This is a genomic window from Pseudomonas sp. WS 5532, assembly GCF_012985445.1.
Lineage (GTDB): Bacteria > Pseudomonadota > Gammaproteobacteria > Pseudomonadales > Pseudomonadaceae > Aquipseudomonas > Aquipseudomonas edaphica.
Map to the genome: position 1 here is coordinate 225,382 of NZ_JAAQWK010000008.1, position 57,671 is coordinate 283,052.

A 57,671-nucleotide genomic window follows, 5' to 3' on the forward strand; every position below is an offset into this window, starting at 1 on the left:
CACCCGTGGCGACCTGTGGCGCCTGCAGCCCTGGGTGCCAATCCCAAGCGTAGCGTCGGTGCGCCCCGCGTCTTACGCCGACCTGGCTGTGAGCAGCGAAGCCCTCGCCGGTAAACGTTTCGGCGTGCCGCGCATGTACATCAATGCCGACCCCGAGGCGGGCACCAGCGAAAAGCCCGGCATTGGCGGGCCGACCGGGCAGAAGATCAACACCCGCGCCAGCGTGATCGACCTGTGGGCAGGCGCACGCCAAGCGCTGCAAGCCGCCGGCGCCGAAGTGATCGAGGTGGATTTCCCGCTGGTGTCCAACTGCGAAGGCGATCGCCCTGGCGCGCCAACCGTGTTTACCCGTGGCTTGGTTTCCAGGGAATTCCTGCACGACGAATTGTGGGAACTGTCGGCCTGGGCCTTCGATGACTTCCTGCGCGCCAACAACGACCCGGCGCTCAACCGCCTGGCGGATGTCGATGGGCCGAAGATCTTCCCGCACGACCCGGGCACCCTGCCCAACCGTGAAGATGACCTGGCCGCCGGCATGGACGAATACGTGCGCATGGCCCAGCGCGGCATCACGCCGTGGAACGAGATCAGCACGGTGCCGGACGGTTTGCGCGGCCTGGAGCAAACCCGGCGCATCGACCTGGAAGACTGGATGGACACGCTTGGGCTCGATGCGGTGCTGTTCCCGACCGTGGCCGATGTAGGCCCGGCAGATGCCGACGTGAATGAAGCCAGTGCCGACATCGCCTGGAGCAATGGCGTGTGGGTCGCTAACGGCAACCTCGCCATCCGCCACCTCGGCGTGCCCACCGTCACCGTGCCGATGGGCGTGATGGCCGACATCGGCATGCCCGTCGGCCTGACCTTTGCCGGTCGTGCTTACGATGATTCGGCGCTGCTGAGCTTTGCCAGCGCGTATGAAGCCACCGGCAGCAAACGCCTGATCCCGCCGCGCACACCGCCGCTGTAAAAATTGTGGGATCACTGATCGTTCCCACGCTCCGCGTGGGAACGCATTCTGTGACGCTCCGCGTCACGACTTCAAGAGCGGACGCAGAGCGTCCAGGGTTGCATTCCCACGCGGAGCGTGGGAACGATCAGGGCGATCAGGGTTGTGTTTAATATCAGGCCATGTAGGGCACGGCGATCAGCAGGATGGCGGTGCCGTGGGCGAGTGCGGCGGGCAGTACGCCGTAACGCATGCGCACCAGCGCACAGGCCAACCCTTCAAGCAGGGTGAACAGCAACACCGGCCAGCCCAGTTGGGTAACGCTTAAGGCCAGGAACCCATGGCAGGCTGCAAAGGCCACGCCACTGATCAATGCAGCGCGCAATGGCGAAACCTGTTGCTCCAGGTAACCCTGCAAAAAGCCGCGGAACAGCACTTCCTCCAGCGCATTGGCGCCATAGGCCAATACCACCATGCCCGGCAACCACACCCAGTAGCCGTGGAACTGGCTTGCATCAATGCCTTGGTAAACCCGCAGCGGCACGCCGATCAAACAGCCGACCACAACCCCCACCGCCATGCCAACCAACGGGTTGCCAATGGACCAACGCATCAACCGCCACAACTCGGGTGCCAGGCGTGAGAGCAGCATGATCAGCAGCACCGACAGCCCGCCCAGCGCCGCCAGTACGAAGGCATTGCCACTGAATGCGATCTGCACATCGCGACTCACCGCCCACATACCCAGCGGCGTCATCACATCGCGCATCAGCACAAACGCCGCCAGCAGAATCAGGATGCGCATCGCCACCTGCGCTCTCGGTGTCAACGCGAACCACGCACCAAACAGCAGCAGACCCGGCGCCAAGTGCACGGCGTAGTCGTTCAGTACCTCAAGCCCTTGGGTGATCATCGCCAGTTCAATCGTGTGCAACAGCGATCATGTCGATCTCGACGGCCGCCGATTTGGGCAACTGCATCACCCCCACCGACGTGCGCGTGTGCACACCGGCAGCGCCGAGGATTTCGTGGAACAGGTCCGACGCGGCGTTGCCCACTTCACTTTGCTGATCAAAGTCTTCTGCGCTGCGCACATACACGGTGATACGCACGAGGGTCTTGACCTGATCCAGCGAACCCAGCGCTTGCTTGAGCAACCCCAGGCAACGCAACGCGCTGATACTGGCGGCGATTTGCGCCTGGGCCAGGGTCAGGCTTTCACCGACCTTGCCCGGCAGCATGAGGGTGTCACCGACACGCGGAATCTGGCCGCTGATGTACAGTTGGTTGCCATCGCGCACCAACGGCGTGTAGTTGCCGCCGATTTTGAATTCCTCCAGCAGGTAGCCGATGCGTTCCTGGGCAGCCTGGTATTTTTCGTCGCGTGTCATGGGCGTGCGTCCTCGTTGCGGCGTTGCCACTCATCCACCACATCGCCCAAGGTTTTGGGCATGTCGTTGCGAATCCAGGCCATGAACGGCCGGTCGAACTTGAACGTCGGGCCGCAGTGTTCGAGCATGAAACGGCGAACGTTCTGGGTATTTTTGTAGTGTGGGGTCACGGGAGTGGCGCGGGTGATGGCGTCGCTGTGCCAGTCAAAATCCATGTTGTCTCTCGGGCGGCTTGTTATTTGCGCAGTAGCATAGCGATCGGCTTGTTGGGCTGGAAGCGACAAGGTGTACCGCCCTCAGTTATTTATTGTGTTGGGACGTCGTACAAGAAGCTATGTGATTTACGACGCCATCTAGCTTAATCTTTTCGAGATATTTCAAAATTTCACTTTCCTTGCCCCCCGAAAATATTGCATGGTTGTACGACGACTTAAGTTGTCGTGTTCACCCCAACAACAATAAGGAAACACCCATGCCAAACGTCAAAGTGCTGATCGGTTTTCTGTGCCTGTTCACCGGCTACGTCGCAGCTGCGCCTGCCCCGGCCGAAAAGGATGTGGCTCACGCGGTCGACCAACTGACCCAAGCCATGCTGCACCTGGACCTCAAGGCGCTGCACGCGCTGACGTCCGACAAGCTCACCTATGGCCACTCCAGCGGCAAGGTGCAGAACAAAGCGCAATTTATCGCTGACCTGGAAACCCACACCAGCGCGTTCAAAACCCTCGAAATGCAAAACCAGACCATCACCCTGGACGGCGACACCGCGCTGGTGCGCAACCACTTTCACGCCCTGGCCGTGAACAGCGGCGTCGAAGTGCCGACCGATATCGACAACTTCCAGGTCTGGCAGAAGCAAAAAGGCAAATGGCTGCTGATCGGGCGTCAGGCTTACAAATACTGACGCCAAGCGGTGCGGCTCACCACCGCACCGCTTCCCGGACCTTCAGCAGCGCCTCACCCAGCGCGGCCATGCTCACCGAACCCAGCGCCAGGCGCAGCGCGTGCGGCACCGTGGCCGAGACCGCAAACGGCTCGGCGGTGGACACGGAAATCTGCTCGCGCTGCAAGGCCATGGCCACCTGATCGGCCCGCGCCTCGTCCCCCAGCGGCAACCACAAAAAATACGAAGACGGATGGCTGATGTAAGGCACGCCTTTGAGCACCTGCGCAGCCAAGGCTTGGCGTGCCCGTGCGTCTTGGCGCTTTTGTGCTTCGAGCTGCGCGACGGTGCCGTCCTCGATCCAGCCCACCGCAATCGCGCTCATTACACCGGGCACGTTCCAGGTGGTGGCCATGATCGTGCGCTCCAGTTTTTTCACCCACTCCAACGGCGCGGCGATAAACCCGACGCGCAAACCCGTGGCAACGCTTTTGGATAACCCGCCCACGTACACCGTGCACTCAGGCGCCAATGTGGCCAGCGGCGGTGGCGCGTCTTCGGCCAGAAACGCGTAGGCCGCGTCCTCAATGAGCATCAGATGGTGCTCACGCGCGATGGCAATCAGTTGCACGCGTTGCGCAAGGCTCATCACCCACCCCAACGGGTTATGCAGGGTTGGAATGCTGTACACCGCACGCACCGGGCGCCTGCGGCACAGCGCGTGCAGGAACGCCAGATCCGGGCCGCTGGCGGTCACCGGAATGGCGACGATTTCCAGGTGCAGGGTTTCGGCCAACACCTTGAAGCCTGAATAGGTCAGCGCATCCACGGCAATTACATCCCCAGGCTTGAGCAACGCCATCATCGTCACCGCCAGGCCGTGCTGGGCGCCGCTGACCATCAGCACCTGCTCCGCCTCAACCGCCAGGCCTCGGCTCAATAGATGCCGTGCCACGGCAGCGCGCTCATGCAAGCGACCGGCATGCGGCTGGTAACGCAACAGCGCTTCCAGGTCGCCCGACAGCGCCAATTGGCGCAGAGCGGTGCGCAGCAGGTCTGCCTGACCGGGCAGCGAGGGGTAATTGAAGTTCAGGTCGAGCATGCCGGTGGCCACATTCATCTGCCCACTGCCCTGCCCCGGCGGCAACGCGATTTCCCGCACAAAGGTGCCGCGCCCGGTTTCGCCGCTGACCAGGCCCATGGCTTCAAGCTCCGTGTACACCCGGCTCGCGGTGACCAACGCCAGGCCATGTTCAGCCGCCAATTGCCGGTGCGTGGGCAGGCGTGTGCCGGGCGCCAGTGCGCCTCTGCGGATGTCTTGGGCAAAGGTGTCGACCAGCGACTTGTAGCGGGCGCGCGGCATAGGCGGTGTATCCATGACAATTTTTTGATTGTCTTAATCCTGGCCCCTAGGATGGTGTTTACGCAACCACCTAGTTCGAGCCCTCACCATGGAACGCACCGCAAGCCTCACTGCACCGGATACCAGCGCCCAAGGCTGGATCAACGGCTTTATCGGCGTCGTCATCTTCAGCGGCTCCTTGCCAGCCACGCGCCTGGCGGTGATGGAGTTCAACCCGGTGTTTCTGACCATGATCCGCGCCGCCATTGCCGCCGTGTTCGGCGTGCTGTTGTTGTGGTTGTTCAGGGAAAAACGCCCTGCACGCCACCAATGGGGGCCGCTGGTGATCGTCGCCCTGGGTGTGGTGATCGGTTTTCCACTGCTCACGGCACTGGCGCTGCAATACGTGACCTCGGCGCACTCCATCGTGTTCATTGGCCTGCTGCCGCTGGCCACTGCAGTGTTTGGTGTACTGCGTGGCGGCGAGCGGCCGCGCCCGGTGTTCTGGGTGTTTTCGATTCTCGGCAGCCTGCTGGTGATGGGCTACGCCGTTGCCCAAGGCTTGAGCGCCGCGCCGGCCGGTGACCTGCTGATGCTGTTGGCCGTATTGGTGTGCGGCCTGGGATACGCCGAAGGCGCCACGTTGTCGCGCAGCCTGGGCGGCTGGCAGGTGATCTGCTGGGCGCTGGTGGTGTCGTTGCCGGTGGTGGCGCCGTTGAGCGTGATGCTGGCGCCGGCAACCCTCACGGGCATCAGCCTGCCGGCGTGGCTGAGCCTGGGCTATGTGTCGCTGTTCAGCATGCTGATCGGCTTTGTGTTCTGGTATCGCGGCCTGGCCCAGGGGGGCATCGCTGCGGTCGGCCAGTTGCAGTTGCTGCAGCCGTTTTTCGGCCTGGCGCTGGCGGCGGGCCTGCTGCATGAGCAGGTCAGCCTGGGCATGCTGCTGGTGACGGTTGCGGTGATCGGCTGTGTGGCCTCGGCCAAGAAGTTTGCCCGTTAGCGCTGCGGCGCAACCATCTTGAATTTGATGTTGATGTCATTGGACACCACGCTGTTGCCCGCCCATTCACCCTCACCAATCTTGAAGTCGCTGCGCTTGAGGATGAACGCCCCGTCAAACACGCCGATGCCGCTTTGCTCCTTGAGCTGCACCTCAATATCCACCGGCCGCGTGATGCCCCTGATCGTCAGGTTACCGGTGATCTTGTAGCGGTTATCGCCCAGCGCCGTGGCGCCATTGGACTCATACACGCCCACAGGATAGGTCGCGGTGTCGAACCACGCCGGTTGCTGCAATTGGGTATTGGCGTCCTGGCTGCCGGCGTCGATGCTGGCGAGCTGGATCTTGAGCAACGCATGCGCCGCCTCAGGCTTTTGCGTGTCGAAGGTCAGAGTGCCTTCAAAGTCACTGAAGGTGCCATACACCCGCTGCCCGAATTGCTGGAAGGTAAAACTGATCTGGCTGGCGGTGCGGTTGACGTCTTTGTATTCCACGGCCTGCGCGTTGCCGAGAAACACACCAAGGAGCACCGCCAGGCTTACAAACAGGGGCATTCGACGCTTCATGCAACACTCCGCAAGATAAATGAACAGATGTGCTGAGCTAACACGCCATGCCATGGTTTTATTCCCTTTCGCAGCGTGCCCTGCTAAACAGAGTAGTCGCCAAAAGAAACAATAAGGACTTTGCATGCACACCCCTTCCCTGCAGGACATCACCGCGCCCGAAGGCATCTGCTACGGCTGCGGCGGCAGCAACCCCCATGGCCTGCACATCAAAAGCCGTTGGGATGCCGATGGTATCCATGTGATCGCCGAGCACCTGCCCGAAGCTCAATACAGCGGCTGGCCGGACCTGGTCTACGGCGGCCTGATCGCCATGCTGGTCGACTGCCACTCCAACTGGACCGCCATGGCCTACCACTACCGCAACGAACAGCGCGAGCCCGGCAGCCTGCCGCGCATCGACTGCGTGACCGGTAACCTGGGGATCAAATTCATCAAGCCCACGCCCATGGGCGTGACGCTGACCCTGCGCGCGCGGGTTGAAGGCGACGTGGGGCGTAAAAGCCGCGTGGTCTGCGAGGTGTACGCCGGTGACGTGCTCACCGCCCTCGGCGACTCGGTGTTCGTGCGCGTCGATACCCGGCAACTGTCGGATTCCGCCCATGGCCGCGAACGTTGATCCTGGTCTACAGTGATGACCACCGCTAATCGAGGACTGCTCCGATGACTCGTCTCACCGCGAAAGACTTCGCCCCCGAACTGCTGGAACTCTACGACGGCTACGCCCACGGCAAGCTTAACCGCCGCGAATTTCTCGACCGCGCCGCGCTGTTTACCTTCGGCGGCCTCACTGCCTCGGCCCTGCTGGCAGCCCTGAGCCCCAACTACGCGCTGGCCGAACAGGTCAAATTCACCGACCCGGACATCGTCGCCGACTACATCACCTACCCCTCGCCCAAAGGCAACGGCACCGTGCGCGGCTACCTCGTACGCCCGGCCAAGGCCAGCGGCAAACTGCCCGCCGTGGTGGTGGTGCACGAAAACCGAGGCCTTAACCCCTACATCGAAGACGTCGCCCGGCGCCTGGCCAAAGCCGGCTTCATCGCCCTGGCACCCGACGGCCTCACCTCCGTGGGCGGCTACCCCGGCAACGATCAAAAAGGCGTGGAACTGCAACAAAAAGTCGACCCCACCAAACTCATGAACGACTTCTTCGCCGCCATCGAATGGCTGATGCACCACGACAGCAGCACCGGCAAAGTCGGGATTACCGGCTTCTGCTATGGCGGCGGCGTGACCAATGCGGCGGCGGTGGCGTATCCGGAGCTTGGCGCAGCGGTGTCGTTTTACGGCAGGCAGCCAGAAGCGAAGGATGTGCCACGCATCAAGGCGCCGATCATGCTGCATTACGGCGAGCTGGACACGCGCATCAACGAGGGTTGGCCGGCGTATGAACAGGCGTTGAAGGCCGCAGGCACGACCTATGAGGCGTTTATTTATAAGGGCGCCAATCATGGCTTTCATAATGATTCGACGCCGAGATATGACGAGGCAGCGGCGAATCTGGCGTGGGAGCGCACGTTGGGCTGGTTCCGCAAATACCTGGTCTGAACACGTTCAGAACTGTGGCAGCTAACTTCTTGTGGCGAGCGGGCTTGCCCCGCGTTGGGGCGCGAAGCGGCCCTGACACCTCACGACGCGATACATCTGGAAAACCGCGTTGACTCCCCTGGGGCTGCTGCGCAGCCCAACGCGGGGCAAGCCCGCTCGCCACAACACCCCGCCTCTCAGCTTTGATCGGTGTTGCCTGATCGACATGCAGTGTTAAAGGCCAGCAATCCATATCCCTTAACCTTGCAGGAAGCTTCCTAAGCAGCCCTTCGGCCTTGCGCCTGCGCATGCCACTGGCTAGCCTGTGCTCTGTCGCTGCCTATCAGCGAACAGGTGTGGAAACCTGAAACAAGTAGGCCCCTTATCAGGAGCTTATGCATGAGCAATACAACGCGCTTCACCCCCAGCCGCGAAATATTTGAACGCGCCCTGAGTCACTACCTGCAACCCACCTCACCGCAGCCCTTTACAGTGCATCACGACCTCAGCTTCGAAGACGCCCTCGCCCAACTCTGCGACCTGCTGCGCTGCGCAGCCGCCACCGCTGCCGACACCACCCAAGGCCTGACAGGCGATCAACGCCACATGGCCGGTGCCACCGAACACCTGATCGACAGGGCCCAAACCCTGGCCGACCGTGCGCTGGAGTGCCTGCAACCCAAAACCTGCTGACACACCACAAACCAACTGTGGGAGCTGGCTTGCCTGCGAAGGCGGTGTGTCAGTGCGGGGTTAATGACTGATACACCCCCGTAGGCAGCAAGCCGAACTGAGCACTTTCCCTCATGAGCCAATTTGCCGATTCAGGAAGGTTTTTTAAAAAAAATAGGGGTCAGACCACGTTTAGTGCTCCGTCAGAAGAATAGTGGTCTGATCCCACTCGATCTCTTTTGCTCCATCTACACTGCTTTAATCGCTGAAATCAGACCCAAAAGCTCGGACTCAGTCAACTCAAACTCCTCACCGTCCTCCATTGCCATCAATGTGAGAAGTGCTCGATCCATGCGAGCAGTGATTTCTAAGCCATGGTTTTGATAAATTTCAAATGCCAGTTTAGAAATCCTAAAGACATCGAAACCGTTAACCAGTGCTTTTTCTAAATCCATAGCGAGGTCGGCTTGTGAGTACATATTCCTAACTCTTCAACTCTGGAAAAATAGGGGCCAATCCACGCTTAATACTCAGCAAGAACAATAGTGGTCTGACCCTGAGGGATCCCCGATTTTTCTTAAGAAAAATCAAGAAGTTGGAATCATTGAAGAAGCCTGCATGAGTCGGCAACTTGGTTTGCACCACACTAAAACAAGATCCTCGACCCATGCAAGCCATCCGTTTTTTACACAGAGCGCTCGCTCAAGCACTGCCTTCAATCCATTCTCGTCGCCTGACAACACTGATGAGTTGTGTCAGTTCGTTACTGCAGGGATTCCTCAGGGTCAGACAACGTTAGTGCTCCGCCAGAAGAATAGGCGAAAAATAGGGGTCAGACCGCGTTTAGTGCTCCGTAAAAAATAGTAGCATAACCCCATTTTTTGCTCTTCCAAAGAAGAATAGTGTTCTGACTTATTTTTATCCTGTTTTCCTTTTACTGAACGATTCAACTAGACTAAAACCTTTTTGAGTAACGCTTTTCTAATCTTTCAGCAGACCTTAGAACAGCGCCCCCATCATCAGGAAAGAAAGTAGAGTATACATGAGCTGCAATTTTCATCAGGAAAACGTAGTCAGGCACTGGAAGACTTGAAGTTTCCACCTCGCCCAAAAAAAAGCTGACCTCATTGAAATCCTCTGGATCGTCCCAATCCTGATCGAGAGAGTAAAAAAAACCTTCACTTACAGAGACGCCAACCCCCCGCGAAGCATCATAGATAAAAGCCGGGAAGTTAGTCCTCCCTCTCGCTATAGCAGCCTCTATGAGTTCGTAAAGATCTTCATAACCCAGACCAGTTGAAGAAAATGACTCCTTGAGTTTTTCAAGCCAAACCAATCCATCCATCATTTTGTCCTTGAAAAATAGGGGGAAGACCACGTTTAATGCACCGCCAGAAGAATAGTGATCTGACCCCATTTCTCCCTTGACCTGAAGCGTCCAATTCTTCCAGTAATGCCCACTAAACTCATTAGAAACAGTAGAGATCAGACCACCTTTAGTGCTCATTTAGAACAACCTAGCTCTCCACATTAGTGATCTGATCGCATTTTTTTCGCAGGATCCGACCCATTTTTTCAACTCAAAAATCACTCTTTTCGACGATAAACAGCCCTATTGCCTTCCGAAAAACTAGGTAGATTTTCATTACCGACTAAAATCTCTGACTTGCATTGTAAACTCGAATCCTGATACGCGGCATATTGACATATAATGTCTTCTATCTCAGCGATATCATCTTCTATATTTTTCTCGAGATAAAATCTTATTACCCAGACATCAACCTCACAAGATAACACCACCATTCTAAAGTTTGGAGTAACTGCCCCTAGCATCGCTTGAACAAGCATTAACACTTGGAAATTCCAAGCTTTCAATTTGGCTACCGCATTCATTTCTCGAGAAAAATGGGACAGATTTATTTAACTTTCCGAGCCCTTTGTTACTTAAACCAACCCATCCCCTTTTCCCTAAATACCTACCAGGACAAAAATGGCAATAAATTTCATTTTTAAGTGGGAAGGCGGGCTAACCTTTGCCATCACAGAGAAGAACCTCAAGCGCGGACTTAGCCTTATCCACCACTAACTGCCACTCTTTCTTCTCCAAGTAATCCTTATCAGAAAGATCAACGCCATACTTATCAAAAACCACATCAATGGCACTCACAAGGGCTGCCATAGAACTGGCTTCTTCCGTATTTCTCAGAACCACACCTATCCAAGCATAGGGATCCTTAGCGAGCCCGGTATCATCATATAAGAAATGCACAGTGTAATCGAGTTTGTCATACCCAGACTCTGGCAAGGAGTGTTCAACCCAGGCCCGATACTGATAATTAGCGTCTGACAACCCCCCCATATAAGACAGAAGCTCCTCCCTCATTGTCGGTAGCTCCAGCTCGGAAAGTTCAGTACGTTTCATTTTTACACTCACCCAAGGACATAAGAAAAAAGGTGCCAAATTTACTTGTGATATCGACCACGTAAAATCAAATAAATTACCCACATTTTCCGCCCAGGGGAGAAAAAGCGGACGGATTTATTTGATTTTCCGAGTTCTTTGTTACTTAAAAAAATCTGTCCCCTTTTCGCCCCAGAGCCTTTTAACCTACACGTTGAAACCAGAGCTACCACCCTCAAGCAGTGCCGGGCTTCCCGTCGTCATAGATGTCGGCAAGACCGCGTACCTTAGTCAAGTTGCCGGTTTGAATCACGATGGTTTTGGCGAACATATCGCCGAGGCGGGTTCTGGACTCAAGGAAAATCCACACCCAGTCGATGATCACCAGCACCCCGGCATTGCGGGTGAGCGACTGAGAAATGGAGCAGCCCTTGCGGGTTTTACGGTCGACGACCGCGATGCTCAGCAAGCGCTTGCCCAGGCTCTGGCCATTGGGCAGCGCGTCTGCGAGCAAGAGGTAGGCAAAACCTGCGAAAAACGCCGCAAGGAACCCGCCCTTGGCCTTCACGGCGGGGACGGACGCCGACAGCACCTCGGCGCCGAACTTGACGATGAAAAAGATCAGCACCGCGATGCCAGAGTCGATGATTCGGGCCAGCAGGCGACGGCCGATGCTAGCCAAAATGGTCGGCCGTTTAGCGGGGGTAATTGCGTCCATACGGTGTCACTCCGGCTTATGTAAACAGCAACAACGGCCAAGCTCAACGCCCGGCCGCCTCAATCGCTTTTTTACTCACTTGCTTTCTTTTGCAATGGTACCCAACGACGCGTCCTTGACCAGATAACGGCCTTCCACATCGCTCAGCACTTTGAGGCTGTTGCGCGCCACGGCGAAGCCCATTTCGACTTCCTGCTTGAGGTAAACCACCTCACCGGCCTTGACGTTGATCGGCATGTCAGCCCAGTTTTCAGCTTTGGAACTGATCACGTGCTGGCCCGGCGACACGAAGAAATAAATGTACTGGTTACCACGGTTGTAACCCATCTCCGAGTCGGCTTCCTTGTCATCCAGGAACACGTTGAACCGCACCATCATCCCCACGTTGCTTGGGCGCACGACATACACCAGGCCTTTATCGGCGACGGCGGCCTTGGGCAACGAGTAGTTCGCCACGTCAGCCTGCATCTTCTCCACCGACGGCGTCGAGGAGCAGCCAAACAGCGTGGCCAGGGACAATACAACAGCAGCTTTGCAGAACAGCTTGATCATGTACTTCTTCCTTGTGGTGTGACGGTAGAGCGGGTTGAGAGCGCCGGCGATTGGCCGGCGCGGGTTCTTTGATGCGTTTAATCATCGCCAGGGTATCGGCCGCGGGGATGAAGACGTGAAGCGTTGTGCGTGGGCCAGCACTTTGATGCATTGTGGGGGGGTGGGCGCGGGGCTTGTAGTCCGGCCCGTCGCCCATATGGCGAACAGGTTTGGCGACCTGACAAGAGAGTGCAAAAGCAAGTTCTTCGTTATTTAAATAAATCTGTCCCCTTTTCGTTTCATCGTAGATAAAAAGCTCATCACCTAAGTTTAAAATGGATAGGCAAAAACCGTTATCAAACGAGAGAGCAACGCCTATCACTACGTCTTCTGCTAAGGACTGCACAAGCGATGCCGACACTAACCTTCTTCCTACAACATTGGAGAAATAAAGCTCACCAGAAATATTAAAAATATCTTGCCTACCGTATTCACCTAGATCGCAGTTTGAAATCGGATTCAAAGAAAAACAGATAGACGCACCATCAGGCCCGCCATAGAGCTTCCCAATTTCAGAACTTTCAAATAGAAGGCCAACCTCTTGAGGGGCAGAATCCCTCTCGAAAGAGAAACATGGAATAGAGCATTTACTGACAGTAATTTCTTCCCGAGCACTGTTAACAGCCAGGCAACCATAAGTCTAGGAGAGTTCATTACCTAACGCCGCCCTTTGATGCACTCTGCAGAAAAATAGAGGTCAGCACCACGTTTAGTGCTCCGTCAGAAGAATAGTAGTCTGACCCCATTTTTCTTTTTACCAATCCCCTCCTATTTCATTCTTATACTTTGTGTAACGTCCACCATCGGCAACTCACCTCAGGTTCGAATATCACCCTCGCCTCTGACAGTGATTCAGACATATCAAAGACAACATGAATCCCAGCCCCAGACTCATCTCGCACTAACTCAATAGACTTGACGCTCTCGGACGAAATAACTGCTAGCTCTTGAGTGGAAAGCCTAAGCACGACTTGGAATGACTTCATCACAGCACTAAAAGAAACATCAACCTCAAGTTCGCTATTTTTAGACTTCTGGATATAACGACATAGCGCCAAGTTTGGATCAACCTCAATAGGCTGGATACCGAACTCTTCCAAAAAATCATCTGTGCTTGGAAATTTCATTACGACCTCCTCAGTGAAGCGGTATGACTGTGCTGAGTTTACGACTTCCATCATCAAGAACCTGGAACGTGCTCTGAAAATTAGCAGCCTTACCCGATGGTCCCATAAACAAGGACTCTCTGACCTCAAATTTTCCGTATTGATTGGAGAATGCATTAATTAAATTGCCGTCAGTTTTGGCAGAGCGAGTCAAGTGATCAGTTAGCATCTGGCGACCAGCGGCATTATCTGGAACACCAAGTCTCTTCATTTCGAGAAAAAATAGGGGTCAGACCACGTTTAGTGATCCGTCAGAAGAATAGTTGCCTGACCCCATTTTTCCTCATTTACAAGCGAACCGGTCTTCCAATTGAGAAGGTGCGACAGCGGGATACTTTCAAACGTCTGCCCAAACAGGTCTTCAACCCGGCTGAACTTGGGTGGGCTGATTGCATCAGGGATAACCTGCACTGGTCCTTTTGCACCGCTTCAATCCAGAAACAGGACGTTGCCTCTTATAAATCACACACTAGAAAGCTTCCACAGTATCGCGTAAGGCAGCTCATCATCAACAATATCATGCAAGCGAAAATAATAAACAGCCAATGAACTTTCTAAGCCCTTATGAACAAATGCACCATCAGACATAACACGATAAGACGCGTACTCCATAAACTTCTCAGAACCAAGAGAGCTAAGAGCATTTTTAATCTGACTATAGGTCCCCCCCGCCCCAACCGGAAGCAACTCAGGCGGCGGCCGGCATACGGCCATGTCATCATTTTCAACATCCCTGTAGTAGGCTCTTCTAAATGCAGGCTCACTGCAAGCCCAGTAGAGGGATAGCAAACAAAGTTTTTCCTCTCCCTCATCAGAAAAAGCGTCAGCTAAAAAATACTGATCGTCTGAAATTTTGTATGCGCCGTCGTCCATAGCGATAACGCATTGCTCCCGTACATCAACGGCGTCCCCAACCTTTGACTTGCACAGCGATGACCATTCTTTCATCTTAAATACCTCAAGCCTATTGTGGCCATTTGAATATTCGGCCTTCGACCCTGCCAGCCTTAAGCGCACTCTCTGCGGCTGCTTTGGCCGATCCCTCCGGCATATTTTTAACAGAGTTTATGATCTCTGACTGCCAGGCCTGTAACTTTGAATCTGGCAAGGACGTCGGATAGCTTCCGCCAGGAGCACGATACTTGGCGTCCCAGACGATCACAGATCGCGATGATGGATCATACGTAATGTAATCTGCACCTGGGAGTGACGCTTTCCCAGGTCCGGAAATTGGTGTTTGCCCCGATTCAATAGCCTGACTCCAGCCACGAGCCTCCCCAATTGCACCGTTTAACTCAGAATATGGGCTGCGTCGAAAAAGGGGACAGATTTATTTAGTCCGAGCTCTTTGTTACTTAAATAAATCTGTCCCCTTTTTCCGTTGCTTTTGCACCATCAAGTTTTAACTAAAACGAACTCCAATAACGTATCAGGGTCTGAAATCGTACTTAGGAAGTACTTGGCCGATTTTCTAGACTCAGCTGGGAATAGCTCTCCGGCAGTCATAGCCAGGGCAGAAAAATCCGCAATACAATCCATGTCAGGCACTCTTTTACCTCCAACGACTTTGAACCCCTCGATTCCGAGTACGGCTGCATCGTGCTCATCGCAAAAAACTAGTAACTTATGCCCATCAATTAAGTTAAATAAAGGCGTTTCACCCCAAAGCCTAGTGGGCTCCGGCCCCGCACCCAGAAATATGAATTCATTCATTACATTTAGTCCCATGGCGCGACCCAATTTTTATCATTCTTATCCGATACCTGCACGATCGTACCAGTCCGGTCATTCCGCACAACGTAAGAACCATCTTTGGCTACATAACCAGTTGCGGGATCATTGAGTCTAGTACCAGAAGCCGGATCGAACCTAGTATCTTTAGTCACAACAGTCTTGCTTGGGTTTGCGATAACACCTTCAAGAGAATCGGTTGTCCAACCTCGCTTCCCCATTTGCTGAGCAATTTTTGGCTCCACGATTGAAGATATTCCTTTTGCACCAGACGGCATAACCCCTTTACCGTCTGCCGACGTTTTATCCTGCCCCGCCTGCGCTCCCGACGTCCCTCCCTTATTCTTCCCAATCATCGACGCGATAGACGTTTTATCACGCCCTATGGACGCACCTGTAGAGGTAAGCACCTCTTTTCCAATTAAAGCTGCTTTCTCCCATGTAGGTAGGGAGTTGTACAACAGCCCCATGTCGTACTGGTTTTCTTCAGTGACAAACTGGCTCAGGCGTGAAGCGTCTGCTTCTGAAAGGCCGAAGAACCAGCGCATGCTACTGACACTATCAGCCGTCTGTATCCCACCCTCATACTCAGACTGGTAACCCACGCTGCAAAGCCCGCCCGTGCCCGCACAGCCTGCCAGCATCTCTGCGCGCTTCTCAGCGCTCAACTCTTTGTATTTCTCCCAAATGGCTTCTGTTGGCTGTCCATTTTTACTGGCTTTTGCGAGTTCAGTCTGTAAATCCACGACATCTTTCGCGCTCAATTGGTTGTTTTCAACCGCATTCTTCCCAGCCTGAGCCGCCGCCACCGCACTCAGCGCATCCTTGCCCACAGCAGAACCCGCAATCCCTGCCACTAACGTCGACAATGCAGAGATCGTTTGTTTCTGCTCCGATGTCAGCTCGTCATTACTGACGTTTCCGTACAGCTCACTACGAATCAACCTCGCCGTGGCTTCCGCTGCTAACGCACCACCGGCCCCCACCAGCGCCGAATTACCACCAGCCCTGGCCAATACCGCGCCCAACACCGCATGAGCCATCAGGTTGGCGGCGTCATCACCTGCCGTCAGGTCTTTTACTTGTTGCGCGAGGTAGGGCGCGGATGCCCCCGCAATGGCCGCTCCCACATTGCCACCGGCGATCCCCTGCACGATGGCGGTCACGGTCTGCGTCGTGCGTTGGAAACTGCTGCCAACGCCGTAATCCCGTTCAGCCTGTTGCCTCACCTGTGCGGTGGTCGGGTCACTGATCCCACTGTCCAGCAACTTCTGCCGAGCAGCTTTACCCGCGTCGCTGTTGGGATCTTCAGACTCGTCGATCTTCGCCTTGCCAATGGTGCTTCCGATCGTTATGGCCAGTTGCGCAGAGCTGTTGATCAGGTCCATGCGTTCGCGCATAGCCTTTTCATCTGGCTTGTCGAGGTGCTTGTTGGCGTTTTGCGTATCGCGATTGAGGCCGACCAGATCGTTGGCGCCCTCAGGGTTACGCACAACAATCGTGCCCTCGCTGACCGCCGCCCGGGTTTTGCTGCTGTCGGACTCACTCAGTACTGCGCCCATAGGCGGGCCCATTGTGATACCGCTGGACCCTCCGGAAATGCCTGCGCTTGCCGAAGTGCTGTTGATCTTGCTGGTGTTCTTGATGTCACTGGTAAGCAAGCGATCGGTAATCAACAGGTTCTTGTCAGCACTGGCTTCGCTCGCAATGACGGCGCCCTGTAGCGTGGTGTTTTTACCCACATCCAGGGTGTAGCCATCCTTGCCCGCATACAGCCCCGTCTGATCGGTGACCGCCTTGTAGTCACTGTTCATGTTGCCGGCAGACATGTTCGCGGACGCCGTCACCGTCGTACCGTAGCAGAATGGTGGCACGCAGATACTTGCGCCAACACCGGCGCTGCTTTGCTTGCTCTTCTGGGTGTCGGTGTCATGGCGCGAAGCGATGTTGAGGTTACCGCCGATATCCGCCTTGATGCTGTCAGCACGTACCTGGGCACCCGCCAGTGTGGTGTCTTGGCCACTGCTCAGAACCAGCGCACCAGTGTCCAGTTTGGTGTTGACCTGAGTAACAGAACTGCCGGAACCCATGCCTTTGGCAATTTGTGCACCGAGGTCCAGAGTGAAGCCGTTTTGCTCGCCGATATTGAAGCTGGCACCGATGCTGGTTTTATTGTTGTTACTGTCGTTTTTCCGCTCGGTAGTGTTCTGTGCGCTTTCCAGAATGATGTCGTTTTTGGCGATGAGCGTGGTATTGGCTGCCTTCAGCTCACTGCCAATGACATGGATATCACCTTGGGTTTCTGCGGCCTTGCCGGTGGCCACAATCGATAGCCCTTGACCGGCGTTGAGCGTGCTTTGCTTCGCCGTTTCACTGCGGTACTCAGTGGTATTTTTACTGCTGGTATTGGCCAGTTCGGTGCCAATTTTGATCAGTGAGCCGTTGCTGGCCGTGCCTCCTTTTTTATCCGCGAAACCAGAACCCTGACCATTGGCATCCGCCATCTGGCCGCCCAGGTTATAGGTGTTCAAGGCAACCTGAGCCAGCTTCACCGCTTTGAGCCGAGGATCATCGGCATTTTTAGCGGCCTCAACCCCGTCGCGGATGCTCCTGGCGGTATCGACAACGGTTCCGCCGATAACGCGCCCAACTGCAAGGCTCTTGGACTTGTCGACCGTGCTTTGGCTGGCATTCTCCATACCCGCAGCAATGGTCACATTGGAGCCTTTGAGATCCATGTCCTTGGTACTGACCAAGTCACTGGCCACCACCTTCAGCTCACGCCCCGCCTCCAGCTTTACGTTGCCAGCACTGGAACCGACTGTGCTGCCGGTAAGCGTAGTTTCTGTCGCAGTGCCGTTATGTTTCTGGCTATTGATGAACAGATGCTGGTTGCCGGTGATGTCATCCAGGCCCAGCTTATTGCCGGTTAGCACACCCGTCAGGTCGCGGTTCTTTTCCTTATGCATGTCAGTGCGCGAGAAGGTGTTCTGCGCCGCGTCGATGGCCAGGTCACGTCCGGCCTGTACCGTAAGGTCGCCGGTGCTGACCAGTGACGAACCCGTCACTTTCACGTCTTGCCCGCCCGCAACAGTGACGGTATCGCCGGAGACCATACTCCCCACCGCAGTGGTACGTTTCTCGTCGACCTGGTCCTCAACCTTGCTCGACTTGAACCCACCCCAACTGCTTTTGCTTTCCTTGCGCTCATGGCTAACGCTGTCGGAATCGGTCACGGCCAGAATCTGTACATCCTTGCCGGCCACCAATTTCGCGGCACCTTTCTCGGCAGTCACGGCACTGCCGGCCAACAGCAGGTTTTCACCGGCTACCAACGTGCTGTTACCACCTGAGTTGACCAAGCTGCCAACGTTCGTGACGGTATCGGTTTCATCGAGACGGAACTTCTTGCCCGTCGATGTCTTGCTGGTCTTGCTAAAGAAGCTGTAGTCCTGGTCCTCAGCAGATTTGAGTTCCAGATTTTTACCCGCGTACAAATACGCCTCATCCCCCGCCGTCACCCGGCTGGCAATCAACGCCAAATCATTCCCGGCACTCAACGCCACATCACCACCGGCCTTCACCGTGGTGGACACTTGCTGGGCGTGGTCTTCCTGGATCTTGACCTTCTTGGTGTTATACGAGTAATGCTGTTCATCCACGCCTGAAGCCAAGGTCAGGTCGCCCGTGGCGGCCATGGCAACGTCACGCTTGGCGTCGATCCGGCTGGCAATGGCGCTGATATCACGCCCAGCCTGCACACGGAAGTCACGGCCGGCCTCGATCACGGTGCCGTGTTGGGTGACGCTGCCGGTGCTAGCCTCTGTGGTGCCACGGCCAGTGCGTTTTTCGGCTGCGATGAGGTTCACATCGCGCCCCGCCGCTATCGTCATGTCGGCGCCGCTGCTCATCACGCCGCCAACGCTGTTAACGTCGCGACCGGCGCGTACGCTCAGGTTGTTGGCCGCTTCGATACGGGCAGCGTTGTCCACAAAGTCCTGCCGCACCTCTCGGATGTACGCCCCGCCGCTGCTCTCGTGAGTGGTAACCGTGCGCTCGTTGATCACGTCGCCGTTAACCGCCGTGAGACTCACGTCGCGCCCAGAAATGATCCCGCCCGCCTTGTTGATCAGGTTATTGCCCGCCAACAGATCGAGACGATTACCGGCCTCGATCAGGCCGCTATTGACCAGGTTGCCGCCGGCGCTGGCCGACAGATTGTTGGTGGCGCGCAGGGTGCCGACGTTGTTGAGGTTTTCACCGGCAATCAGGTTGACGTCGTTACCGGCGATCAGTGCACCGTTGGGGCCAAGACGGTTATTGGCTTGGGCCAGATACAAAACCGGTACCAGCACTTGTTGACCGGCTACGGAGGCGCTTTCCATCCACACGATGTCGTGGGTCAGCGCCGCGACCTGTTCGGAAGTGAGGCTTACGCCTACGGCCAGGTTCAGTTGTTGCTTGCTGGCGATGGCGTTGTCCATCAGGTATTTGTACAAACCGGCATCGCTGGTCTGGTTGTCGATGAAGCGCTGTCCGGTGCGGGCGATAACGGCTTGCTGGATCAGCCGTTGTTCGTAGCGCAATTGATCGGTTTCACTGAGTAAGTCAGCGGCACGAGAACATTGGCTTTTTGATACCTTGCGCGTCTTTGCGCTGAAGGCTTATAGTCCGCCGGTCGCCCATATGGCGATTCAGGTTTGGCGACCTGACGGTAGAGAATGCGCAAGCTGACGGCTTTTTTGCAGACACTTGTGCGCCCGCAAAGTCGTTTATGACGGCTGTGCGCGGGAGACCTTAGGGTCTGCCGGTTTTCTCTACTGCCGGTTCGCCAACCTGCGTACAGCTGTCACCCATACGTTTGGCGACGTTTGAGTGATGGCATCCATCACTTAAGTAGAGAGATATAAAATGACCCGATACATGGCACTGACAGGCCACGATTCAACCATCCCCGCGCTGGTGATCGACACGCAAGCCCCTCTTGATGTTCTCTATGATGCCGCTGCTTACCGCATTCGTGCGGTGACTTAGTTTCTGGAAAACCTGGCATTTCGCGAGGAAATCAGGAGTGATGCGATTGTCCTTCACGACTTTGCGTTGTTGCTGGCTATTCCATTGCGTGATGGTTGCGATCTCATGGATGTGATTGGGCGAAGGCTGATTTCGCAAGACTTATAAATAAATTCGGGCGGCGTAGAGCCGCCCGATCTGGGTAAGCTCAGAGCCCACAATTTAAAAATAAAAGCCAATTTTTTAAAGAGCCAGTTTTTAATGTCTCAAACAAAAATCACATAGACCCAACAAAATCACACCAAACCTAAATAGATCCACCTTCCCCAGACACAAATACTCTATGAAAATCAAATAAATTTGTCCCCTTTTCCTTTCAGTAGCTCATACGGGCAACGCCTAATCTGACCTACCCAACAACCGCGCCCACCATCCAGACTTGGCACTTGGATTAGGTGTTGGTATCACTTCCTCACTGGGATGGAGCAAATCACCCGGATAGTGTTCGTGCCCAATGCAATTGCTGTCATCAAGCCCAAATACTTTCACGGCGGCGACCGCCTCAAGACACCAGCGGCCGAAGTAGCTTCCCATCTCAAGTGGATGTTTTACCGGATCACCATAGATGTACCACCACGGTTGCTGTTTACCGCGCCTGTTCAACTCCGGATACCAATGCTCTACGAATGCCAACAGCAGAGCTGCTTGTTGCACCTGTGGCGCATCAATTGCCTTGAGCAGTCTCGCATATGGTTTGGCATGTAACAGCTTCTCCCCAATTGCCCGCTCTGGTTGGCGGTACGCAATGATCCGATCCAGCAGAACGTCCTGCCCCCCTTTACCTATTAACGCAACCAATCGAAGCCACTGGTCATCGGGAATTTCGAGAGCAAGCGCCAGGCCCACCAGCCAGAAACAGTAGATGTAGTGGTTTAAGTCGGTCAGCTCGAAGGTCCAGTCTCGGCAAGTCTGAAGACCATTTTCAGCGCATATTTTGTCGGATTCTCGGTTGGAAAGTTCCCATGCATCCAGAACTCCGGGGAAGTATGTTGCGATCGATTTAACATCTCCACCACTCGAGTAGACCCGTATGGCCGCACGCAAATTATCTTTGGCAAAGTCGAACGTAAATTGCGCTCTGTATACGGGGTTAGCCGATGGCTCCGACAAAATCTTACTGGCACGCTCAATCCATTGCAGATCCTTTGCCTCACGACCATCCCAATACTGCTTATCTCCCCAAGGCGCACGAATCATGGAAAAACCCCATTCAAATTTTTGGAAGATATAATTTTAGACGTATCTATCGCTTTGATTTTTCCACGGGCATCAAGCACTTCAATTTCTGTCGCACCATCTGGCCGAGTTCTCACAACCCAGGTTTCAGTACGATTCGCATCCACGGCGATCCGTACATCTATGCTTTGATTCTCTCCGACCGCACGTTCCAGACGGTCACCTCCGAGTATCCATGAAGTCGAACCTTGTTTACCATCTTGCGTATTGCCTAGCCCCGAGGAGCCAGATTTTTTGTTATCACCAACAAATTTGTACTCGATAACAACAAAGTCGACATCCGGGCGATTGACCTTATAAAGATCATCGACCCCCGTCTCTCCAACACCCGGTACCCGCGCCAGTTTCTGTCCTTCGGGAACGATTTGCTGGACAGAACGTTCGCCAAACAAGTCACCCATGACACCTTTCTGTTCTCTGGTTAATATCCCCAGGTCCATCATCGGCTTGCCATCTGGACCAAAGATACCGCCACTCTTGATCAGTGCTTGTTCGGACGCTTCGTTGAGTATTCCGGTGAAACGTCTCCCCACGGCCTCTGCAAGCTCCCCTGTCAGGCGTGTCGTTGCCCCCCCCGCACCACCGACACCGGCACCACCCAGACCAATACCCACTCCCGCAGAGGTCGCGATAGCCTCATTCTGCCTCAGTACATCAGCACCATATCCCTGCATAATATGAAGTGTGTCCAGATACCCCTTGAGCCTTAACTCCTCAGGCAAACTCTGGACAGCTTCAACAGCGGCGACAAACTGTCGCCCTCCACAACTAGGGCAATTCACCGTGCTCATCGCCCACAGTGCCGTCTTGGATCCAAGGCTTGCCAAATCCTCTACAGCATTAGCAAAACCTTCGGCGCTACCCTGGCCCTTCGCGTTAAGTATTTCAGCCTGATTCTTAGGATCGTGCAGGTACTTATCAGGGTCAACCAACTCAATGTACTTGACTAGGTTTTCAACTGATTTCCTATCTTTCATCAGCTGTGACAAGCCCAGTCGCTCATTATTGTAGTCCGCCAGACTCACCTGAAACAGATCCGTACTTTTCGATTGCGAAAGCTCCGCGCGAAGGAAGCTGGCAGCATCCGCCGTATTGCCATCCCCGACACTCAGCACAGCATTCCACCCTCGGTCAACCATCGCCGCAGCAGTTCGCAGAAGCTCCATACGCGCTTGCTCGTCAGTAATACCTTTCTCTTTCGCGTAGCGATTGACTCGATCATTGTCAGAGGCGAACTTGATTTCGTCCGGATGCAACTGGCGGTTGTACTTCTCCACACCCACTGCAGTCCCAGCGGCCACGACTGAGCCGCTCACGCCATTACTGGATCCGACCGCAGTACCTACACCCGCGGCTATCAATGAGGCTACGGCCTTTTGATCAGCCTCATTCATCTTGCTGTCAGCCAGAGCTTGCATGACGGATGGTAGTAGAGCCGCCGAGGCTCCCGCACCCAACGCTCCGCTCTGCGCACTACCGCTGGAAAGCCCAATCGCTGCGCCCGCCAAAGCGTGCAATAAAACGCGCGCCGCGCCGCCTTCTTCCCATGCAGCCTTAGTCACGCTATCTATGTCTTTCCGGTTTTTCTGTTCGTCGGCGAAGCTACCAATTTTATTGAATATGTCACTGGATGAAGTATTAGCAACAATCCCAACCGCCGTACCACCCGTTGCACCACCCAAGCCCGCAGCAACCAGGCCCGATGCAATATCGGCCATCATTTTCTTATCGCCACCGACCTGCCAACGCTGGGCCTCTGCGTATGCCGCATCGGCTGCACGTGCTGTTCCGGCTGCATCAGACGAACCTGCGTTAGCCTGCGCCTCCGCCTGCTTGCGCAGTTTATTAGCCTCATCCGCCTTGGCTTTACCCACCATGCTGATCACGCTGCTGGAAAGCTGCGCCGAGCTTTGGATCAGGTCGATCCGCTCTTGCATGGCCTTCTCGTCCGGCCGATCAAGATGTTTGTTGGCATTGGCGGGGTCGCGGCTCAACCCCACCAGATCATTCGCCCCGGCAGCGTCACGCACGACGATGGTCCCAGGGCTGACAGCGCTGCGGGTTTTACTGCTGTCGGATTCCTTGAGCATCAACGGCATCGTGCCGCCGGTGTCCGTGTGCGCCCACTGCCTTTGATCGTCCGGTGTTTTTGGACCGCCCGGTTTATCCCCTTTGGTGCTGGTATAGGAAAGGCTCAGGCTGGCCGCCTGGCTTTTGATATCACTCTTGTTCTTGATATCGCTGACCAGCAAGCGTTCGGTGCTGAGGCGGTTTTTATCAGCGCTGGCTTCACTGGCAATCACGGCGCCTTCAAGCGTGGTGTTTTTGCCCACATTGATGTCGTAGCCACCGCTACCTGCAAACAACCCGGTCTGATCAGTGACGGCTTTGTAGTCACTGTTCATTTTACTGCCGGCGATATTGCCGGAGGCCGTCACCATCGAACCCCAGCAGAAAGGAGGTACGCAGATACTCGCGCCGACACCTGCGCTGGTCTGCTTGTTCTTCTGGCTCGCCTCGTCCTGGCGCGACGCGATATTCAGGTTGCCGCCAATGTCAGCCTTGATGGCATCGGCTCGCACTTGGGCTCCGGCCAGCGTGGTGTCCTGCCCGCTTTTGAGCACTAACCCACCAGTGTCGACGGTACTATTGACCTGAGTAACCTCCTGCCCAGTGCCCATGCCTTTGGCCATTTTGGCGCCAAGGTCGAGGGTGAAACCGTTCTGGTCACCAATGTTGAAGCTAGCACCGATACTGGTTTTGTTATTGCTGTTCTGGTTGTCCCAGTTTTTGCGATCTTGTGCGCTTTCCAGAGTGATGTTGTTTTTCGCCAGCAGCAGCACTTCCTTGGCCTTGATGCTGCTGCCAATCACATGGATATCGCCTTTGGTATCCGGCGCGTTGCCTGTGGCAACGATAGCCAGACTGCCACCGCTGTTGAGACTCGATTGTTTGACCGTTTCGGCGTCGTACTCGCTGGTGCTTTTCTTACGTGTAGAAGCCAGCTCGGTACCGATCTTGATCATGGAACCTTTGCTATTGGCGGGCTTGCCATCCGATTCGTTGGCCGCGCTGTCATCGCCGTTCATTGCGCCATAGGCAGAAAGCAGCGCCTGAGCGCCTTTGACGGCTTTCAAACGGCTGTCATCGGCCTGTTGTGCCGCCCGCACGTCATTGCGGATGCTCTTGGCGGTATCGACGATTGTCCCGCCGATCACGCGTCCCACGGCCAAACTTTTGGAACTGTCCTTACTGGTCTGGTTAGCCGTTTCGGTCCCTGCGGCGATGGTGACGTTCGCGCCATTCAGGGACATGTCTTTGGTGCTGATCAGGTCACTGGCTATCACCGTTAGCTCGCGCCCTGCGGTCAGCGTCACGTTGCCAGCGCTGGAGCCAACGGTGCTGCCGGTGAGGGTAGTTTCTGTAGCGGTTCCGTTGTGTTTCTGGCTGTTGATGAACAGATGCTGGTTGCCGGTGATGTCATCCAGGCCCAGCTTATTGCCTGTTAACACCCCCGTCAGGTCACGGTTCTTTTCCTTGTGCATGTCGGTGCGTGAGAAGGTATTCTGCGCCGCGTCGATGGTCAGATCACGCCCAGCCTGCACAGCCAAGTCACCGGTGCTGACCAGTGACGAACCCGTCACTTTCACGTCTTGCCCGCCCACGACAGTGACGGTATCACCGGAGACCATACTCCCCACCGCAGTGGTATGCTTCTCGTCGACCTGGTCCTCAACCTTGCTCGACTTAAACCCACCCCAACTGCTTTTGCTTTCCTTGCGCTCATGGCGAGCGCTGTCGGAATCGGTCACGGCCAGAACCTGTACATCCTTACCGGCCACCAATTTCGCGGCACCTTTCTCGGCAGTCACAGCACTGCCGGCCAACAGCAGGTTTTCACCAGCTACCAGAGTGCTGTTGCCACCTGAGTTGACCAAACTGCCAACGTTCGTGACGGTATCGGTTTCATCGAGACGGAACTTCTTGCCCGTCGATGTCTTGCTGGTCTTACTAAAGAAGCTGTAGTCCTGGTCCTCAGCAGATTTGAGTTCCAGATTTTTACCCGCGTACAAATACGCCTCATCCCCCGCCGTCACCCGGCTGGCAATCAACGCCAAATCATTCCCGGCACTCAACGCCACATCACCACCGGCCTTCACCGTGGTGGACACTTGCTGGGCGTGGTCTTCCTGGATCTTGACCTTCTTGGTGTTATACGAGTAATGCTGTTCATCCACGCCTGAAGCCAAGGTCAGGTCGCCCGTAGCAGCCATGGCAACGTCACGCTTGGCGTCAATCTGGCTGGCAATGGCGCTGATATCACGCCCAGCCTGCACACGGAAGTCGCGGCCGGCTTCGATCACGGTACCATACTGGGTGACGCTGTCAGTGCGCGCCTCTGTGGTGCCACGGCCAGTGCGTTGTTCGGCTGCGACGAGGTTCACGTCACGCCCCGCCGCTATCCTCATGTCGGCGCCGCTGCTCATCACGCCGCCAACGCTATTGACGTCGCGACCGGCGCGTACGCTCAGGTTGTTGGCCGCTTCGATACGGGCAGCGTTGTCCACAAAGTCCTGCCGCACCTCTCGGATGTAAGCCCCGCCGCCGCTCTCGTGAGTGGTAACCGTACGCTCGTTGATCACGTCGCCGTTAACCGCCGTGAGACTCACATCGCGCCCAGAAATGATCCCGCCCGCCTTGTTGATCAGGTTATTGCCCGCCAACAGATCCAGACGATTACCGGCCTCGATCAGGCCGCTGTTGACCAGGTTGGCGCCGGCGCTGGCCGACAGATTGTTGGTGGCGCGCAGGGTGCCGACGTTGTTGAGGTTTTCCCCGGCAATCAGGTTGACGTCGTTACCGGCGATCAATGCACCGTTGGGGCCAAGACGGTTATTGGCCTGGGCCAGATACAAAACCGGCACAAGCACTTGTTGACCGGCTACGGTGGCGCTTTCCATCCAGACGATGTCGTGGGTCAGCGCCGCGACCTGTTCGGAAGTGAGGCTCACGCCTACGGCCAGGTTCAGTTGTTGCTTGCTGGCGATGGCGTTGTCCATCAGGTATTTGTACAAACCGGCATCGCTGGTCTGGTTGTCGATGAAGCGCTGGCCGGTGCGGGCGATCACGGCTTGCTGGATCAGTCGTTGTTCGTAGAGACCATCACCCAGGCGTTTCCAGCTGTTATCCGGGTTGTAACCAAGTTTCGACAGCAGGTAGTCCGAGCCCATGAACTGCTTCAGATCGGTGAGAGCCGGGTTGGTTTCGATCAAATACTTTTGAGGATTGGACACGTAGCTACTGTCAGGCAACCCTTGCACACGGTTAACGGTCAACGAGCCCGTTGATGTCGCCTGCCCCTCTACGGGCGTTGCCGAGGTGACACCGCCGACGTCTGACCGGCCGGGCAGTGTGGCCCCCGTAACAGGATCTACGACCGGGGCCACGTTCAGGGCCGTGCCGCTACCGGATACATTGGCCGCCAGGTCAGCGGTGTGCACAGGTGCTTGCGTGGTCACTGCGGTTTGAGCTGCATTGCCCACCTGCACGGCCCTGCCGCTACTGGCAGGCACCGCTTGTTCACGTTGGGCAGTGTCGATAACCGCGCTGCCCATGGTCCAGCTTTGCGGGCCTTGTTGGGTCGGTGTTGCAGCACCTTGGCCGCTCAGTCGAAACAAACCATTCTGCCCTGTCGGCAGGCTAAAGCCGGGAAGTGTTATTGGGTTGACTTGTTGCTGGGCGAGATCTGGAGGGAGTTGCGCATTGATGGAAATAGGTGTCGAGTAGGCGCTGCCTGCGCCCGTGTCGGTCTTGGTTCGACCTGCCGCGACATAGGCATAGTAGGGACGAACTACGCTGTTATTAATATTCTGGGCAGCGTTGAGAGTGACTGCGCCCCCTGCCTGAATAATCGCATCCAGAGACTCGATGTTGGTGACGGTTGAGCTCTTGGGCAGCGTGACGGGTGGTGGCCCGGTCAAGGCCAGAAAGTTGCTCAGGTCCGCCTCGACCGTGGCCGAAGGAGTCGGGCTGTTTCGTTGATTGAAGAGAGCGGCCAGTTGAGCCGCTGTACCTGTCTGGTCAACGTAACTCACATATTGCTGGCTGGACTTGATCTCTTGCGATTGCAGCCCTTTGTTGTTGATCGTCGTGGCATTTGCCGTCAGGTTACCGGCCGCGCTGATGCTGCTGCTCGTGTTGTTCAGTTCTCGGGCATTGATCACCAGATCCGCACCGCTATTGATCGTGGCCGCTGCGGACCGCAGCGTGATCAGCAAGCGGTCGGTTTCTGAGACCTCCCAAAGGCCGTTGAAGCGCCCACCGCCCCGATTGTCGCATCCCCATATGGGTATCAGTGCGCACGATAGCCGAGTGATGGTCGTGGCACTTTTCTCATGTTCGGTGTACTGCAACACGTCCATGGTGTTGTTGAGTGTGGCGGCGGCGAGGGTCAGGTTGCCCACGCTTTCGATCCCTGCGGAACGGTTGTCCAGCAGGTCTGCTTTGGTCCCGTCTTTGTCCCGGGCAATCAGTAAACTCCCCAAGCTGTAGACCTGGGCGTAGCTGTTGGTGAAGCTCGGGCTGAGCAGCTGCATGTCTGCGCCACTGAAGATCAGGCCGCGGTCGTTGAGCAACGTCCCGGCAGTCACTGTCAGGTTCTGGCCGGCGCCCAGGGTCCCGGTATTGTTCACGCTACCGGCGGTCAGGGTCAGGTCGGTCGCCGACGTCATGCGCCCGGCATTATTCAACTGGCCCGTCACAGACACCGTCGTATTGCCGCCGCCCGCGAGCGTGGCGGCGTTACTGAGGTTCATTTGCGCGGCACTCAGGCCCAGTGTTCCGAGGCTGCTGACGCGTCCACTGCCGCTATAGGTTCCGCCCAGCGTCAGCTTGAGGCCGCCATCACTGGCAATCAGCCCATCGTTACTCCAGTTACCACCATCACCAATCAAGCTATCGGAAGCCAGTAACTGCCCCCCTGCCGTTTGGTTGAGCGTCTTGACGTTAACCGTCAATCGCCCAGCCTGGATCACGCTGCTGTTGGTCCAGTTGTCGGCCGTCAGGGTCAGGCCGCCGCGGGTGATAACGGTGCCGCCCGCATTGGTCAGGTTGGCGGTACTGATATCAAACGTACCAGCCCCCACGTGCAAGACACTGCCGCCCACGTTCTGGAAGCTGCCGGCGTTCAACGTCAGATCGCTGTTGGCGGTTTCCAACGTGCCGTTGCGGTTATCAAACACCCCACCAATCTGAAACTCAGTCTTACCGCTAGCCCCCAGCGCCCGCAGTTGGCCTTTCTGGTTGTCCACGCTGCCCGCAACGACTTTCAGGGTGGTATCGCTTTCAATGATGCCTTTCTGGTTGTTCAGCGCACCGCTGAGGTTGAGGTCGATCTGCCTGCCTGCAACCTGGCCGCGTACATCGCCGCTGTTATCAAAGCTGCCGCCGGTGACCTTGACCGCTCCTTTGGCGTACAGGCCGCCGTCGCGGTTGTCGAAGGCGCCTGTGGTGACAACGGTGTCGCCGCTCTGTGCAGCAATTCGGCCGCCGTTGTTGTTGAGGCTGGCGCTGGTCAGGATCAGGCTTTGTGCCTGGATGATGCCGGCCTGGCGGTTGTTGTTCAGGTCGAAGTCGTTGCGCAGCCAGCCGCCCAGTGCTTTGGCTTGCAGGGCGCCTTTGAGGCTGGCCAGGGTGCCGCCACGGTTGTCGAGGGTCGCGGCGTTGATGTCCACATCACCGGCCTGGGCGATGACTTTGCCGCTTTGGTTGTCGAGGTCGCCGCTGATGTCGAGGTTCAGGGTGGTCTGGCTTTGGATCGAGCCCTTGGCGTTGTCGAGGCTCGCAGCCTTGAGCTTCAAGTCGGCGTTCTGGCTGTAGATCAGGCCGTCGCCGCTGTTTTGTACGGCGCCAGTGGTGGTGATTGCCAGTGCGCCGTTGGCGGCGACGGTGCCGCGATTGCGGTTGTCCAGGCTGCCCGCGAATAGCGTCAGCAGGCCTTGGCTGGCCAGTTGGCCGCCCTGGTTGTTGATTTCAGTGGCGCGTTTGAGCAGCAGCGCGCCAGCGCTGGCGAGCTTGCCATTGGTGTTGGTCAGGGCGCCGAGCAGGTCCAGGGTTACGGTGCCGTTGCCGATCAAGGTGCCGGCGCTGTTGTCGAGGCTGGTGCCGATCAGGCTGAGTGCCTGTTGCGCATTGACTGTGCCGCCCGCGTTGTTGAGCGTTTGCGCTTGCAGGTCGAGGGCCGCGCCGCTGTCAATCAATCCACCTTGGGCGTTGTTGAGCAGGCCGGTGACGGTCAGGGTTTGCCCGCCTGCACTGGAGAGGATGCCTTTGTCACTGTTGTCGAGGCTGGCGGCTTTGACGGTCAGGGCTTTTTGGCTGACCAGCGCACCGGCGCCGCTGTTGAGCAGGCTGTTGCTCAGGGTGGCGTCGACGTTGCCATAACGGCTGGAGACGGTGCCTTGGTTGCGGTTGTCCAGGTCCGCGCCGCTGATGCTGACACCCTGCCAGCCGGAGATCAGGCCGCTCTGGTTGACCAGCTTATTGCCGCTTAGGGTCAGCAGGTTGTTGCTGATCAGTTTGCCGGTGCTGTTATCCAGCGTGCGACCACTGAGGTTGAGGTTCTGAGCGGTGGAGATTTCGCCACCCTGGTTGCTCAGGTCACGCAGGTGCGTGATGGTCAGTTGGCCGTCGGTGGTGATCAGGCCCGCGCTGTTGTTCAGGTCGCCGGTGGCGCTGCCCAGGTCGATGGCAATGGACTTGCCCAGCACAGAGCCGCCCTGGTTGTTCAGGCCGGTGCTGTTGAGGGTCAGGGTATTGGCAGCGTTAATCAGCCCTTGGTTCTGGTTACTGAGCTGGCCGTCGACATTAAACGAAGTGTCGCCACGACTGGTCAGGGTGCCGCCGCTGTTGTCCAGGCTGGCGGCACGGCCGTCGATGGACTGGGCGGCGATCAGGCCTTTGACGTTGCTCAACGCCTGGTTGATGCGCAGGGTCAGCGCCTGGTTGCTGAGCAACTTGCCGTTGCTGTTATCCAGGCTGTCGGCGGCCAGAGTGAAGGCTTGGGCGCTGGAGAGTTCACCGCCCTGGTTGTTCACGCCTTTGAGGTTTTTCAGCATCAACAGCGGACCGTTGATCAGACCGCCCTGGTTGTTCAACTGGCCGTGGTTCAGGTCCAGTGCGACCGAGGTGTTGCTGAAGAGTTTGCCGCCCTGCTGATCCAGGCCGGTGACCTTGGCGATCAGGGCCTTGTTGCTGGTCAAGCGACCGCCGTCCTGGTTGGTCAACTGGCCGGCGGTGATGTCGAGGGTGTCGCTGGTGCTGACGTTGCCGGCGTGGCTATTGTCGAACGCGCCGGTGGTGATCTTCAGCGCGGCAGTGCTGCTGAGGGTGCCTTTTTGCCTGTTATCCAGGCTGGCGCTGCTCAAGGTCAGGCCTGCATCAGTGACCAGTTCCCCGCCTTGGTTATCCACGGCCCCTGGGGTGGTGACGTTTAACGCCCCTGCACTGGATACGCTGCCTTGACGGTTGTTCAGGCTCGCCGCGTTAACAGTCAGCAGACCTTCACTGCTCAACTTGCCTTGGCTGTTGTTCAGCTCGCCACCGAGCTTAAGGGCAAGGTCTTTCTGGCTGATCAGGCTGCCGCCGCTGTTGTCCAGACTGTCGCCTGCCAGGTTCACACCGCTCTGGCCGCTGAGTTGGCCCTTGTTACGGTTCAGCACCTTGTCGACGTTTAGCTTCAAGTCAGTCGCGGCGAGCACCAGGCCACTGTCACTGTTATCCAAACGCTGGCCGGTTATCTGCACGGCGGCTTTGCTGGAGATCTCACCGCCACGGTTATCCACCGCGCCTACGTTGACGTCGGCACGTTGGTTGGCGCCTACGAAACCATTTTTCCGGTTGTCCAGCGTCTGACCTGTAAGGGCAAGCGCACCTTGGGCGATCAGGGCGCCGTTCTGGTTGGTGACCGCCGCGACGTTCACCGTGAGATCACCTTTGCTGGAAACCTGGCCGTCGGTGTTGTCCAGGCTGGCCGCCGTCAGTTGCGCGTTGCCGTCGCCAATCGCCGAGCCGTCCTGGTTCTTGAAAGCACCGTCAACCGTGAGACCTAACTCGCCACGGCTGCTGAGCAGACCGCCGCTGTTATCCAGGCTGGCGCTATGCACCTGCAGCGCAGCTGCAGAAACCAGGCCCTTAATGTTGCTCAGAGCCTGTTCAACGCGCAGGGTCAGCGCTTGGTTGCTGATGAGTTTGCCGCTGCTGTTATCCAGGCTTTTGCTGGCCAGGGTGAACGCCTGGGCACTGGAGATTTCGCCGTTCTGGTTGTTGACCCCGTTGAGTTTTTTCAGCATCAGTAACGGCGCGTTGATCAGGCCTTGCTGGTTGTTCAGTTGACCGTTGTTCAGGTCCAGGCTCAGTGAGGTCTTGCTGTAGAGCTGCCCGCCCTGCTGGTCAAAACCCGTCACGCTGGCGACCAGATTTTTGTCACTGGCAATACGACTGTCCGTGCCGTTGCTGACCTGGCCGGCAGTCAGAGTGAGGGTGTCATTGCTGATCAGGCGACCGGCCTGGGTATTGTCAAAAGCACCGGTGGTAACGCCTACCGCACCCTTGGCACTGAGTGTGCCCCCGCTATTGCCCAGGCTGGCACTGTTAAGGATCAAGCCTTGGTCGGTGGTCACGGCGCCATTGTGGTTAGTCATCGCACCGGTAGCGGTTAGCGCAATGGCACCGGCACTCGATACCTTGCCCGCCGTATTGTTCAGCCCGGCCGTTGTGGCGGTGATGGAGCCTTGACTGGTGAGCAAGCCGCCGGTGTTATTCAGATCACCACTGTGGGTCAGGGTCAGGCCTTGCTGGCCGGACACCGTGCCGCCGCTGTTGTCCAGGCTCAGGCCTTGCAGCGTCACCTTGCCCTTGCCGAACAACAGGCCTTCGCTCTGATTGATGACCTGCGCCACCTTGAGCCCCAGGTCGGTACCGGCCAACAGCTTGCCGTTACCGCTGTTATTGAGGCGGGTACCCGCCAGGTTCACGTCTACGGCGCTGGAGATTTCCCCGGCCTGGTTGTTGATGTCATCGACGGTGAGGGTCAGCGCTTTTGTCGCGCCGATCAGACCGCCGTTGCGGTTATCGAGCGTGCTGCCGGTCAGGCGCAAATTACCTTCGGCGACCAATTCACCTTTTTGCTGATTGAAATGGGTGACGTTGGCCGTCAGATCAGACTTGCTGGAGATACGCCCGCCGGCGTTTTCCACGGTCGTCGCGTCGAGGCGCACCGGTCCCACGCCACTGAGCAAGCCGCCCTGATTACTCAGGGTCGTGCCCAGGTATTGGATCGCCGATTGCCCGCTGAGCAGGCCTTTGTCCTGGTTATTCAACTGGGTGACGTTGAGCTGCAGGTTCTTGTCGGCACTGACCTTGCCGCCACGGTTGTCCAGGCTGGCCGTGTTCAGGGTCAGCAAGTCTCTGCCGCTCAGGCTGCCGCCCCGGTTATCGAGGCTGCCCGCCTGCACATCCATCGTGCCTTTGGCGGTGAGCAAACCGTTGTTCTGGTTGTCCAGCAGGCCCGTGATACGCGCGGTGAGGCTGCCGTTACTGAGCACTTTGCCGGTGTTGCTGTTGTCCAGGCTGGCGGCGGTGATCGAGGCCGTCTGGCCGGTGCCGAGTACGCCTTGACGGTTGTTCAGCGCGCCACGCACATCAACGTTCAATGAGGTATCGCCAGTGACCTTGCCGCCGCTGTTATTCAGGCTGGCAACCTGCACTTGCGTGGCGTTCGTGCTGGAAACTTCGCCCTGGTTGTTGGCCAGGGCCCCGTCCAGGTTCAGCAACAGGCCGGCGTCACTGGTAAGCGTACCCGTGCTGTTGTTCACACTGGCCGCACGGACATCAAGACCGTTGGCCGAGACCACGCCTTTGACGTTGGTCAGCGCCTGGTCCAGGCGCACGTTCAAGGCCTGATCGCTGAGCAGTTTGCCGCCCGTGTTATCCAGGCTCTTCGCCGTGAAGGTGAAACCCTGGGCGCTGGAGATTTCACCGCTCTGGTTGCCGACGTCGGCGAGGTTGTTCAGGGCCAGGGCCGGACCACGGATCAAGCCGCTCTGGTTGTTCAACTGACCCTTGTTCACGTCCAGGGTCAGCGACGTGACGCTGGTGAGTTGACCGGCGTTATTGTTCAGACTGGCAACGTTGGCGGTCAGTGCCTGGTTGCTGGCGATACGGCCAGCGGCGCTGTTATCCACGGCACCGGCCTTGAGGTTCAGCGTGCCTTGGCTGGTAAGTTGACCGCCCTGGTTATTGACCGCGCCGCTGGCGGTGAGGCTCAGGGCGTTGCCCGCAGTGACCAGCCCGGCAACGTTGTCCAGCGAAGCGATGTTCAGCGTGGCCGTGTCAAGGCTCGACACCTCGCCGCTGCGGTTATTCAATTGCCCGGCCGTCGCGCTCAATGGACCACTGCTGTTCACCAGCCCGCCCTGGGCGTTGAGCAATTGGCTGGCATTCAAGGTCAGGCTGCCCGTGCTCAGCACGCGGCCTTTGTTCTGGTTGTCCAGGGTGCCCGCGCTAATATTGGCGACCTGTTTGGCACTCAAGGTTCCGCCCTGGTTGTTCAGGGCTTGTGTCGCGTTGACGGTCAGGTTGCGACTGGCAACCAGACTGCTGGCGTTGTTGTTAACGGTTTGCGCGGTGAGGTTCAGATCACCTGTGGCGTTGCGGGTGTTATCCGCGTTGACCCCGGCCTCGATAATGCCGTTGTTGGTCAGTTGGCCGCCGCTGGTCAAGGTGATGCTGTCGCGGGCCGCGAGGGTTTTACGGCTGTTCAGGTCGCCTTGGGTCTGCACATCCAACGCCGTGCCGGCGTAGACCGGTCCCTGGGCGTCGAGGCTTGCGGCCTTGATGTTGACCGCGCCGCTGGCCGCCGCCTGCGCCATGCTCAACCGCCCATTGGCATCCAGCTGAATATCCCCACCACTGGCCGCCAACGTCCCGTCCAGCTTCACGCCCACACCGGCTTCGGTGCCCACCAGCTTGATCGCACCGGCGTACATCCCGCCTAACGCCGACGAGTCAATCGCCAGTTCCGGCTTGGCGCTGCCGTCATCGGCACGCGCGGTGGCATTCAGGGTCTGGGCGTTGACGTCGTTACGCCCGGCAATCACGGTCAAGTTGCGCGCATTGATCTGCGCGTTGATCTTCGCCGAGCGGGTGATGATTTCGAAGCGGTCGACGTTGCTGGCGTTCAGGCCCTGGCCGTCGATGGTCACGGCGCCGCCATCGACCTGGTAACGGTCCAGGCGGCCGTTATCGAGGATGGGTTTGCCGGTGGTCAGGGTGACGTTGGGGGTGTTGATGAAGCCGCAACCGTTGCAACTGATGCCGTAGGGGTTGGCGACGATGACCTTGGCCGACTGGCCCGCCACTTCGGTGTAGCCACGCAACTGGCTGGGGCTGCCGCCGTTGACTTCGTTGAGGATGATGTTGGCGGCGCGGCCCTGCAGGTTGGAGTTACCGAGGATGATCCCGCCCAACTGGGTCGACTGCGTGGTGGAGGTGGCGTTGTTGAGGATCAGCCCGTTGGCGCCGACGTTGTAGTCCTTGAACTGGTTGTGGGACAAGCCACTGCCATTGGGCGCGGCGATGTTCACCACCGGCACGCCATTGCCGGCCTGGCCGACGCTGGTGCCGGGGGCGCTGACCACAATGCCTTCGGCTTGGGCCAGCAATGGCTGCCAGAACAGCGCATTGGCCAGGATCAGGGCCAAGCCACGTTTGGGCAGGCCCAGGAACGCGTCACGGCTTTTCAGGGCAGCCGAAGGCTGGCGAACAAGGAAGGCAAACTGGCGAACATCCATTTCAAATTCTCGATGCAACGGGGCGTTGAATTACAGGAAAAAATCCATGCGGAAGTAGATCGGCGCTTCGCGTTCAAGCAGCGTGGCCGGTCGTTCCAGCGAGTGGGCAAAGGTCACACTGGTGCTGACGTATTGGCCACGGGCAAACAGCTCCAGCGAGTTGCTCGAGACCCGGCCGTGTAACTCGCCGTTGTAGCGCGCATTGCGAATCACGCCTTGGTCATAACCAACACTGGCGCCGTACTCACCGAACACCGGGCGCAGCCACTCCAGCGTCACCGGGCGACTCCAGCGCAGGTCGTTGCGCCAATAACTTCCACTGTCGCCACTCAGTTGCTGGTCCTTGTAGCCACGAATCGACGAGGAGCCGCCGAGGCTCATGCGCTGCGGGCTGAACAACACATCTTCACTGCGCTGCCCGGTGGCCAGGCTGGTGAAACTGAAGGACTCGCCCCACAGCTTGAACGGTTGCAGGTAGCTGACGGTGGCGGTGTATTTGCGGTAGCGCGCATCCGGCACGCCTGGGCCGGGGTTGTGATTGCCCTGGGCGTCGAACGCGCCGGTGCCGTTTTGCATGCCGACATCGAGGTTGACGAAGGCGCTGCCAATCCGGCGCCCGTGGTTGATGCCCACCTGCAACTCACTGAGGCGGTTGCTGCTCTCTTTGAGGTGGCTGTCGTTGATGTAGTTATTGGTGCGCAGATGGGCCAGGCCCACGTTGACCGAGGTTTTGCTCAGGGCGTCGCGATGGATCACCCGTTCGGCGCGCAATTGGTGGTTCTGGCTGTCGCCGGTTTGCTTGAAGTCAAAGCCGTCGCCCTGGGCCACCGAGCGGTAATCGCTCTGGTTGTAGCTGTAGCTGAAGTTCCACCAGCCCCACGGCACGTTGTAGTAGAGCATGGCGTTTTTTGAGGTTTTCTGGTGGTCGCTGATCGCGTCGTGGCCGCCGCGCAGCACCAGTTGATCAGCCAGGCCGAGTGGGCTGTCCCATTCAAAGCCGGTGCCCCACTGTTGCTCGCCGGTGCTGCGCTGCCCATCGTTATTGCGCGACAGGCTGGCACGCCAGGGTTTTTGCGGGTTGTTTTTGACCAGCACCGTGCTGCCGCCCACTGCGGTGCCGGGAGCCAGTTCCATTTGCGCCTGGTTGGACGGCAACCGATTGAGCTGATCGATGGCCTGCTCGACTTCTCGCAGGTTGAGCAAGTCGCCGGTGTGGCCGGGAAACGCCATGGCCAACTCGCGCTCGGACAGCTTGCTGTTGTCGGCGCCTTTAACCCCTTCGAGCTTGCCTTCCACCACCAATACTTGCAGACGACCGCTGGACAGGTCTTGTTGCGGCAAGTAGGCGCGGCTGGTGACCAGACCTTTGTCGATGTAAGAGTCGGTCACGCGCTTGAGCAATTCATTCAGCTGGGAAACCCCCAGGCACTGATTGAGATAAGGCTTGACCAGGCGCTCGCGCTCATCGACAGACAGGTTGTCTGCGCCCTTGAGTTCAATGTGCTGGATGGGGAAGCAACGGGTATCGACGGGGGTGGCGGGCGCCGCCGGTTTCAGCTCTTTGCCGGGCAGGTCCTTGAGTTCTTCAAGGCGCCGCTGTTGCTCTTCCAGCAGGCGGTTTTGCCGGTCGCGAATCAGGTCCTGGTCACCTGGATTGGTCGCGGCGAAGGCGCTGTTGTGAGCGCTGAGGCACAACACTGTCAGGCACAGTAATGGCCGAATCCATGGCGTGGACAAGTGCATATTCGATCCGTCGATAATTGAAGGCGGAACGCTATCATCGAACTTTGAATATGCCAACATTCCGGCAATTTATAAAATAGTCAGAATTATAGATATAACTTGTTGATATATATAAGAATAAAATAAATTTGTGCATTTTTTGGCATTTAATCTTTCCGACAAGCGGCAATAGACCTTGGCTTGACACTCTCAAAATAACGACTAATGAAATAGGAAATTTCCTAAATAATAGCGAAATTTTCTTAACGCCATAAATAGCCACAACGCTCATGCCCCGCTTCTAGTGCTCCAACGCATACCGCCGACAATGGTTGAGATACCCCTGCTCATGGCTGCCCACCAACTGCACCACGCTGGTCCATAACCACGAGGGCGCATCCAATTGTTTGGAGCGGTTTTCCTGCAACACCGCCATCCACTCCTTGCGCGTATCGCGGTCCATCTGCCGGGCATGGGCGATGCCGACCACGCGGGCCAGGTAACCGGCGGCGTGCATGGCGTCGATCTCGCTTAGCTCATCGAGTTCCAGCTTCATGTCTTGAGGCAGCAGTTCCCGGATGAAGAAACCGTGATCGAGAAAACGTGTGGCCAGCATGCGCTCGCCCAGGCCCGGTGACAGCTGGCGGGCGCCTTCCACCACGCGCCGGCCATTGTCGCGTGGCATCTTCGCGCGTGCCGCCCGGGGCGCGGCGGCGCCGACGGCTTCCTTGATGTCGATCAGGCAATATTCCTGGTCGTCCTTGTCGCCCACGCCCAACAAGGCTGCATAACGCAGCAAGCCGAGGGAGCTGCAGCCTTTGACCCAATAGGCCGAATCAAGCAATTGGACCTTGGCGTCTTTGGGCCGGCCTTTGAGCGAGGTCACCAACTGGTGGATTTCATCCGAGGCGCAAACACTTTGCAGCGCGCTCTTTTCCGCCCGTGACAATGACCAGAAGTGCTTGCCCAACGGAATAGTAGGCCGGGCATTTTCAATGCGTTCACGCGCCAGGTTTTTCCAGGTGCGTTCCACCGCGCTGCGCATGCCAGCCTTGACTTGGGAAGGACGCGGCGGCGCTTCATCGGGCTTGTCTTTGAAGGCTTGTTCGTAGCCCACCATCATTTCTTCCAGCATGCGTGCGGTGGTCACGCCCGGCAGGTCCGAGCCGCGTGCGGCGGTGGCCAACGACAGCGCCAGGCGCACCAGGTCATGGGCCGGGTTGCCGATCACGGTTTGGTCGAGGTCGCGGATATGCATGTCGATACGGCCCTTGGTATCACCCGTGGGGCCGAGGTTGCCCGCGTGGCAATCGCCGCAGATCCAGATCGCCGGGCCATGGGGCAAGCGGCGGCCGGGCTGGCTGTGCAGCCACTCGTAAAACTGCACGGTGCTGCCGCGCACATAAGCATGGGCCGAGCGCGCCATCTTCAGGTTGCGCAGTTGGATGAGGTGGGGCATGCGGGCAGAGGGGCGCGGAATTTTCATGGAAGCACTCGGTACGGGGTACGGTAGAGGTTAACCCGTCACGAATGTTTCATTTTGTTTCAAGAATAAAAACTTCAAGCCTGGGCGCTGTGTGCTTTCAACCAGCCTTTGAACGCGGCCATGGCCGAGGTTTCTGCCCGCGATTGCAAGCGCGTCAGCCAATAACTGCCGGTGCTGATGCCCACGCTGAACGGCTGGCGAATCACATCACTCTCCAGTTGCCGTGAGAACATCATCGCCGGCGCCAAGGCCACGCCGATGCCCTGCTGCGCGGCCTCCATCATCGCCAGGGACGAGTCGAACACGATGCTGCGCGGCACCGGCGTGTCGGCCGGCAGCCCGGCGGCCTGGAACCACAGGTTCCATTCATCGGCGCGGTAAGAGCGCAATAAGGTGTGCTTGAGCACGTCGTCCGGCGTGTGCAATTGCTCGGCAATCTGCGGCACGCACAGCACGGTCAACGGCGCGTCAAGCAACTGGCAGGCGTCGGTGCCATGCCAGGCGCCAGCGCCGAAGCGGATCGCGTAGTCGAGGCCCTCGGCGGCAACGTCAACACGGTTGTTGTGGGTCGACAGGCGCAGGTCGATAAACGGGTAGCGGCTTTGAAAGTCCGGCAAGCGCGGCAGCAACCAGCCGACGGCGAAGGTGCCCACCGCCCCGACGGTGAGCACTTCACGGTAATGGCCACCTTCGAACTGGCCTAAGGTAAGGGCAATCCGGTCGAAAGAGTCGCGCACAACCGGCAGCAGTGTTTCGCCTTCGCGGGTCAGCATCAGGCCGCGTGGCAGGCGCTTGAACAAGGTGACGTTCAACTGCGCCTCCAGGCTTTTGACCTGATGACTGACTGCCGCCTGGGTCACGCACAGCTCGATGGCCGCTCGGGTGAAGCTCAAATGCCGGGCGGAAGCTTCGAATGCGCGCAACGCATTGAGCGGTAAATGGGAGCGCAGCATGCATGACCCTAAATTAACTAATGGCTGATGCGAGATATCATCGTTTGCCCGCCGTACAAAATCCACCTAGATTTGCCCCGCCTGCGCAGGCCTTGATCGTCAGCACATCTTTTACATGGAAGCGAACCCGCATGAATCACACCTTACAAAAAATTCTGTTCAGCGCCCTGTTAATAGGCTCCGGTAGCTGCATGGCCGCCACCGACCTGCGCACGGTAGTCGATGCCAGCGTGGAGCCGCTGATGCAGCAACAAGGGATTCCCGGCCTGTCGGTCGCGGTGGTTAACCAAGGCAAGGTTCAATACTTTAACTACGGTGTTGCATCAAGGGAAACCAAACAGGCCGTCAACCAAGACACCCTGTTTGAAATCGGATCGATCAGCAAAACCTTTACCGCCACCCTCGGCGGCTACGCCCAGGCCACCGGTAAGCTCGAGCTCTCGGATACCGCCAGCCAGCACCTGCCAGCCCTGGCCGGTGGCGTATTCGATCACATCAGCCTGCTGCAACTGGCGACCTACACACCGGGTGGCCTGCCGTTGCAGTTTCCCGACGCGGCCGACAACGCCGGTGCCATGCTCGGTTATTTCCAGCACTGGAAACCCGCGTATGCGCCGGGCGAACAGCGTTTGTATTCCAACCCCAGCATCGGCTTGTTCGGCTACCTCGCGGCGCAAAGCCTGGGGCAGCCGTTTAACGTTGCCATGGAGAAAACCTTGCTGCCCAAGCTGGGCCTGACCAACACCCACGTCAGCGTGCCGGCGAGCAAAACCGCTCAATATGCGCAAGGCTATGACAAAAATCTGAAACCCATTCGCGTCAGCCCCGGCGCCCTGGACAGCGAAGCCTACGGTATCAAGACCAGCACCCAGGACCTCGCCCGCTATGTGATTGCCAACCTGCACCCCGAGCCCCTGGAAAAACCGCTGCAACAAGCGATCTCCACCACTCACGCGGGTTACTACACCGTCAATGGCATGACCCAGGGTCTGGGCTGGGAACGCTACCCCTACCCGATCAAGCTGCAGGCCTTGCTGGAGGGCAACTCGACCGAAATGGCGATGCAGCCGCACAAGGTCAATTGGCTGACGCCGGCGCAGGCACAACCGGCCAACGTGCTGTACAACAAAACCGGCTCCACCGGCGGTTTTGGCGCGTATGTGGCTTACGTACCGAGCAAGGACATGGGTGTGGTGATTCTGGCTAACCGCAATTACCCGAATGCCGAACGGGTGAAGCTGGCTTATGCGATCTTGGGCGCGATGGACCACTAAGACCTGACAAAAACCAAATGTGGGAGCTGGCTTGCCTGCGACGGCGGTATATCAGTCACCGAATTGGCTGACTGAACCACCGCTATCTCAGCATAGGTATCTACACAACTGCCGGTTAAAACAAAGCCTGCGGTACGCCGCTTGTTGTGGCGAGCAGGCTTGCCCTGCGTTGGGCTGCTCAGCAGCCCCCAGCAAGGGCACTGAAATTCTTTCTGAAAGAACTCAGCGCCTGGTTTTGGGGCTGCTGCGCAGCCCAACGCAGGGCAAGCCTGCTCGCCACAGGGGAACGGGGTGCCTTCGAACGTATGGCTATCGCAGGCAAGCCAGCTCCCACATTTTCAGACCGTGTTACATGCCCAGCCAGTGCGGCAGCGCCAGCGAGATAAACGGCAAGTACGTGACCATGATCAAAAACACCAGCAGGATCATCAGCCACGGTAACGCTGCGCGAATCGTCTGCCCGAGGGTCAACCCGGTCACCGCCGAGGTCACAAACAGGTTCAACCCTACTGGCGGGTGCACCAGGCCGATTTCCATGTTGACCACCATCACAATCCCCAGGTGAATCGGGTCAATCCCCAGCTTCATGGCAATAGGGAAGAAGATCGGCGCCAGGATCAGCACAATCGCGGACGGCTCCATAAAGCTGCCGGCCACCAGCAACACCACGTTGACCATGATCAAAAAGCCAATCGGCGTGAGGCCTTCGGAGATCACCCAGGCGGTGATTTCCTGCGGGATCTGTTCGGTGGTCAGTACATGGGCAAAGAGCATGGCGTTGGCGATGATAAACATCAGCATGATCGCCAGGCGCCCGGATTCCAGCAGCACCTTGGGGCAATCGCGCAGCTTCATGTCCTTGTACACAAACAGCGCGACAAACGCCGAATACACCGCCGCCACGGCCGCCGCTTCCGTCGGCGTGAACATGCCGCTGTAGATGCCGCCGAGGATGATCACCAGCAACAGCAAGCCCCAGAACGCGCGACGTGCGCAGGTCAGCCACTCGCGGAAGGTCGCACGGGGCTGCGCCGGCAGCTTCTTGATGCGCGCGACGATGTAGATCGCGACCATCAGCATCAGGCCCAGCAGCAATCCTGGAATCACACCGGCCATGAACAGCTTGCCCACCGAGGTTTCGGTGGCTGCCGAGTACACCACCATCACAATCGACGGCGGGATCAGGATGCCCAGGGTGCCGGCGTTGCAGATGATCCCGGCGCCGAACTCCTTCGGGTAACCCGAGCGCACCATCCCCGCCACGGCAATCGAGCCCACTGCCGCCACCGTCGCCGGCGATGACCCGGACAGCGCCGCAAACAGCATGCACGCCAGCACCGCCGCAATCGCCAGGCCGCCTCGGATATGCCCGACACAGGCGTTGGCGAAGTCGATCAGCCGTTGCGCCACACCGCCGGTGGTCATGAACGCACCGGACAGCAGGAAGAATGGAATCGCCAGGAAGGTGTAGGCGTCGGAGGTTTCAAACAGCTTGATGGCCAGCGAACTCACCGAGTCCTGGCTGAACATCAGGATCGACACCGCGCCGGACAGCCCCAGGGAAATCGCGATCGGCACCCCGAGGAACATGAACACGAACAACAGCAAAAACAGACAGAGCACGGCCATCAGTGACGCTCCTCATGGCTGCCAGCCAGCTTACTGGCCTCCCCGGCCTCGTCGGCCAGCCCCAACCCGACCTGACGGTGGGTAAAGATGCGGTAAAAAATTTCCAGGTAGCGGATAAACACCAGGGCAAAACCGATGGGCACGATGATCACGATATCGCCCACGTCCACGCCGTATTGGTCGAGGTCTTCGGCGCCGATCTGCGCGGTCATCACCGCACTCACCCACTTGTAGCTGGCGACCATGAACAGCCCGGCGTAGGCCAGGCAACACAGGCAGGCGAGCATGCCGAGCAGGCGTTGCACCGGGCGTTTGGTCAGCTTGACCAGCGCATCTACGCCAAGGTGGCCGGCGGTGCGCACGCCGTAGGAGATGCCGAAGAAAATCAGCCAGCCGAACATGGCCTTGGTCAGCGCCACGCTCCAGGTCATGTCCTGGGCCCAGGTCATGGTGTGGTCGCCCAAGGCACCGAAAAAGCTGCTGCTCCATGCCCACTTGTCAGACAGAGCAAAAAACAGGGTGTAGATGTTGTTGAGCATGACGTAGACGAATGTCACCAGGGTCATGGCGGCCAGCAGGAAGGCGATAAACCCTTCCTCCAGGTGCTCCCAGACGCGCCTTAGCGTTTGCATGGCAAAACCTCGCGAAGCGGGAATGATGTCGGGGTGGAAAGCGGAACAAACTGTGGAAGCGGACCTCTGTGGGAGCCGGGCTTGCCCGCGATGGGATCAACTCGGCGCTACAGATACACCGAGTTGCCTGCATCGCAGGCAAGCCAGCTCCCACATAAAGCCCTTTCCACAGTAGTTTTGGGTAGTCGCCCGATTACTGGTTGGAGGCGTCCGCCGCCTTGATCAGGTCGGCGCCGATCTCACCTTCGAACTTCTGCCACACCGGGCGCATGGCTTCGCGCCACAGTTGGCGTTGCTGCGGGGTCAGTTCGATGATTTCGCTGGTCTTGGCGTCGATGATCTTCTGCTTGGCCGACTGGTTCAGCGCTTCGGCCTGCTTGTTCACCTCGACGGTGACTTCGACCATGATCTGGTCCAGGGTGGTGCGCACATCCGGCGGCAGGCCGTTCCAGAACTTGGCGTTGGTGATCACCATGTAGTCGATCAGGCCATGGTTGGACTCGGTGAAGTACTTCTGCACTTCGTTGACCTTCTGGCTTTCATAATTGGACCAGGTGTTCTCGGTACCATTCACGGTGCCGGTCTGCAGGCCTTGATACACCTCGGCAAAGCTCATCTTGCGCGGGTTGGCGCGGATCGCCTTGAACTGTTCTTCAAGTACGCTGGAAGCCTGCACACGGAACTTCAGGCCACGGGCGTCCTTGGGTTCACGCAGTGCTTTGTTGGCCGAAAGCTGCTTGAGGCCATTGTGCCAATAGGCCAGGCCGAGGATGTTCTTGTCTTGCATCGAGGTCAGCAATGCCTTGCCCTGTGCAGCCTGGAAACGGTCGACGGCGGCCAGGTCGTTGAACAGGAACGGCAGGTCGTAGATCTGCACTTGCTTGGTGTACTGCTCGAACTTGGCCAGGGACGGCGCCAGCATCTGCACATCGCCCAACAACAACGCTTCCATCTCCTTGCCATCGCCGAACAGCGAGGAGTTGGGGTACACCTCGACCTTCACACGGCCCGGCAAGCGCTCTTCAGCGAGCTTTTTGAAGAGCAGCGCGCCCTGGCCTTTAGGCGTGTTTTCGGCAACCACGTGGGCGAACTTGATCACAATCGGGTCTGCCGCCTGGGCCAGGCCCGCGGCAAACAGAGTGGCGGCGCACAGCAGCGCCCGAGAAAGCTTGAGCATGGGGAATCACCTTCTTATTGTTGTGTTATAGGGCAAGGTGCCTGATGTGATGCGTGTAGTGAATTTCGAATTTTAGATACCTGCGTTCGGCCAGGCCGAACGCCATACTTCAGAACAATGAAGATCCAGTGTGGGAGCTGGCTTGCCTGCGATGGCGGTGTGTCAGGCCGTCAATTCATGGGAGGGTCCACCGCTATCGCAGGCAAGCCAGCTCCCACATTTTGCTCCCGGTTGTTTCAGTCAGAGTTGGCCGGCCAGGAGCCTTTGTGCGCGCAGCAACACCGGCGCATCCACCATCTGCCCATCCATCTGATAAGCCCCGGCCCCATGGGCACCCGCCTCTACCACGCGCTTGGCCCAGGCCAGGTCTTCAGCGCTGGGCGCCAGTGCGGCATGAATCACTGCCACCTGCTTGGGATGGATGCACAGCGCGCCGGCAAAGCCCATTTCATAGGCATGCCGGATCGAACGGCGCAGGCCTTCAGGGTCGTCGATGGCCGGGTGCACGCCGTCCAGTGGCGCCACCAAGCCAGCAGCACGGGAATGCACAATCAGCGCCAGGCGTGCCTGATCCAACGCAAACTGCGCAGCCGCGGAACCGCTGCTCAGGTTCAAGTCCAGCGCCAGGTCCAGCCCGCCAAACGACAGGCGCTCAACCTGCGGCGCGTGGGCAATCTCAGCCACCGCCAGCAAGCCCTTGGCGCTTTCGATAATCGGCCATATCACCTTGCCAGCAGCCGCCACCACGGCCACCTGGGCGGCGCTCTCTACCTTAGGCAGCAGCACACCCGTCACATTGGCATGGGCTTTACAGAACGCCACATCCTCAAAATGCTCGGCATGCTCCGGCGCGTTGATGCGCACCCACACCTGAGCCTCTGGATGCGCTTGCAAGAACACCCCGAGGTTATCCCGCGCCTGGCGCTTGAGGGGTTCTTCAACCGCGTCTTCAAAATCCACAATCACCGCGTCGGCGCCACTGGCCAGCGCTTTGGAAAAGCGCTCCGGGCGGCTGCCGGGTACAAACAAGGCCGAACGAACTATAGGCTTTGGCATCACTTGAATTCCTTATTAGATAACGCCGCGTGCGCGCAGGCCGTCGATGGTTTGCGCCGAAAACCCAAGCTGATCGAGGATGCCCTGGCTGTGCTGGCCCAAGGCGGGAACGCCGTCCATGCGCGGGGTAAACGCAGCATTACGCGCCGGCGGCAACAACGACGGCAGCGGCCCGGCCGGGCTCTGGACTTCACGCCAGCTGTCTCGCGCCTTGAGCTGCGGGTGGTCCCACACGCCTTGCATGTCATTGACCCTGGCGCTGGCAATCTGCGCGTTTTCCAGGCGTTGGATCACGGCTTCAGCGTCCAACTGCGCGAAGCTGTCAACGATGATCTGGCGTAGCACGTCACGGTTGGCCGAGCGCTTGAAGTTGGCCGAGAAACGTTCATCGGTAGCCAGTTCAGGCGTGAGCAGTACTTTGTCGCAGAACGCCGCCCATTCGCGTTCGTTCTGCAAGCCGAGCATCACCGTGCCGCCGTCGCCGGTGGGAAACGGCCCATACGGGTAGATCGTCGAATGCGCCGCCCCGGCCCGTGGTGGCTGGGGCGCGCCGTCGAAGGCGTAATACATCGGGTAGCCCATCCACTCCACCAGGCTTTCGAGCATGCTCACATCGATGCGGCTGCCCTGCCCCGTCTTGCCGCGCAACAGCAGGGCCGAGAGGATGCCACTGTAGGCGTACATGCCGGCGGAAATATCGGCGATCGAGCAACCGGCCTTGGCCATCTGATCTTCACCTGGGCCACCGGTTACCGATAAAAAACCGCCCTCGCTTTGGATCAGCAGGTCATACGCTTTCTTTTTCTCGTAAGGCCCGCCTTCGCCATAGCCGGAAATATCGCAGACGATGAGCCGTGGAAAGCGCTCATGCAGCGCTTCAAACGACAGGCCCATGCGCGCCGCCGCGCCGGGTGCAAGGTTCTGCACCAGCACGTCGGCATCCGCCAGCAGGCGTTGGAGGATGTCGCCGGCCTCGTCCTGCTTGAGGTCCAGGGTCAGGCTTTCCTTGGAGCGGTTGGTCCACACAAAGTGCGAGGCCAGGCCGCGTACGCGCTCGTCATAGCCACGGGCAAAGTCACCGGCGCCGGGGCGTTCGATCTTGATCACACGGGCGCCGAGGTCCGCCAACTGGCGGGTACAGAATGGCGCAGCAATCGCGTGTTCCAGGCTGATCACGGTGATGCCGTCCAGCGGTCGTTGATTAGTCATGACGCTTCCTCAAAGCCAGTGGGCCATGGACGCTGCACTGCGCAGGTTCCAGACCTTCTCGATCAGTGCATTGGCCTGCGCGGGTGTGTGCGCGCCGCTGAATTGGGTAAGGCGCCGGAATTTATCCGCGAGCTCCACCCGACTCAGGGTGTTACCAGGGTCGCCCTTGGGTTCATCGATGGCGCCTTGCAGCGTGCGGCCATCGAGCGTGGTGACGGTGACGCGGCCCAGCCAGCGCTGCGGGTAGGCGCCGTCAACTTCTGCGTCGAGGGTCATGCTGACCTTGTCGCGGAAAGCCGAGACGGCGGGGTCGGTCAGCGCTCGTTCGTGGAACTCGGTGAGCCCGGCTTTACCGTGCACGGCGATCAGGCCGAGCACGGTGCCCATGGAGAATTTGGCCTGGTGCACAGTGGCAGGCGTGGTCACGCGGCCCAGCACGTCGATGGCACCTTGATGGACACGCGTTTCAACCGTAGCGATATCTGCAGCGCACAGCCCTTCGCGCTGCATCAGATCCAGCAGCGCATCGGCGGCCGGATGGGTGTGACGGCACGAGGCGTGGAACTTGAACGAGGTTTCCAGCAGCGCCCAGCGGCTGCCAAGGTCGGCCGATAACTTGCGAGGCTCGGCATCACTGGACATGCCTGCTGCCAAGCCTTGATCGCCTTCCAGAATATTGCGTGCGCCGGTGAGCCCGTCCGCCGTCAAATACGCCGCGAGCAAGCCATCCGCCGCCGCCTTGGCGGTGTGCAGTTGCTTGGAGTCGGCGGCATCGCGCAAAAACTCCCACAGCCCGGCGGCCTGGGTGCCGGCGCTGCCGAGCAGGGTGATGAACTGTTCCTGGTTAAAGTCCAGCAGTTTGCCCACGGCCACCGCCGCCGCCAGGGTGCCGACGGTGGCTGTGGTGTGGAAGATGCGGTAGTGGGACCGGCCCATGAATTCGCCGATGCGAATTCCGGCTTCATAACCGGCCACCGAGGCCAGCAGCAATTCACGGCCGGATTTGCCGAGGTCCTGGGCGGCAGCCAGCGCGGCCGGAAACACCACGGTCGCGGGGTGCAGCACCGAGCTGTTGTGCAGGTCATCCTGCTCCACCAAGTGTGAGGATGCGGCGTTCACCAGCGCCGCAAAATACGCGCTGGTGGTGCTGCCATTGACGATCACCTGGGCGGGACCGCTGTGGGGTCCCATTTTTTGTGCATAGCGTTCAAACAACGGGATCGGGTGCGCGCCCTTGCTTGCCAGCGCCGAGGCCAACCAATCCAGATACAGATCTTCGGTGCGTGCCAGTACCTTTTCCGGCAATTGTTCGTAGTTCAGGTCCGCAAGGAACCGGCACAGCGTTTGGGTATGGCTCATGCTCAGGCCCTCAGAAACTGCGTGGCAGTTCGAGCAGGTGCTCGGCCACGTAGGACAGGATCAGGTTGGTGGAGATCGGCGCAACCTGGTACAGGCGTGTTTCGCGGAATTTGCGCTCTACGTCGTACTCACAGGCAAAGCCGAAACCGCCGTGGGTTTGCAGGCAGGCGTTGGCCGCTTCCCAGGACGCCTTGGCAGCCAGGTACTTGGCCATGTTGGCGCTGGCCCCGGCATTCTTGCCGCTGTCGTATTCTTCGCAGGCACGCCAGCGCATCAGGTCCGCCGCTTCGATTTCGATATGCGCCTCGGCAATCGGGAACTGCACACCCTGGTTCTGCCCGATCGGGCGGCCAAACACCACGCGGTCGCGGGCGTAGGCACTGGCCTTTTCGATAAACCAGCGACCGTCGCCGATGCACTCGGCGGCGATCAGGGTGCGTTCGGCGTTGAGGCCGTCGAGGATGTATTTAAAGCCTTTGCCCTCCTCGCCGATCAGGCTGTCGAGGGGTAGCTCCAGGTTGTCGAAAAACAGTTCGTTGGTTTCGTGGTTGACCATATTGGCGATGGGCTGCACGGTCAGGCCGTTGCCGATGGCTTCGCGCAGGTCGACCAGGAAGATCGACATGCCTTCAGACTTCTTCTTCACCTCGGCCAGCGGCGTGGTGCGCGCCAGCAGAATCATCAAGTCGGAATGCTGGATGCGCGAGATCCAGACCTTCTGGCCATTGATCACATATTTGTCACCACGCTTGATCGCCGTGGTTTTGATTTTGGTGGTGTCGGTGCCGGTGGTGGGCTCGGTCACACCCATCGATTGCAGGCGCAATTCGCCGCTGGCGAGCTTGGGCAGGTAGAAGCTTTTTTGCGCTTCGCTGCCGTGGCGCAGCAAGGTGAACATGTTGTACATCTGGCCGTGCACGGTGCCGGAGTTACCACCGCAACGGTTGACTTCTTCGAGGATCACCGAGGCTTCGGCCAGGCCCAGGCCAGAGCCGCCGTATTCTTCAGGGATCATCGCCGACAGCCAGCCGGCGTCGGTCAGGGCTTTGACAAAGGTTTCGGGGAAGCCTTTTTGTTCGTCGATCCTGCGCCAGTACGCCGCGTCGAACTCGGCGCACAAGGCGCGCACGCCTTCACGGATGGCATTGAGTTCTTCGTTGTCATTGGGGTTCATTAACGGCTCTCCGCCTGTTGTTCCTGGATTATTCGAAGTGGACCTGAGCGGTCTGCGCCAGGCCACCGGCGTTGCCCGCCCACAACTGCGCCACACCGGTTTCGGTCACGCGCCCACCGACCACAAATGGCTGCGGTGCAATCAGTGGGCGAACACCGCGATAGGCAAAACGGCGCAGGGTCGCGTCGGGATGGGCGCGGCAAAACGCGCACAGGCTCAAGGTAGCGATCAGCGGGCCGTGCACCACCAGGCCTGAATAGCCTTCGGTGTCGGTGACATACGGGTAGTCGTAGTGGATGCGGTGGCCGTTGAAGGTCACGGCGCTGTAACGAAACAGCAGGGTTGGCGTGGGGCTGATCGATGCCTGCCATTCGCCTTCGGGCAAGGCGTCGCCACTGCCCTGTTTGGGCGGCGTCGGTTCGCGGTAAACGATGTCCTGTTCTTCTCGGATCGCCAGGCGACCGTCCTGGGAATAGTCATGACGCACGGTGACAAACAACAGCGAGCCGGTTCGCCCGGTCTTTTCTTCGACCTGGGTGATGGTCGACACGCGGGTCGCCGCCTCACCCGCGCGCAAGGCATGCACGAATTCGATGCGCCCACCGGCCCACATGCGATTGCGGTTATCAGCGGGCGGCAGGAACCCGCCACGGGCCGGGTGGCCGTCGGTGCCCAAGGCCGACTCCGGCAGCGGGTCCTGGAAAAAACACCACTGCCACAGCGGCGGCAAATCGGCGCCCTGTTCCGGCACAGCTTCGCCAAAAGTAGCGGCAATGCGTTTGAGCAGGTTAAGGCTCAGGTGGTCGTTGGCGGTCTCGCTTCGGCCGATCCAGTCAGTGGCGCTCATTGGGTGCAGGTCCTCGGGCAGTGAGTGTCTGCCCCGGATCATGCAAGCGCCTGCCCGTTCTGAGAATTTGCATTTCAATAAACCAGCGTTCGGTTATGCTGAACGCTAGCCATGAGTACCACTCCATCCCCTGTGGGAGCTGGCTTGTTGTGGCGAGGGAGCTTGCTCCCGTTGACTGCGCAGCAGTCTCCGGTTTTTGGGGGGCGCTTCGCACCCCAGCGCAAGCAAGCTTGCTCGCCACAACAAGCCAGCTCCCACACTTGAACCTCACCGTTGCCAAAATAGGGGTTTGCATGCATTTCGATCTCGCCGACCTGCGCCTGTTTATCCACATCGCCGAATCCCCCAGCCTCACCCAGGGCGCCAAGCGTGCGTTCCTCTCGCCGGCCGCTGCCAGTGCGCGGATCAAGGCGCTGGAAGGCCAGTTGGATACGCGCCTGCTGTACCGCGACAGCCGTGGCGTGGAGATCACCCCGGCGGGCGAACGGCTGCTGCACCATGCGCGCCTGATCATGCGCCAGGTGGACTACCTAAAAAGCGAGTTCACCCAATACGGCGTGGATTCGGCCGGGCATATCCGCATCTTCGCCAACACCACGGCGGTGACCGAGTTTCTGCCGGAGGTGCTGGCGGGCTTCCTGTCCCAGCGCCCGGGCGTGACCGTCGACCTGCAGGAGCGTTTATCCCGCGACATCGTACGTGGCGTGCTTGATGGCACCAGCGACATGGGCATCATTGCCGGGCCGGTAGAAGCGGCAGGTTTGCAGGTGTTGCACTTCAGCACCGATGAATTGGTCTTGATGGTGCCCGTGGGCCACCCATTGGCCGACCAGTCTTCGGTGACGCTGGAGCAAACCCTGGCCTACCAGCACATCGGCCTGCACGAAGGCAGCACGTTATTGAGTTTTTTGCGTGAACACGTCGATCGCCTGGGCAAGCAGTTGTCGCTGCGCATTCAGGTGTCGAGCTTCGAAGCGATCTGCCGAATGGTCGAGGCCGGCGTGGGCATCGGCATCATTCCCGAATCCGCCGCCGTGCGGCACAGCAGGACCATGCAGTTGGTGACGGTGAAGCTCGATGAGCCATGGGCGATTCGCGAACGCAGTATCCTGGTGCGCGAGCTTGAGGCATTGCCCGGCACCATTCGGGCGTTGATCGCCACCTTGATGCCGGACACACTCAGTGCAGGCTGATGTTGCGCTGGCTGGCGTTATCAATATTGATATGGCTCAGCCGGCCCTGCCCATCGAACAGCAACAGATCAGACCCGAGGCGGCGAAGCTGGGCCGGCGATTGCGGCCAGTGCAACGTGACGCAAAGCCGATCGCTGGCACGGTGGATCACGTGCCAGCAGGTGTCGTGCTCCTCAACCCGATAACTGATCAGCAACCAGTCCTCAAATAGAAACGGGCTGACGGACTCATCCCATTCTTCTTCCGGTAAGTTGCCAGGCAGCCGGTAGCGCTTTCGAACCCCGTGCTGCTTCAGTATCAGCGTGGGTGTTCCATAGTCGTGCTTGATCCGATACTGCGCCGATTCAGCGGTGGCACTGGGAACCTGGAAGTCCGTCGCGACGATGTCAAACGCGCTTTCGCGGCTGACCAAACGCCGCTCCGGCAGACGATAATGCCACAGCATCAGGCACCCGCCCGGCGCCGACAGCCACAGGTATTCATTGTGTTCATCCACCTTGATGGCACGCACCGACTCCGGTAGATCACTCACATGCCAGAGCGTTTCAAAGCCACGGTCAACATCCACCACGCGCAACTGCGGGCCTTTGCCGATGGTCCAGTTGCTGCCATCAAACGCGTGTGCAAAGACATCCATGGCCAGCATACCGAGGTCTTTGGCGACACGATTGACCAGGTCCAGTTTGCTCACGCGCCATACATTCCCCCGCCAGATCAGCACCAACGCAACCTGTCGGCTATGGGCAATCACGATTTTCTGCGCCGGTACAGCAAAGTGAAACAACGTTGTGCCCGCCGCATCCACCACCATCACACCCGACTCGCCCAGCGCCACCAGGTAACGCTGGTCTTCCAGCGGCGCCGCGTCGAAAATCGGCCGGCTGCCAGCCGCCGGCGCAGCCCACTTGCGGGTGTCGCCCAAGTGCTCCAGTGAGACCACAGGCGTACGCTTCAGGGCTTGGCCCGGCAAGTCCGCCTGAAGCGCTTTATCGCGACTCATCTTGACCAGCGCTTGTAACTGGTTATGGGTCAGTTGGCCTTGATCGCTGAATTGATCGGCCAGAATCGCGTGCACAGTGGCACCTGCCAGCCAGGCCAAGGCGGTGGTGTGTGCCTTGTGTTGCAACAACGCCTGCGCCAGGGCGGCGCGTTCCCCGGCGCGCGCGGGGTCGTCACGCAATTGCTCGACCCACGGCCCGTAAGCGTGCAGCGTTTCGGGCAACAGGACCGCGCGTTTAACCAGCGCCTCAATGCCCAAGCGCCCGCCGGCAGCCTCGGCGTTGAGCAGCCATTGCGCGGCGCGTGGGCGCTCTGCAGGCAGGCTCCAAATAACATCGACGGCTTGCAACCACAGGCCTTTGGCGATCAACGACTCGGCCCATTCCAGGCGCAAGCGGTCGGCGGCTTCCGGCGACTTGGCCTGGAGCATCACCACGGCGTCAGCAAACGCATTGTCGCGCCGCGCCACCAGCACGGCGCGCTGCCACTGCTCGGCCAGGCACAGCAAGCGCACGATCACCGCAGGCGGCATGTCCCACGCCAGGGCCAGGTCAGCGGCCTGCTGATAGCGCGCGTGTTTCTCCAGGTAATCGAGAGCTTGCTGATGCTCCTTGAGCAATTCGGCAAGGACAAACACCGCTTCCTCGATACGACCGGCACGGTCCAGGCGTTCAAAAGTCTGGCGATACACCTGGCGCAAATGCTCGGTCAAGTCGTCTTCAAACAGCATCGAGCGCGCGGGGCCAGCCTTTTGGCTGAGGCTCAAATCCTCGCGGCGCTGTGGCGTACCAAAGCTCTGTTCACCGCTGGAGGCAGCGCCGTTCAAGGGGATCGCGTGGCGCAAGGCTTCTTCGAAATTGCCGTCTTCGAACATCTCCAACATGCGCTGCATGTAGGCGGCCTGGCGTTTGCCATACAGTTTGGACAGCTGGGAATGCTGGGTCAGCCGGGTCAACAAACGGCGCCACGCGGCAGGTTTATAACTGCGCGGGGTGGCACGCGCAGCGATGCCTGGGTTAGCGGGTGCGCGAGCCACCGGCCGGGGCGCCGCTTGGGCGGGGGCAGACGCGCCACGGTGCAGGAAGCGGTTCAACCCGTACAACAACGCGGTGATCACCACCATCCAGATCACGGCGCCCAGGAGCATGCCGCCGAAGGACTGTGTGTGCTCGGCCAACAGCGCGGCGGGCTCGCTCTGGCCGAAGAGGCGGACCAGCCCACCCAGCAGTACCAGGCCGATCACGATTTTCAGCACCGGGGAAGAGACTTCGCGGGCGCTGTTTGCGTTGTTTTGCGCAGACGCCGCGCTGGCGCCAGGCCCTTTACTCGACGTGTGACGCGGGCGCTCCAGCAGTGCTTGCATGATTGCTTCGCGCTCCGGGCTGACGGGCTCCAGTGGCCCACCGAGGATTTCACGCAGGTCGGTGACCACCGCCTCCGGCAGCGTTGCCGGCAACGGGGTATGGCAGTCAAAGGTGTCGAGCAGCGTGTAGGTACTGATGTCGAGCCACAGCCCAGGCGTCAGCACGTGTGCATCGCGCAACTGCAATGCATGGATCTGGCTGCCGCGCACCAGCCACAAGTCGGCAACGGGCAGCCCGCGCAATTCCTCAGGGTGCAGCGCGGCAGACGACAAGCCCAGGCCCTGGCGGATCAGCGGCCAGCCGTGCAGGCTTTCGCAGTGTACCGGGCAAGGTGTGTGGAACTGCAGCAAGTCGCCGTCGGCAAAACGGTAGGCACGCGCGTCGACTTGCCAATACTTGAGGATCAGGCGCCTGCGCTCGCTCTCATCAAAACGCTCGGCGGCAAACCATAGGCCGTCAATCTGTTGGTGCCCGGTGAGTACCGGGCGGCGAATCAGCATCCGTTCTGGCTCATGCATTGGCAGCTTCCTGGGTGAGCTGCGGAGCCTGGTTGCACATCACTTGCAAACGCATGGAGCGCTCGCAAACCGAGTAAACCAGTAATTCGCGGTCAGTGGTCAGTACGGCGATCAAGCCGCTCATGGGGCAAAAGCTCGCGCGGGCAATTGGCGCCGAGGTGGTGAACAACGTGCGCTGTTGCCCCTCGGCGTACAGCCCGACGCTGTGCTGGTTCGGCCCCAGCAGCACCAGTGAGTAAGCCGGCCGTTGGGCGTACGTATAGTGCAGGCCGATGGCTTTCCAACCGGGCGCCAAGTCGATCTGTTCGTGTTTCGCCGGAAAGCTTTCATGGGTCACCAGGCGCCAACTCTGGTAGCCGTCCTCGGTGGTCAGCAGCGCGCAACCACCGCAGTACTGGCGCCAGTAAAAGTTGGCAGCCAACAATACCTGGCTGACGCCCGCTGCCGAGCCGACCGCATGACCATTGGCGCGTAAACCGTCAGCAGACCCGGAATACGCGACAATCTGCCCGCCTTCTCTGCGCGCATAAGCGATGGTCAAGGGGTCGACCTGCAACAGGCTCATCACGTCATCCGCCACCTGGCAAAGTTGACGCGACTTCCAATAGGCAAGCCGCCCCTGGCTGTCGAGCAAGTACACACGCACGGCGTTCTGACTGTGCAGCCAGACACTCGGCAGGAACGTCGCGGTGCCCGGTGGCAGTTGCAGCTGTTCACGGGCGGGCTTGTCGACGGTGGGCATACCGGGAATGTTCCAGAACGTCAGGCTGTCGTTGTCGCTCAACACGGCACCGAGGCTGCGGTGGTGAAAGGTGGTGCTCAATACGCGCTGATGCTTGCCCCACAGACGGCGTCGAACCTCCAGCGACTTTTTCTGGTTTTTGTGCGGCAGCTTGATCACCACCATGCCCGCCTCATCGAGCAGGCGCAGCGCCACATAGTTACCGGCGCTGGAGATTACCGGCGGCAAGGTCAAGGCTACGCGTGGCACCGCACGTGCGAGATTCGGCGGCGGCGCCTGGACTTCATCGTCGAACTGGCCTTTGAGCAGTTGCACCGCGTGCGCCTCATCCGGCATAGGCAACAGCACGCGCCGCACAGAACCGGCTTGCAACTCGAATGACAGGCTGTGCCCATCCAGGCTGCGCTGCACCTGCACCCGGTGCGTACAGGTCTTGGTCGTGTCCTTGGGCAAGCGTTGCCCGACTGTCCAGCACTCACCCAACGTCTCACCCTGCGTGGCCAGCCATTCCTGCCAGGCTTGCCAGTGCGCCGGGGCGACACTTTCATAGGTGCGCGCCCTGAGCAGTTGCTTGAGCTGCCCCGCGCTATCGAACTCATGCAGCAGCGGCGCGCCTTGCAGGATCCCCCAACGCAACTGCGCCCCTGCCTCCTCGGCACGCCGGGCCAGCAGCATCAGCAAGGCGATATGCACCAGCCGCGCGGCGCCCCATTGCAACGGGCCGGCGTCGAACAGCACGACAATCAGGCGGTTGGCTTCACGGGCGCGGTACTGCGGCGCCAGGAACATATGCTCGCCGCCGACAGCCCTGCGCATAAACTCATCCGGCACTTCATCGGCCAGCAGCCATTCGCTGGAAAGCAGGCGCTCGTAAGGCCCACGGCGTTGCAGATCGCCCACGCCATCCGGCTCAGGCACCCCGCCTTGCTGCCTACCGCGCAGTGGCCCCAGCACCGGGTTAAGCCGCCCAAGCAAGTCGGCGAACAGCGGCAGGTGCTGCGGCGCAAACCACTCCAGCCACTGGCGCCAGGGTTGCAAGGCTTCAGGCAGTTGCATGGCGGGTGCCCCAATTCGTCGCGATGCGCTGAAGGTGTTCAACCGTCACCGGCAACAGGCGATCCAACGGCACTACAACTTGCGGTTCGCGCCACAACAGCAAGGGCGAGCGCTTGAAACGTGCCGACAGCGTCTGGCCGAGCAAGTCTACCGGCACTGTCGGCTCCCAACTGGTGGGCAGCCATACGCCAGGCGCGCCGGGGTGTACTGCGGCGTATTCGACACCGTCGACCCACGGCAAATCCGCCACCGCCCCAGTGACGACCAATACATCGCCATTGGCGGTAGCGTGCAAGCGGGCAGCCTGTTCATCTGCGAGCAGCAGCAAGCGCGCAAGCAAGCGGCGCGCGGCGTCGCCCCATCCGACGGCTGCTTGTGGCTCGGCAGGCACCGGCCTTGGGCGCCAGGTCCAGGCGTAGTGGTCTGCACTCATGGCGTCAGCATTCGGGACAGTTGCCCGCGTACCTGCTGCAAGGTTTCCGGCATTGTCTCGCTATTGAAGTTGGCGTCGATCTCGCGCAGCAGCCCTTCGAGGACCGGGCTGTCGGGCGGCTCGCTGCGGGCCAGGTAGTCTTGCGCAGTTTCCAGCAAGCGATTCAAGCGCGACATCGGTTGCAAGGTGGCCTCTTCGACCGCACTGAACAAATGGCTGTTGCTGGACGCGGCAAACAGGTCGCGCAGCACCTCGCGGCCATGCTGCTGAGTCTCTTTAGTGGGCAGCACATACAGCAGGGGCCATAGATCCGCGTCGCTGGCTTCCAGCCGCCCGCCCAGCAACGCGGCGGCCGCGATCAGCCGTTGAGACTTGACGATACGGCGGTCCGATAACGCTATGCCGGCTTCGCGCAGGCGCCGAATCGCCTGGGCCAGGGCTGGACGCACCGCGCCCAGGTCGACGTTTTTCAGGGCTTGGCTCAGCGTATCCAACTGGGCCAGACCCAGTAACTGTTGCACCGGGCGCTGCTCCGACTGCCAACCGCCCGCCAGCATGGCTTCCAGTTGATTGTCCGGCACCGAATCGACGAACAGGTGCAACAGGAAGCGGTCGCCAAACGCCGCCAGTGCCTCATCGTCCGGCAAACCGTTGGCCGCGCCGACACACACACGCAGCGGACATTGAATTTGAGTATGACCCCGGCGAAAGCGACGCTCGTTGAGCACGCCCAGCAAGGTATTGAGAATGGCGGTCGAGCCCAGGAAGACTTCATCGAGAAACACGATATCGGCCTCTGGCAGCATGCCGCTGACGTCGGTTTCCACCGTGCCTTCACGCAATTTCTTCAGGTCTACGGCACCAAAAAGCTCCGACGGCTCAGTGAAGCGCCCCAGCAAGTATTCGAAGTAACGCCCACCCATGGACTGCGCCACACGGCGTACCACGGCGCTCTTGGCCGTGCCAGGCGGGCCGATCACCAGAATGTGCTCTTGGGCGACCGCCGCCAGCACAATCAGCTCGGCCAATTGCTCGCGCCCGATCAATCCTTCGGTCGCCTTGCGCACAGCGTGGCGGATTTGCGTGGCAGCGCTTTGCAACTGAGCAATCATGGGTGTCTTCCCTGAAACCAAAGCAGAGAATCTTGCCTGAGGCTAAGGTATTAGCAAAGTGTTGTTACACACTCTTAGAGGAGCCAGCCCATGCAACTCGAAGGATCCTGCCATTGCGGCGCCGTAACATTCAGCCTGAACAGCCAGCATCCCTACCCGTACCAGCGTTGCTATTGCTCGATCTGCCGCAAGACCCAAGGCGGCGGCGGTTATGCGATCAACCTGGGCGGCGACGCCAAGAGTTTGAAGGTACGCGGGCGCAAGCTGATCTCGGTCTACCACGCCAGGCTCAAGCCCGAAGGCGCCAGCCGCGCGCATGCGAGCACTGCCGAACGGCATTTTTGCTCGCAATGCGGCAGCGCCTTGTGGCTGTTCAGCCCCGAATGGCCAGAGCTGATTCACCCGTTTGCTTCAGCCATCGACACGCCATTGCCGGTGCCGCCCGAGCACACGCACCTGATGCTCGGCTCGAAGGTGCCGTGGGTCGAAGTCAGTGTGCACAAAGGCGATTTGCAGTTCGACGAGTACCCCGAAGAATCTATCGCCCAGTGGCATGAGCGTTTGGGGCTCGCGCGTTAACACTCTTTGACAGTTTCTCGACAAAGCTCTCAAAGATTGTTGGCCAGCATCGCCTTAG

Annotated in this window: 40 protein-coding genes and 2 pseudogenes (1 of these 42 running past the window's edge); 10 read left to right on the top strand and 32 right to left on the bottom strand. The window is 58.8% G+C overall.

The features are described from left to right. Positions 1-970 carry the 3' portion of an amidase gene (locus tag HBO23_RS16270; protein WP_170037690.1) on the top strand. 731 nt of this gene lie to the left of the window's left edge, so the window shows 970 of its 1,701 coding nt (coding positions 732-1,701); its start codon lies beyond the left edge, outside the window; the stop codon is at positions 968-970. Between the two features lie 154 nt (positions 971-1,124). Here HBO23_RS16270 and HBO23_RS16280 read toward each other — a convergent pair whose 3' ends face one another. The 3 genes from HBO23_RS16280 to HBO23_RS16290 are packed head-to-tail and all read right to left on the bottom strand — an operon-like array spanning position 1,125 to position 2,555. After that, positions 1,125-1,862, bottom strand: a complete 738-nt coding sequence (locus HBO23_RS16280) for a CPBP family intramembrane glutamic endopeptidase (protein ID WP_170037766.1) — start codon at positions 1,860-1,862, stop codon at positions 1,125-1,127. A 7-nt stretch (positions 1,863-1,869) separates the two neighbouring features. Then, complete coding sequence (locus HBO23_RS16285) at positions 1,870-2,340, bottom strand: RidA family protein (protein WP_170037693.1); 471 nt, start codon at positions 2,338-2,340, stop codon at positions 1,870-1,872. After that, the gene (locus HBO23_RS16290; RefSeq protein ID WP_017138970.1) at positions 2,337-2,555 is read right to left on the bottom strand and encodes a DUF6434 domain-containing protein; all 219 of its coding nucleotides are present in this window, start codon (positions 2,553-2,555) and stop codon (positions 2,337-2,339) included. Before HBO23_RS16290 ends, HBO23_RS16285 begins: the two co-directional genes overlap by 4 nt. A gap of 257 nt (positions 2,556-2,812) precedes the next feature. On the opposite strand from HBO23_RS16290, the gene HBO23_RS16295 reads away from it, so the two are divergent. Then, positions 2,813-3,244, top strand: a complete 432-nt coding sequence (locus tag HBO23_RS16295; RefSeq protein WP_138453055.1) for a nuclear transport factor 2 family protein — start codon at positions 2,813-2,815, stop codon at positions 3,242-3,244. Between the two features lie 16 nt (positions 3,245-3,260). Here HBO23_RS16295 and HBO23_RS16300 read toward each other — a convergent pair whose 3' ends face one another. After that, on the bottom strand, positions 3,261-4,586 hold the full coding sequence (locus tag HBO23_RS16300) for a PLP-dependent aminotransferase family protein (RefSeq protein ID WP_170037695.1): 1,326 nt from the start codon (positions 4,584-4,586) through the stop codon (positions 3,261-3,263). An 88-nt stretch (positions 4,587-4,674) separates the two neighbouring features. Here HBO23_RS16300 and HBO23_RS16305 point away from each other — a divergent pair, with 88 nt between their 5' ends. Further along, the gene (locus HBO23_RS16305) at positions 4,675-5,565 is read left to right on the top strand and encodes a DMT family transporter (protein WP_170037697.1); all 891 of its coding nucleotides are present in this window, start codon (positions 4,675-4,677) and stop codon (positions 5,563-5,565) included. Here the strand turns inward: HBO23_RS16305 and HBO23_RS16310 are convergent. Further along, positions 5,562-6,131, bottom strand: coding sequence for a YceI family protein (locus tag HBO23_RS16310; RefSeq protein ID WP_170037699.1), 570 nt, complete (start codon positions 6,129-6,131; stop codon positions 5,562-5,564). The two genes, HBO23_RS16305 and HBO23_RS16310, sit on opposite strands and share 4 nt — an antisense overlap. A gap of 124 nt (positions 6,132-6,255) precedes the next feature. Here HBO23_RS16310 and HBO23_RS16315 point away from each other — a divergent pair, with 124 nt between their 5' ends. The 3 genes from HBO23_RS16315 to HBO23_RS16325 all read left to right on the top strand — a co-directional run bounded on the left by HBO23_RS16315 (position 6,256) and on the right by HBO23_RS16325 (position 8,354). Then, positions 6,256-6,750, top strand: coding sequence for a hotdog domain-containing protein (locus tag HBO23_RS16315; protein ID WP_058420462.1), 495 nt, complete (start codon positions 6,256-6,258; stop codon positions 6,748-6,750). A gap of 44 nt (positions 6,751-6,794) precedes the next feature. Further along, positions 6,795-7,682, top strand: coding sequence for a YghX family hydrolase (gene yghX, locus HBO23_RS16320; RefSeq protein ID WP_170037701.1), 888 nt, complete (start codon positions 6,795-6,797; stop codon positions 7,680-7,682). A gap of 378 nt (positions 7,683-8,060) precedes the next feature. After that, positions 8,061-8,354, top strand: coding sequence for a hypothetical protein (locus HBO23_RS16325; RefSeq protein WP_225932995.1), 294 nt, complete (start codon positions 8,061-8,063; stop codon positions 8,352-8,354). Between the two features lie 227 nt (positions 8,355-8,581). On the opposite strand, the gene HBO23_RS16330 is transcribed toward HBO23_RS16325, so the two are convergent. From HBO23_RS16330 to HBO23_RS16375, 10 genes and pseudogenes are all read right to left on the bottom strand, one after another. Then, entirely contained in the window at positions 8,582-8,812 is a 231-nt protein-coding gene (locus HBO23_RS16330) for a hypothetical protein (RefSeq protein WP_138453804.1), read from the bottom strand. A 476-nt stretch (positions 8,813-9,288) separates the two neighbouring features. Beyond that, the gene (locus HBO23_RS16335; protein WP_170037703.1) at positions 9,289-9,840 is read right to left on the bottom strand and encodes a hypothetical protein; all 552 of its coding nucleotides are present in this window, start codon (positions 9,838-9,840) and stop codon (positions 9,289-9,291) included. An 80-nt stretch (positions 9,841-9,920) separates the two neighbouring features. Then, entirely contained in the window at positions 9,921-10,226 is a 306-nt protein-coding gene (locus HBO23_RS16340; protein WP_170037705.1) for a hypothetical protein, read from the bottom strand. Between the two features lie 133 nt (positions 10,227-10,359). Beyond that, complete coding sequence (locus tag HBO23_RS16345; RefSeq protein ID WP_100219310.1) at positions 10,360-10,755, bottom strand: hypothetical protein; 396 nt, start codon at positions 10,753-10,755, stop codon at positions 10,360-10,362. A gap of 214 nt (positions 10,756-10,969) precedes the next feature. After that, entirely contained in the window at positions 10,970-11,452 is a 483-nt protein-coding gene (locus HBO23_RS16350; protein WP_170037707.1) for an RDD family protein, read from the bottom strand. 75 nt (positions 11,453-11,527) lie between these two features. Then, complete coding sequence (locus HBO23_RS16355; RefSeq protein ID WP_026013838.1) at positions 11,528-11,920, bottom strand: DUF2846 domain-containing protein; 393 nt, start codon at positions 11,918-11,920, stop codon at positions 11,528-11,530. 902 nt (positions 11,921-12,822) lie between these two features. Then, the gene (locus tag HBO23_RS16360; RefSeq protein ID WP_056860342.1) at positions 12,823-13,170 is read right to left on the bottom strand and encodes a hypothetical protein; all 348 of its coding nucleotides are present in this window, start codon (positions 13,168-13,170) and stop codon (positions 12,823-12,825) included. Between the two features lie 501 nt (positions 13,171-13,671). Further along, a complete protein-coding gene (locus tag HBO23_RS16365; RefSeq protein WP_170037709.1) occupies positions 13,672-14,157 on the bottom strand; it encodes a hypothetical protein in 486 nt (161 codons plus the stop codon). A 447-nt stretch (positions 14,158-14,604) separates the two neighbouring features. After that, a complete protein-coding gene (locus HBO23_RS16370; protein ID WP_017138984.1) occupies positions 14,605-14,922 on the bottom strand; it encodes a hypothetical protein in 318 nt (105 codons plus the stop codon). Between the two features lie 5 nt (positions 14,923-14,927). Continuing rightward, a pseudogene (locus HBO23_RS16375) lies at positions 14,928-19,520 on the bottom strand (hemagglutinin repeat-containing protein); the annotation flags it as partial. A 331-nt stretch (positions 19,521-19,851) separates the two neighbouring features. On the opposite strand from HBO23_RS16375, the pseudogene HBO23_RS33910 reads away from it, so the two are divergent. Continuing rightward, positions 19,852-20,121: pseudogene (locus tag HBO23_RS33910) on the top strand (hypothetical protein). A gap of 231 nt (positions 20,122-20,352) precedes the next feature. Here the strand turns inward: HBO23_RS33910 and HBO23_RS16380 are convergent. From HBO23_RS16380 to HBO23_RS16400, 5 genes are all read right to left on the bottom strand, one after another. Beyond that, entirely contained in the window at positions 20,353-21,210 is an 858-nt protein-coding gene (locus tag HBO23_RS16380) for a PoNe immunity protein domain-containing protein (protein WP_017134667.1), read from the bottom strand. After that, complete coding sequence (locus HBO23_RS16385; protein WP_217858121.1) at positions 21,207-35,099, bottom strand: hemagglutinin repeat-containing protein; 13,893 nt, start codon at positions 35,097-35,099, stop codon at positions 21,207-21,209. The genes HBO23_RS16380 and HBO23_RS16385 overlap by 4 nt, the downstream gene beginning before the upstream one ends. 30 nt (positions 35,100-35,129) lie before the next feature. Next, positions 35,130-36,842, bottom strand: a complete 1,713-nt coding sequence (locus HBO23_RS16390) for a ShlB/FhaC/HecB family hemolysin secretion/activation protein (RefSeq protein WP_170037713.1) — start codon at positions 36,840-36,842, stop codon at positions 35,130-35,132. Positions 36,843-37,122: 280 nt separating this feature from the next. Continuing rightward, positions 37,123-38,307 (bottom strand): DUF2252 family protein, encoded by a 1,185-nt coding sequence (locus tag HBO23_RS16395; RefSeq protein ID WP_026013734.1) that lies wholly within the window; start codon positions 38,305-38,307, stop codon positions 37,123-37,125. 74 nt (positions 38,308-38,381) lie between these two features. Next, positions 38,382-39,260, bottom strand: coding sequence for a LysR family transcriptional regulator (locus tag HBO23_RS16400; protein WP_170037715.1), 879 nt, complete (start codon positions 39,258-39,260; stop codon positions 38,382-38,384). A gap of 131 nt (positions 39,261-39,391) precedes the next feature. Here HBO23_RS16400 and ampC point away from each other — a divergent pair, with 131 nt between their 5' ends. Further along, positions 39,392-40,534, top strand: coding sequence for a class C beta-lactamase (ampC, locus tag HBO23_RS16405; RefSeq protein ID WP_170037717.1), 1,143 nt, complete (start codon positions 39,392-39,394; stop codon positions 40,532-40,534). A 348-nt stretch (positions 40,535-40,882) separates the two neighbouring features. On the opposite strand, the gene dctM is transcribed toward ampC, so the two are convergent. From dctM to HBO23_RS16445, 8 genes are all read right to left on the bottom strand, one after another. Beyond that, positions 40,883-42,163 (bottom strand): C4-dicarboxylate TRAP transporter large permease protein DctM, encoded by a 1,281-nt coding sequence (dctM, locus tag HBO23_RS16410; RefSeq protein ID WP_017137472.1) that lies wholly within the window; start codon positions 42,161-42,163, stop codon positions 40,883-40,885. Further along, positions 42,163-42,795, bottom strand: a complete 633-nt coding sequence (locus HBO23_RS16415; protein ID WP_017137473.1) for a TRAP transporter small permease — start codon at positions 42,793-42,795, stop codon at positions 42,163-42,165. The genes dctM and HBO23_RS16415 overlap by 1 nt, the downstream gene beginning before the upstream one ends. 193 nt (positions 42,796-42,988) lie before the next feature. Beyond that, a complete protein-coding gene (locus tag HBO23_RS16420) occupies positions 42,989-43,972 on the bottom strand; it encodes a TRAP transporter substrate-binding protein (protein ID WP_017137474.1) in 984 nt (327 codons plus the stop codon). A 240-nt stretch (positions 43,973-44,212) separates the two neighbouring features. After that, positions 44,213-45,028, bottom strand: coding sequence for a CoA ester lyase (locus HBO23_RS16425; protein ID WP_170037719.1), 816 nt, complete (start codon positions 45,026-45,028; stop codon positions 44,213-44,215). Between the two features lie 15 nt (positions 45,029-45,043). After that, positions 45,044-46,237, bottom strand: a complete 1,194-nt coding sequence (locus tag HBO23_RS16430) for a CaiB/BaiF CoA-transferase family protein (RefSeq protein ID WP_099549623.1) — start codon at positions 46,235-46,237, stop codon at positions 45,044-45,046. Positions 46,238-46,246: 9 nt separating this feature from the next. Further along, on the bottom strand, positions 46,247-47,596 hold the full coding sequence (locus HBO23_RS16435) for an MmgE/PrpD family protein (RefSeq protein WP_170037721.1): 1,350 nt from the start codon (positions 47,594-47,596) through the stop codon (positions 46,247-46,249). Positions 47,597-47,606: 10 nt separating this feature from the next. Next, positions 47,607-48,770: an acyl-CoA dehydrogenase family protein gene (locus HBO23_RS16440; RefSeq protein WP_099549621.1), complete on the bottom strand. Its 1,164-nt coding sequence runs from the start codon at positions 48,768-48,770 to the stop codon at positions 47,607-47,609. Positions 48,771-48,798: 28 nt separating this feature from the next. After that, complete coding sequence (locus HBO23_RS16445; protein ID WP_170037723.1) at positions 48,799-49,617, bottom strand: MaoC family dehydratase N-terminal domain-containing protein; 819 nt, start codon at positions 49,615-49,617, stop codon at positions 48,799-48,801. Positions 49,618-49,910: 293 nt separating this feature from the next. Between HBO23_RS16445 and HBO23_RS16450 the strand changes: the two genes are divergently transcribed. After that, positions 49,911-50,810 (top strand): LysR family transcriptional regulator, encoded by a 900-nt coding sequence (locus tag HBO23_RS16450; RefSeq protein WP_017137479.1) that lies wholly within the window; start codon positions 49,911-49,913, stop codon positions 50,808-50,810. On the opposite strand, the gene HBO23_RS16455 is transcribed toward HBO23_RS16450, so the two are convergent. Genes HBO23_RS16455 through HBO23_RS16470 form a run of 4 tightly spaced genes read right to left on the bottom strand, consistent with a single transcriptional unit; the run spans position 50,797 to position 57,034 of the window. Then, entirely contained in the window at positions 50,797-53,691 is a 2,895-nt protein-coding gene (locus HBO23_RS16455) for a bpX6 domain-containing protein (protein WP_170037725.1), read from the bottom strand. The two genes, HBO23_RS16450 and HBO23_RS16455, sit on opposite strands and share 14 nt — an antisense overlap. After that, a complete protein-coding gene (locus HBO23_RS16460; protein ID WP_170037727.1) occupies positions 53,684-55,489 on the bottom strand; it encodes a hypothetical protein in 1,806 nt (601 codons plus the stop codon). The genes HBO23_RS16455 and HBO23_RS16460 overlap by 8 nt, the downstream gene beginning before the upstream one ends. Beyond that, complete coding sequence (locus HBO23_RS16465; RefSeq protein ID WP_099549617.1) at positions 55,476-55,922, bottom strand: hypothetical protein; 447 nt, start codon at positions 55,920-55,922, stop codon at positions 55,476-55,478. The genes HBO23_RS16460 and HBO23_RS16465 overlap by 14 nt, the downstream gene beginning before the upstream one ends. Continuing rightward, positions 55,919-57,034, bottom strand: a complete 1,116-nt coding sequence (locus HBO23_RS16470; RefSeq protein WP_170037729.1) for an AAA family ATPase — start codon at positions 57,032-57,034, stop codon at positions 55,919-55,921. Before HBO23_RS16470 ends, HBO23_RS16465 begins: the two co-directional genes overlap by 4 nt. 90 nt (positions 57,035-57,124) lie before the next feature. Here HBO23_RS16470 and HBO23_RS16475 point away from each other — a divergent pair, with 90 nt between their 5' ends. Further along, positions 57,125-57,613: a GFA family protein gene (locus HBO23_RS16475; RefSeq protein ID WP_017137484.1), complete on the top strand. Its 489-nt coding sequence runs from the start codon at positions 57,125-57,127 to the stop codon at positions 57,611-57,613. The last annotated feature ends 58 nt before the right edge of the window (positions 57,614-57,671 follow it).

What these genes read in the sequence shown, in the direction of transcription:
- HBO23_RS16475 (WP_017137484.1), top strand. Translation starts at nt 57,125, where the DNA reads ATGCAACTCGAAGGATCCTGCCATTGCGGCGCCGTAACATTCAGCCTG.
- HBO23_RS16305 (WP_170037697.1), top strand. Translation starts at nt 4,675, where the DNA reads ATGGAACGCACCGCAAGCCTCACTGCACCGGATACCAGCGCCCAAGGC.
- HBO23_RS16290 (WP_017138970.1), bottom strand. Translation starts at nt 2,555, where the DNA reads ATGGATTTTGACTGGCACAGCGACGCCATCACCCGCGCCACTCCCGTG.
- HBO23_RS16345 (WP_100219310.1), bottom strand. Translation starts at nt 10,755, where the DNA reads ATGAAACGTACTGAACTTTCCGAGCTGGAGCTACCGACAATGAGGGAG.
- HBO23_RS16310 (WP_170037699.1), bottom strand. Translation starts at nt 6,131, where the DNA reads ATGAAGCGTCGAATGCCCCTGTTTGTAAGCCTGGCGGTGCTCCTTGGT.
- HBO23_RS16360 (WP_056860342.1), bottom strand. Translation starts at nt 13,170, where the DNA reads ATGAAATTTCCAAGCACAGATGATTTTTTGGAAGAGTTCGGTATCCAG.
- dctM (WP_017137472.1), bottom strand. Translation starts at nt 42,163, where the DNA reads ATGGCCGTGCTCTGTCTGTTTTTGCTGTTGTTCGTGTTCATGTTCCTC.
- HBO23_RS16350 (WP_170037707.1), bottom strand. Translation starts at nt 11,452, where the DNA reads ATGGACGCAATTACCCCCGCTAAACGGCCGACCATTTTGGCTAGCATC.
- HBO23_RS16385 (WP_217858121.1), bottom strand. Translation starts at nt 35,099, where the DNA reads ATGGATGTTCGCCAGTTTGCCTTCCTTGTTCGCCAGCCTTCGGCTGCC.
- HBO23_RS16445 (WP_170037723.1), bottom strand. Translation starts at nt 49,617, where the DNA reads ATGAGCGCCACTGACTGGATCGGCCGAAGCGAGACCGCCAACGACCAC.
- HBO23_RS16300 (WP_170037695.1), bottom strand. Translation starts at nt 4,586, where the DNA reads ATGCCGCGCGCCCGCTACAAGTCGCTGGTCGACACCTTTGCCCAAGAC.
- HBO23_RS16460 (WP_170037727.1), bottom strand. Translation starts at nt 55,489, where the DNA reads ATGCAACTGCCTGAAGCCTTGCAACCCTGGCGCCAGTGGCTGGAGTGG.
- HBO23_RS16315 (WP_058420462.1), top strand. Translation starts at nt 6,256, where the DNA reads ATGCACACCCCTTCCCTGCAGGACATCACCGCGCCCGAAGGCATCTGC.
- HBO23_RS16435 (WP_170037721.1), bottom strand. Translation starts at nt 47,596, where the DNA reads ATGAGCCATACCCAAACGCTGTGCCGGTTCCTTGCGGACCTGAACTAC.
- HBO23_RS16285 (WP_170037693.1), bottom strand. Translation starts at nt 2,340, where the DNA reads ATGACACGCGACGAAAAATACCAGGCTGCCCAGGAACGCATCGGCTAC.
- HBO23_RS16380 (WP_017134667.1), bottom strand. Translation starts at nt 21,210, where the DNA reads ATGATTCGTGCGCCTTGGGGAGATAAGCAGTATTGGGATGGTCGTGAG.
- HBO23_RS16295 (WP_138453055.1), top strand. Translation starts at nt 2,813, where the DNA reads ATGCCAAACGTCAAAGTGCTGATCGGTTTTCTGTGCCTGTTCACCGGC.
- HBO23_RS16455 (WP_170037725.1), bottom strand. Translation starts at nt 53,691, where the DNA reads ATGCATGAGCCAGAACGGATGCTGATTCGCCGCCCGGTACTCACCGGG.
- HBO23_RS16280 (WP_170037766.1), bottom strand. Translation starts at nt 1,862, where the DNA reads ATGATCACCCAAGGGCTTGAGGTACTGAACGACTACGCCGTGCACTTG.
- HBO23_RS16330 (WP_138453804.1), bottom strand. Translation starts at nt 8,812, where the DNA reads ATGTACTCACAAGCCGACCTCGCTATGGATTTAGAAAAAGCACTGGTT.
- HBO23_RS16450 (WP_017137479.1), top strand. Translation starts at nt 49,911, where the DNA reads ATGCATTTCGATCTCGCCGACCTGCGCCTGTTTATCCACATCGCCGAA.
- HBO23_RS16325 (WP_225932995.1), top strand. Translation starts at nt 8,061, where the DNA reads ATGAGCAATACAACGCGCTTCACCCCCAGCCGCGAAATATTTGAACGC.
- HBO23_RS16390 (WP_170037713.1), bottom strand. Translation starts at nt 36,842, where the DNA reads ATGCACTTGTCCACGCCATGGATTCGGCCATTACTGTGCCTGACAGTG.
- HBO23_RS16470 (WP_170037729.1), bottom strand. Translation starts at nt 57,034, where the DNA reads ATGATTGCTCAGTTGCAAAGCGCTGCCACGCAAATCCGCCACGCTGTG.
- HBO23_RS16395 (WP_026013734.1), bottom strand. Translation starts at nt 38,307, where the DNA reads ATGAAAATTCCGCGCCCCTCTGCCCGCATGCCCCACCTCATCCAACTG.
- HBO23_RS16335 (WP_170037703.1), bottom strand. Translation starts at nt 9,840, where the DNA reads ATGAGCACTAAAGGTGGTCTGATCTCTACTGTTTCTAATGAGTTTAGT.
- ampC (WP_170037717.1), top strand. Translation starts at nt 39,392, where the DNA reads ATGAATCACACCTTACAAAAAATTCTGTTCAGCGCCCTGTTAATAGGC.
- HBO23_RS16370 (WP_017138984.1), bottom strand. Translation starts at nt 14,922, where the DNA reads ATGAATGAATTCATATTTCTGGGTGCGGGGCCGGAGCCCACTAGGCTT.
- HBO23_RS16465 (WP_099549617.1), bottom strand. Translation starts at nt 55,922, where the DNA reads ATGAGTGCAGACCACTACGCCTGGACCTGGCGCCCAAGGCCGGTGCCT.
- HBO23_RS16420 (WP_017137474.1), bottom strand. Translation starts at nt 43,972, where the DNA reads ATGCTCAAGCTTTCTCGGGCGCTGCTGTGCGCCGCCACTCTGTTTGCC.
- HBO23_RS16415 (WP_017137473.1), bottom strand. Translation starts at nt 42,795, where the DNA reads ATGCAAACGCTAAGGCGCGTCTGGGAGCACCTGGAGGAAGGGTTTATC.
- HBO23_RS16400 (WP_170037715.1), bottom strand. Translation starts at nt 39,260, where the DNA reads ATGCTGCGCTCCCATTTACCGCTCAATGCGTTGCGCGCATTCGAAGCT.
- HBO23_RS16355 (WP_026013838.1), bottom strand. Translation starts at nt 11,920, where the DNA reads ATGCAGGCTGACGTGGCGAACTACTCGTTGCCCAAGGCCGCCGTCGCC.
- HBO23_RS16440 (WP_099549621.1), bottom strand. Translation starts at nt 48,770, where the DNA reads ATGAACCCCAATGACAACGAAGAACTCAATGCCATCCGTGAAGGCGTG.
- HBO23_RS16425 (WP_170037719.1), bottom strand. Translation starts at nt 45,028, where the DNA reads ATGCCAAAGCCTATAGTTCGTTCGGCCTTGTTTGTACCCGGCAGCCGC.
- HBO23_RS16340 (WP_170037705.1), bottom strand. Translation starts at nt 10,226, where the DNA reads ATGAATGCGGTAGCCAAATTGAAAGCTTGGAATTTCCAAGTGTTAATG.
- yghX (WP_170037701.1), top strand. Translation starts at nt 6,795, where the DNA reads ATGACTCGTCTCACCGCGAAAGACTTCGCCCCCGAACTGCTGGAACTC.
- HBO23_RS16430 (WP_099549623.1), bottom strand. Translation starts at nt 46,237, where the DNA reads ATGACTAATCAACGACCGCTGGACGGCATCACCGTGATCAGCCTGGAA.
- HBO23_RS16365 (WP_170037709.1), bottom strand. Translation starts at nt 14,157, where the DNA reads ATGAAAGAATGGTCATCGCTGTGCAAGTCAAAGGTTGGGGACGCCGTT.